A 57,125-nucleotide genomic window follows, 5' to 3' on the forward strand; every position below is an offset into this window, starting at 1 on the left:
AAATGACCTGCGCACCGGCAGCGATGAACGCGTCATGCGCCTGGCGCACATATTCCGGGGCTTCGATCAGCGCCAGTGCAGACCACTCGGGTTGACGAAACGGTGCGCCGTTTCGCGACAGCTCTCGGCCCATGCCGCCGTCGAGGATTTGAATGTGTTTTGCCATCGTATTCACCAGAGCGCCAAAAGATGGCCGTGTTGTAATGGACACTCAGCCAGGTACCCTCGACCGAGCAATCACGAAGAACGCACTTGAATGCAGCTTGCCAGTCAGGATTTTCAACCAGACAAAACGAGCGTCGAGGTGCAGCGTCCTTAGATTAAATCGCACTATAAAAACCATCGCAACGATCACAATGGAATAGACTGCTCTGATTCAGATATATATTTTCCAACTGTTTACGGAGCAACAGTCATTCAACAGTATGACTTCGACACTCACCCCGGCATGATGGGCAGTGACATCTGAGAGCAAATGAACCGTATATCAATCGTTACGTGAACAATGAATCTTCCATTATTCGTTTCTCTCGACGGGCCCAAGGGCACCGGTAAAACCACGCTGTTGGAGGCCGTGACCAAAATATTGAGGGCCGACGACAAAAAAGTGATCCGGTTATGCGAGCGCAAGAGCGATCCCTTCAGGGCTGAAACCATGATTCTGGTCAACCAACTTGCGAGAAGTCCCCGTGAGGTTCTGGAGTGGGAGATCTGTGAGCGTTTTGCCCAGAGCCGGGCCTGGATCTCCCAGCACGTGCTGACCCGGCAACCACGCGACAGCATCATCCTGATCGATCGCTGGTACCCATCGGAGGCCGCATTTCGCCGGATGGTCCCATTCGCAGACATTCTGCAGCTGAACATCGATCGAAACGTGCGAGTGCCGGACCTGCATGTCGGGGTTATCACAGACCCGGATATTTCATGGGCGAGGGCAGCTGCACGACGGCGCGGACTCAGCAGTACGGTGATCCACACGCTGCAAGAACATGTCGATTGTACCCAGGCATTCGGGCGGGCGATTGCAGATCACGGCTGGGTTTGCTGCCGTAATGACGGCAGCGTCGAACAGGCAGCGATTCAGGTGGTTGCCGAGGTTTACAAGGTCCTTGGCATGGAGTGGCCTGGGAAAAGCTATGGGGTTGGTTAAGTGGGTTGTCGTGGCACATGGCACGTGGGCCGTCCCTCGAAAGGGACGGCCGGAGGATACCTGAGAGGTTACTGCACGGTGCCTTGCAGGGTAGGGCCAGGCGTTGCGCCTTTGCGGCGAGTGAGTCGCTTGCCTAATTGCACGCCCGGCATCTCGACATACTTGTAGGTCAATGTCGAGACCAGCAGTACCGCCGCCAACTGCAAGACGACAATGCCGTTGTCGAGCCATATGCTGTGGGTCGAGATGTACTTGACCATGTTGGGCATGTCATGGCCCTGCAGGGTCTCTGTCAGGTCGGTGTGCAGCACTTTCGACAGCACGATCACGGCGCTCTTGAAAACAAACAGAATGGCTGCGTGCGTCAAATAGATGGAGAACGACAGGGCGCCCAGCCAGACGAAAAAGCGCTGGTGCAGCAGTCGCGAAACCACGCCGCGCTCGAACGCAAATACCAGAATCAAGACACAGAACAGCAGGCTGGCATACACGCCCTTGTGATCGATGTTCGACACCAGCAGACGATAGCTGCCCAGCACCAGGGCAATCTCCAGCAGATTGAAGTCCACGGCGTCCAGGTCCAGGTCCTTGATGCGATCGTAGAGCACGTACAGGCATGCACCGGCGAAGAAGCACGAAGCGCCGCGGAAGATTTCCAGCTTCAGCCAGGATTCACCATTCCACAAGGTGATGAAGGCCGCCAGAGACACCATTGCGAAGACCTTGACCTTGCTGGTGCGCGCCAGCACTGCCATGACGCCAAATATCAAGTACAGGTAGTACTCGATGCTGATACTCCAGGAGGGGTAATTGAACGAGCCGGTCATGGCGCTGTTCAGCCAGGATTGCAGCAGGAGCAGGTTGGGTAGAAATTCGTCCATCGAAGTGGCGCCACTGAACGCCGGTTCGTTGAAACTGAAGCCTTTCCTCTCAGCCAGCGAGCGACCCATTTCCAGCACTAGGTAAACGCCCAACATGGTCAGGTGCAGGGGATACAGGCGAGCCGTACGACTGATGAAGAAATTTTTATAATCGGTCGCGTTGTTCAAACGCTGGCCATAGGTGTGAAACAAGACAAAACCACTGAGGATAAAAAAGAACTCCACAAGCAGGAAGGCGTTCTTGAAAAACTCGAGTTCGGCAATGCTTTGCACCACGTAAGTGTGGAACAGCACGACGGCAACCGCGCAGAGGCCGCGGAAACTGTCGAGTACGACAAATCTTTTCATGGGTAGTCCAGGGCGTTGTAAGTATTGCTACCCGGTGTCATGCCGAAGAGGCATGGCCCGTAGCCATCACACGAGCTAAGCTAAAGCAAGTCATCGGTAGGCACAAGGGCAATTTGGTCGATTCTATAGGCCAGGTAAAAAGTATGGATCTGACCAACAGCGCCTTCTTGGGATTGAGCAGGCCGCCGTTCTTCTGGATGCTCCTGAATCAATGCTTTGCCCAACCTGTGTCAGTCATTTTGTGGAGAAGTAGATCCCTGTATAGCTTAAGAGTCGGTACAAGCAGTCAGTGACCTCCAAGAGTTTTCGTCGAGTATCAAGCACGACTTATCCTCTATGGATCAACGAGTAGCGGCTAGGGGAGTGGCCCCATCGGCTCAAGCTCACGTATGAGGTCAATGAGCAGGCGCAGACCAACAGGTATCTGTCTGAAACTTGAGTAGTAAATGTGAAAGCCTGGGTCATAGTGAGTCCAATCCACAAGGACCCGCTGCAGAGATCCTTCCGCAATCTGCCGCTCGACTACCTTCTGCGGGACGTACATCAAGCCTACGCCGCGCATAGCCATCGCCACACCGACGCGACCCTCATCAATAGTGATGGGCCCCGGCACATCTATCTCCATCTGCTGACCGCCTTTCGAGAACTGCCAGTGGTAGATGCGTGCATTGCCCAGGCGCACACGCAGACACCGATGATGGTCCAGGTCGTCCGGATGCATCGGAATTCCGAAACGCTGCAGGTAATCCGGCGCGCCAACGACGGCCCAAGCGACATCGGGAGAGAGTCGCTGGGCGATCATGTCTTCGGGCACCGTCCCGCCGTAACGTATCCCCGCATCATGGCCGTCACCAATGACATCTACCATTCGATTCGTGACGGTGAGGTCAACCTCTATATCCGGATAGCGATCAACGAAGACTGGGAGGACCGGGCCGAGGATGAGTTTCGCGCCGTCGCTCAAGACGTTTAGTCTGATGCGTCCGGCAGGCTCGTCGCGCAGCCGGTTCAGGGCCTCCAGCGCCTGACCGATATCATTTACCGGCGCGCTGATGAGGCCCTGCAGCTCTTCGCCAGCTGCCGTAAGCGTCACGCTTCGTGTTGTGCGGTTAAGCAGTCGAACGCCCAACCGTGTCTCTAGCCCTTTCATGGCATGGCTTAGCGCAGACGCGCTGATCCCCACGTCCAGCCCAGCTTTCCTGAAGCTCTGGTGCCGAGCGATGGCAAGGAAATAAATGATATCTGCCAGGTTCGTGCGGCTCAGCTGCATTGATGACTCCGATGGTAAAGCGTTAAGGTCAGCCGACTTCCGGCAAGTGGTCAATCAGCTTATCGAGCGTAATGGGATAGTCACGGACTCTAATGCCGGTCGCGTTATAGATAGCGTTGGCAATCGCCGCAGCGGCGCCAGAAATACCTAGCTCGCCGACGCCTTTAGCCTTCAACGGCGTGGCATAGGGATCAACCTCATCCAGGAAAATAACCTCCTGATGGGGGATGTCGGCATGTACCGGCACTTCATAGCTGGCCAGATCGTGATTAACAAAAAAACCTAGGCGATGATCCACGACCATTTCCTCCATGAGCGCAGCACCGGCGCCCATGGTCATTCCCCCGATGATCTGACTTCGTGCCGTTTTTGGATTGAGTATCCTGCCCGCTGCGCACACTGCCAGTTGACGACGAATACGGATCTCGCCAGTGGCAGCATTTACTCCAACCTCAACGAAATGGGCGCCAAAAGTTTGCTGAGCGTACTCCTTGGCGAGGTCGCCAAACTCCATGAAGTCTTCGGACACCAGCTCGCCGTTCTTTGTCGCAGTGGTCAATGGCAGACTTATCGACCCTTGACGAACGTGGCCAGCGACAAATTCGGTGAGGGTCGGATCAAGGCCCAGCTTCATCGAAACGGCTTCCCTGAGCTTCACACAAGCAGCGTAGACGCCTGCCGTAGATGAGGCAGCGCCCCATTGACCGCCCGAACCGGATGATTCCGGGAAGTGCGAGTCGCCCAAGTTTACGTTTACCTTGTCCATATCCACGCCCATCATTTCCGCAGCAGTCTGGGCAATAATCGTGTAAGAGCCGGTGCCGATGTCGGTCATGTCAGTTTCGACGGTGACTATGCCTTCGCGGTCAAGCCGGACTCGAGCAGCGGACTTTGTCGTAGGTGCACCTCGGATCGCGGAGGCCATTCCCAAGCCAACCCACCATCCGTCACGGAGTTCTTTGGCCGGATGGGTGTTACGTCGCGCCCAGCCGAAATGATCAGCCCCCTTATTCAGGCACTCTACTAACTGGCGTTGAGAGAACCGGCGATCCGGCTGCTCGGGATCTACTTGGGTGTCGTTGATAACACGAAATCTTACGGGATCCATCCCCAGTTTCTCTGCCATCTCGTCCATGGCAATCTCCAGAGCCATCATGCCCGGCGCTTCACCGGGCGCACGCATGGCGCTCCCTTCAGCAAGGTCGAGTTGGGCAAGATAGAGGCGGGTCATGCGGTTAGCACCCGCATACAATGTTCGGGTCGATGCGGTGGCGGCTTCATTGCGCCCACCTCGCAGATTGCCCGACCAGCTCTCATGACCAACGGCAGTGAGCTTGCCGTCGGAGTTGGCACCGAGCCTGATTCTTTGAATCGTCGCAGGCCTATGGGTCAGGTTGTTGAACATAAGCGGTCGGGGAAGTGCGACCTTCACCGGGCGTCCAGCCTCTTTCGAGGCAAGAGATGCCAATACCGCGTCGCACAAGATAGTGCCTTTGCCGCCAAAGCCGCCGCCGATGTAGGGCGAAATGAGGTGAATGTTCCCTTTGGGAATCCCCAGTGTTTTAGCCAGGTCTCTGACGCCCCAATTCATCTGTTGGATCGACGTCCAAAGCGTCAGTTTGTCACCCTGCCATTGAGCAATGGTAGCGTGAGGTTCCATCATCGCGTGCGCATGATCCGGAGTGGTGTAATGGCCGTCGAGTGTCACTGCGGCCTGCGTAAATGCGCCTTCAAAATCCCCGATCTCAGTGTGTGGGGGAGGGCCAAACGCGCCCGCCGCTGGCGTAGTGGCAGACGCTCGCTGTGCTGAGAGGTCGTAGGCGCCAGTTTCTCTGACGTAGTAGACCCTCAGCAATGCCGAAGCCGCCCTGGCTTGTTCGAACGTCTCTGCCACGACGATTGCTACGGCTTGGTGATAGTGATCGACTTTCGGCCCGGCAAGTGCCCGATCAACGTAAAATTCACCCCTGTCCAATTGACCTGCATTTTCGTGGGTGACGATGGCGATGACACCGCTGGCTTGCCGTGCCTCGCTTGAATCGATAGACGATATCCGACCTTTGCCGATTGCCGAGCCGACAACATAGCCGTAGGCGGGAGGGCTTAGTGCGGCTCGTTGTTCGTAAGCATAGGTGGCTGTGCCGGTCGTCTTCAGTTTGCCCTCAACACGATCCTTTGGCTGACCGATCACCTTCATCTGATCTATCGGGTTTGTGCTCGCGGGCGTATCAAACTTCATTAGGCATACTCCTGGTCAATCGACCGCAGCCGTGCGAGGCCGTTGTGAAGAAGACGAACTGGACAAAGCCAGACCGATCGTCCGTTCCGCCAGTTTGATTTTGAAAGCGTTTTGGGTAGTTGGATTAGCGCCAGCCAGCAAGTGTGTTGCTACGGCTTTAGCGCCGTCAGGCATAAAAGCGTCGGCCGCTTCACTTCGCCAGGGCTTGTATGAGACACCCCCAAGGGCTAGTTGCCCCGTCCCATCGGGCAGCACGATCGCAGCGACTGAAACCAGCGCAAACGCATAAGACGCACGGTCACGAACCTTGTAGTAGATGTGCTCGCCGCCAACAGGCTTGGGCAAGGTCACAGCGGTAATCAGCTCGCCTGGCCCAAGGACGTTTTCGATATGAGGGGTGCTCCCTGGGGCACTGTAGAGGTGGTCGATCTCAATCGTTCTGACGTGACCGTCTGAATTGAGTGTTTCTACCTTGGCGCCCAATGCTCGCATCGCCACCGCCATGTCGCTGGGATGGCTGGCAATGCAGGCATCGCTGACACCTATGACCGCTTGTTGCCGACTGGCACCGCCCATTGCAGAGCAGCCAGTTCCCGGGCGACGCTTGTTGCAGGGCTGATTAGTGTCGTAGAAGTACGCACACCGGGTGCGCTGTAACAGATTGCCTGCCGTCGTGGCTTTGTTGCGCAATTGTCCTGACGCGCCGGCAAGCAGCGCCCTGGAGAGGACGGCATAGTCTCGACGCACCTGTGGCGCAGCCGCCAGATCAGTGTTGCGCACCATGGCGCCAATCCTTAGCCCGCCTTCGTTCGTCGCGGTGATTTTGTCGAGCGCCAATCCGTTTACATCAATCAGATGCTGCGGGGTCTCGATCTCCAGTTTCATCAGATCGAGCAAATTGGTACCACCGGCGATGAATCGGGCTCCCTCGTGGCTTACGCAAGCGTTAACCGCTTGCTGCATAGATGCGGCGCGTTCGTACGTGAAGGACTTCATGCCTCGCCTCCTGCTGATTCCTGGATGGCGTCGACGATGTTGGAGTACGCACCGCAACGGCAGATATTCCCACTCATGCGCTCCCGGATTTCGACGGCGCTGACTTGGCTCTTGGCAATCAGATCACCGCTGACGTGACTGGGTATGCCGGCTTTTATTTCTTCAAGCATCGCGACTGCCGAGCAGATCTGGCCAGGCGTGCAGTACCCGCACTGGTATCCGTCATGCTTGATGAACGCTGCTTGCAGTGGGTGCAGGTTGTCCGGGGTACCGAGGCCTTCAATGGTGGTGATGCTGTCGCCTTCGTGCATGACCGCAAGTGTCAGGCACGCGTTGATTCGTCGACCCTCAACGATCACCGTACAGGCGCCGCACTGGCCGTGGTCACAGCCTTTCTTGCTGCCCGTCAGATGCAGCCTTTCTCGAAGGGCGTCCAGAAGCGTGGTGCGGTTGTCGACATCCAGGGCAACTCGCCGCCCGTTGAGGGTAAACGTCACATGACTGACTGGCGGAGTTTGCGCTGTCGATTTGATATTGGCGGTCGCTTGGGCGTGATCGACCTTTGCCAAAACCGCAGTGACCGCAGTGCCTGCGGTGCCAATGAGCACTTGTCGGCGGGACATCTCTATTCCCGCTCCGGATGCGGTGGGATTTTCGGGGTTCATGAACGTCTCCGATCGCAATGTGTGTGGCATAAGCGGGTATCAGTTACTGATGACTTACCGGCGCACGTCTAATGTGAGGGCAATGACGGCACGCAGTGCCGTATTTTCATGACTAGAGCCTATGGCACTGCGTTCTAGCTGATAACTGCGATTTTAAGGATGAATCCATGAGTAGCTCTCAGTAATGTCCACAAAGGCCCGGAATTGGCGGGTATTAAGGTATCGGGGATTGAATACAGCTGCCGGCCGCGGCTTGACCACTCCTAACGGTTATCTGGTTTAATCAGGGACAATCGTGAGCGATGGCTGAGGCAAGGCTTCGCAGTCCTTCATCAGAGAAGTATAAATGCGAATATCGATCCTCAAGGCCATGTTTTTTTAGTGGTGTTTGGGTGGGATCAGCGGTTGCCGCACTACCTTCTGAGCAAATTGTGCGTATTGCGCAGCTTGTCATCGATCCTTCTCAACTGGCGGCTTGTCAAGTTGCCGTCAAAGAGGAAATGGCCGACTCCGTCCGTCTTGAACTGGGTGTGCTGACTCTCTACTCAGTTGCAGAAAAAGGACACCCGAATAGGCTCCATTTCTTTGCAATCTAATCGGATGGAGCGGCATATCAAAGCCATATTGCTTCACCGCATTTTCAAGAATACGTGAAAACGACTCAGTCGATGATCCTGTCTAAAGAGTTGATCGAGACCTTCCCGGTTTAACTCAGCATTCAGCCGGGTCGATGATAGATCTGTTCGAACTGACGGGTCATTAGGGAGTCGTGCGCAGAGCCAAGTTTTTTCAAATGGGGGAAATGTGATGAAGAGTTTAAGAGTGATGGCGCTTGCAGCAGCGGGTCTTGCGTTTGTCTCAATGAATAGTTTTCAGGTAATGGCGTCTGAGGCTTCGTACGCACATGCCCCGGCCTACTATGTCGGCGAGTTTGAAATTACCAATCCAGAAGGTATGAAGCCTTACAGCGCAGGGGTTGAAGCCACCTTCAAACCCTATGGCGGGCACTTCGTCGTGCGTGGCGGCAAGACTATTTCGCTTGAGGGTGTAGCGCCGAAGCGGCGACGCGTTGTTATCGAATTTGAAAGCATCGAAAAGGCCCAGGCTTGGTACAACTCTGCGGAGTACACCGAACTCAGGAAAATCCGCCAGCGATCAGCTAACACAGATGTTTACTTGATTGAGGGAGTCCCAGCCCAATAACTCACTCCTAACCCAGGCGCCGCGTGAGCAGCCACTCGTGTTCAACGCGGCCGCTGGGGAAGGAAGTAATACTAAAGCCACATGACTGCTTTTGCGTGGCAGACACTGCAGGACTAAATCTGCCGTAGGCTATAAAAAGGCGCCGCTACAACGCTCCGCCTTCCAGTATCATTTTACGGCGGCCCACGTTCGCAAGCCCCGACCAGCTATCTTTACCCATCCCTTTGCATCTGAGGTTTTTGTCGGCTCGTGAACACCTCATGCACTACCGGCACGGCGGTGAACACGTTGGGCCACCCGGCGTAGAAGGCCAACTGAGTCAACATTTCCGAGGCTTGAGCCTGCGTCAGTCCGTTATCCATCGCGCGATTGAGATGAGCGGCCAGCTGAGCGACTTGTCCCGTGGCGATCAGGGCGCTTACGGTGACGAGGCTTCGATCACGTGGGGCCAGGCCTGGGCGCAACCACAAGTCGTGGAACAGAGAAGCGCTGGTGTAATGAACAAGACCCGCAGACACAGGCCCTACATTCTTATCGACATACGCCGTACGAACCTTTTCGGAAGCCTGGTCGATAGCGAGTAGGGGAGGTGAGGCAGGCGGCAATTGATCCGGCGTGATCCCGCGCCGGGTGAATACCTCTTTGGTGACAAGAATCGTAGCGGTTGCGTTGCCCCAACCGGTATAGAACGCCAGGTGGTTGATGACTTCGGAAATCTCCGAAGGCTTGACGCGGTTGTCCAGTGCCAGATTCAGGTGATACGCCAACTCGACCGTTTGCTGCTTGGAAATCAGCACCGCCAGTGTGGTTAGGCTGCGATCGCGGGGCGATAAGCCCGGGCGTTTCCACACCTCACCCAGGAGGGTGATCTCAGTGTTATGAGCCAGCGCGGGAGATACTGCACGCATGTCCTCAAGAGTCGGCACTTCCGGAGAGCGATGTGCGGACATGGGGTCTTTGGTCGAGCACGCGACCAGTAATAGGGTCAGGCAGGCGACGCCTGCTTTTGCCCAGCTCATCGGGAAGCCTCGTACTGCGCTTCGCTGACCAGTTCCATCCACTCGACGTTTTTCCCGTCGACAGCTTCCTGGATGGCCATATGAGTCATCCCTGTAATCGCGGTGGCCCCATGCCAATGTTTGACGCCGGGCGGTGTCCAGATGACGTCGCCTGGTTTGATAACGATCTTCTCTCCGCCTACCTGTTGTACCCAGCCGGTACCCGCCGTGACTATCAAGGTTTGGCCTTTGGGGTGGGTATGCCAGGCTGCTCGTGCTCCGGGCTGGAAAATGACTGCGCCTGCCGAGACAGTCGAGGGTGCGCGTGCCGGAAAGAGAGGGTCGATGCGCGCGTTTCCAACAAAGTTGGCTGGCGCTCCCATCATCGAAGGTTGTTCACCATTTCGGGTGACGGCCATTACCTGATCGTTTGGAATCTCGGCGCTATGGGCAGAGATGGCGGTACACATCACTACGGCCAACGAAGACGTCTTGATAAATCCTCTCATAGACAAGCTCCTGCTAGTGGGCGTTCAAGCGCACAAGCTAGATCAGCATTGCCTTCTGTACTACCACCAAAACCAACATGATCCAGTGAGCCGAGCTCAGCAGTCCGAAAGTTATCCGGGCGGTCGCTCTACCCCGGCTCTCCTAACATTAATGAGTGCTGCTCAGTAGAGCATCCCACTTACGCCCGGTATTCAAGGGCTGACTCAGTGGTTAGTTTTAGCACACTCGAATTTTATACGTATGTCAGCCACCGCAACCGTCGCTGAGGAGGAATCAAATATGAGCACTCGACTACTTCCAGGCATGGCATTGAGCTCGTTGTTTATCTGCAGTGGCCTCAGCACTGACGCCGCAAGCGCGGATGCGGTCAGCACATCGCAGCAAAAGGAGGCACCCATGAGGTGGGATCAGCGCGAGCTTGGCAGTATCGTCAAAGCAGACGATTTACATATCTCGGTATTTCGACAGGACATGGTGAACTATGGTACGCCGACATTTATATGGTGCATTGAGGTGGGAGGTGACCTCTATGTGCGTGCTTACAACGGCGTTCAGTCCCGTTGGTACCAGGCTGCACTTAAACAAAGGGCCGGTAGGATTATCACAGCCGGCAAGACGATCGACGTCAGGTTTGAACCGGTTAGCGGTGACGTCAATGATCCCATCGACGACGCCTACCGAGCCAAGTACAGCACCAGCAGCTATCTGGCTCCTATGATCAGCGAGCGCTCGCGAGCTGCGACTCTTCGAATTTTTCCTGAAGGCAACGCGCGGTGAGAGAAATAGCATTGGCTGAGCCTCGTTCTGGAGAAACGCAAACGGGGCACGAACCGCAGCACGGCATCCGGATTCTGTTGATCCTCAGTGCCTTGTTGGCCTTCGCGTCGATTTCTACCGACCTCTATTTGCCAGCAATGCCAATTATGGCGACCTCTTTAAACACAGACGGCGGCACGATGGCGCTGACCGTGAGCGGCTACCTGGCTGGGTTCAGCGCAGGGCAACTGTTCTGGGGGCCGTTCAGTGACCGCTATGGCCGAAGGCTGCCTGTCGCGCTTGGCTGCTTGCTCTTCATCGCGGGATCCGCCGGCTGTGCGCTGGCCAGTGATGGCACCACCCTGGTCGTCTGGCGTGTGGTGCAAGCATTAGGGGCCTGTGCCAATGTGGTTCTGGCACGGGCCATGGTGCGTGACCTTTATGAAGGCCGGCAAGCCGGCCAGAAAATGTCCACCTTGATGACCATCATGGCGGTCGCACCACTGGCGGGCCCTACGGTTGGCGGGCAGATTTTGCATTCGTTCTCCTGGCAAGCCATCTTCTGGACCCTGGTAGTGCTGGGGGTGGCCACGCTAGCTAGTCTGGTACTTTTACCCGAAACCTTACCAGCCACCCGGCGCAGCCACACTTCGCTACAAACCATCATCCAGCGTTATGGATTGCTGCTGCGCACGCCCAGGTTTCTGGCCTACGTTGCCACTGGCGGGTTTTTCTACGCGGGTACTTTCGCCTACATCGCGGGCTCGCCCTTTGCGTACATCGCTTACCACCATGTTGATCCGCAGTGGTACGGCGTGCTGTTCGGCGCCGGCATCATTGGGCTTATGGTCACCAATCAACTCAATGCTCGATTGCTCAATCGCTATGACGCCGACGCAGTGCTGTTTGTGGGCGGGGTCATCTCGGCCAGTGCCGGAGCCTTGATCGCATTCACCACCTGGGCTGATTGGGGCGGACTGCCGCTGCTCATCTGTGGCTGTTTCGTGTTCGTCACCGCCACAGGCTTTGTTCTCGCCAACGCCATCACGGGAGCATTGAACTGCCTTCCCCAGTTTTCTGGCACTGCATCAGCACTCGCCGGCGCTATGCAGTACGGAGCCGGTATTTTGGGCTCAGCACTGGTGGCGAGGTTTGCCGATGGCACTCCCTGGCCCATGGGCTCGGTCGTGGGCATTTGTGGCTTTGGCTGTCTGCTCGCCGCAGCCTGCGTGCTGTGGGCACGTCCTGTATCTGATCACCTTTAAAGTTGAGGATCTTCGATGAGTTTTTCATTTGAAAACCAAGTTGCACTGGTCACAGGTGCAGCCTCTGGAATTGGTTGGGCAACTGCCAACGCGTTCGCTCAGCTATGTGACAGGGCAATCCATTTCTGTGGACGGCGGTTTCATCATGCGTTGACCTCCGAGCTTCGCCACGCCCGCTTGTAGCCAGTCAATGCCACGAGTGCCAACGCTCACCACAATATCAAGGAAATGATCTATGCCAGAAATGAAGCTGTCCAGGACACCCCGTGCGCTGCTTATCGCACTGGGCGTAATTACCTTGCTACCAGGGTTGTTCATGCTCATCGCTGGAATCTATCTGATTACCTTGGGGGGCTCCTGGTACTTTGCGGTGGCAGGCTTGGGCATGACCGCATCCGGGGGACTTCTTTTACGTGGGCGTCTGTCAGGATCGTTGCTTTATCTTGCCCTGTTCATTGCGTCTATAGCGTGGTCGGTATGGGACGTGGGTTTCGCATTTTGGCCTTTGTTTTCAAGGTTGATGGCGCTGGCTGCCTTGGCTTTCCTGATACTGCTAGGCACCCCAAAGCTACTTTCTGGCGGCACGCCTTTGGTGGCCAGGCTTTCATACGCTGGCGCGTTTGTTGTTGCTGCCGCGCTCGCGGGAACATTCTATGCAGCACTGCAGCCGCAGCCTATTCAGACTGCTGACGCTGCGCCGAGTCCAGTCCCCGGTAAAGCGGTTGGCACAGTCGAACCTGCCGCCGACTGGCGGCACTTTGGGCGTACACCTTCCGGCACCCGGCACGCTGTTTTGGATACGCTCAACCCGCTGAACGTAGCTGACCTCAAGGTTGCCTGGACATACCGAACGGGCGAGATCCCTAAGGGGGTTAAAGAAGCCCATGTCGTGACACCACTGCACGTCAACGGCATGCTTTACGGCTGCACTCAGTCCAGCCAATTATTTGCCCTAGACGATGAGACGGGGAAGGAGATCTGGCGCCATGACCCCAAGGTTGAGGCCAACAACGTGTACCCACGCTGTCGTGGCGTGGGTTATTCCGAGGACACCGCTGATGTAGCAACGACGGACACCCAAGTACCTGTGCCGGCTTGCGCGCGTCGGATCATAGCTACAACGGTGGATGCCCGCTTGATCGCGGTGGACGCTCAGACGGGTGAGACCTGTAAAGGTTTTGGTGACAATGGCAGCGTCAGCTTGCGGATTGGCATGGGGAGCCCGGACAAGGAACTCTATTTTCCGACTGCAGCACCCACCGTTGTCCGAGACTTGGTCGTGGTCGGTGGGCTTGTGTGGGACAACCAGAAAACGGGGGAGCCGTCCGGTGTCGTGCGTGCCTTCGATGTTCGTTCCGGTGCGTTGGTCTGGGCATGGGACTTGGGTAACCCCGCAATTACCCGCAAGCCTCCAGAGGGGCAGAGCTATACGCCAGGTACACCGAACGTGTGGTCGATACCGGCTTTTGACGATGAGTTGGGGTTGATCTATCTGCCAACGGGGAATGCGACGCCTGATTTCTGGGGCGGCCATAGATCTCCCGCTGATGACCAGTATTCGTCGTCCATCGTCGCACTTGACATCGCTACAGGCCGTGAGCGCTGGCACTTTCAGACCGTGCATCACGATCTATGGGACTATGACGTGCCCTCCCAGCCAGCCCTTTATGATGTTCCGGACGGCCACGGAGCTATGGTGCCGGCGTTGATCCAGACGACCAAGCGCGGGCAGATCTTCATGCTTGACCGGCGAACCGGTAATCCGATCGCCAACGTTGAAGAGCGGCCTGTGCCTCAGGGAGCTGTTGCGGATGATCGCAGTTCACCGACCCAGCCTTATTCAGTAGGCATGCCCACAATCGGCACTGAACCGCTTAGCGAAAAGCGTATGTGGGGCCTCACACCGATAGACCAACTCATCTGCCGAATCGAGTTTCGCAAAGCACGCTATGAGGGCGAATTCACGCCGCCCAGTGAGCGCCTGACGATTCAATACCCGAGCTGGCTGGGTGGTATGAATTGGGGTTCGGTTTCAATCGCTGAGAACCTCGGCTATCTGATTGTGAATGACACCCGGGTTGCCATCTGGAATCGCATGATCCCCCGCAAAGCCTACGACGAAGCAAGCGTAAAAAATGGTGGCCACGAGGGTAACGCTCCGCAGGCAGGCACGCCCTGGGGTATCGAGATGGGGCGTTTCCTGTCGCCCTTGGGTATTCCTTGCCAGGAGCCACCCTATGGGACAATCAGCGCTATCGATTTGGCAACGCGCAAAGTCGCTTGGTCAACGCCGCTAGGAACAACTGAAGACACTGGTCCTCTGGGGATCGCCACACACTTGCCCATGCCTATCGGCATGCCCACACGTGGAGGGCCGATAACAACCTCTACAGGTCTGGTGTTCATTGCAGCGTCGCAAGACTTTTATATCCGCGCGTTTGACGTGCGCACCGGCAAGGAGTTGTGGAAAGGGCGCCTGCCTGTTGGCGCGGAAGCAACGCCGATGACTTACATCTCTCCGAAAAGCGGCAGGCAATTTGTGGTTATCAGCGCGGGCGGAAACTCCGCCACGACTTCAAAGGGGGATTACGTGGTGGCCTACGCACTACCTCGATGATGCGCGAACCCTGCGCTACATGAACTGAGTGAGCCACACGCTCAATTGGCAGCGCAGGCAAATACTTAGTCGTTTAACTCTTGTAGCGGAGCGCATTGACTATCAGTGCAAAGGCTGGCAGTGACTGCCTGCGGCTCGGATAATATAGGTGATATCCAGGAAAAGTTGGCGACCAGTCTTCAAGAACACGGATCAACCGACCATCCTCGACATATGCCTGGACAAGATCCTCCGGTGCATATGCCAACCCGTATCCTTGCAGAGCGGCGGCCATTATTTGGGGTGAATTGCTAAAGATCATCTGGCCAGACACCTGAACCTGTAGCGCCTTGCCGGCCTTGGAAAACTCCCAGGCATACAAACCACCATGAGTGGGCAAACGCAGGTTCGCGCAGTTATGAGTTGTCAGGTCTTGGGGAATCTGTGGTTTCGCACGATGAGCAAAGTAACTCGGCGCCCCCACCACAGCCATTCGAAAGTCAGGGGAAATCCTGACTGCGATCATGTCCTTTGCCACTTGATCGCCTATACGCACTCCGGCGTCGAAGCGTTCAGCGACGATATCGATTAACCGGTAGCCGATGTTGATCTCTAGAGTCAGATCGGGATATTCCGGCAGCAACCTAGAGAGTTTCGGCCAGAGAATGGTAGATGCCGCATGGTCGGGCGAGGTGATCCGGATAGTTCCGGCCGGTTTGTCACGCAGCTCTCCTAACGCGGCAATTTCGGCTTCTATCCCCTCGTAGTAGGGCACAAGGCTCACAAGCAATCGCTCGCCGGCTTCGGTCGGCGACGCGCCGCGTGTGGTTCGAGCCAGCAAGCGAATACCAAGACGTTCCTCAAGACTGCGAATGCTATGGCTAATAGCAGATTGGGACACGCCCAAATGGGCCGCAGCCTTGGTGAAACTGCGCTCGCGCGCAACGGTGATGAACACCGCAAGGCTGTTGAAATCGTTCTGTGGCATTATGAATTAACCTCATACCGGTTATCGCAGTATGCCACTTCTTTAATGGGGGAGATGTTTATAAAGTCGCTGCATCCCCAATAACCAAACAATTTGTGGGTTGATTTCCAACACCCACAAAAGGAGATGGATGATGCATAAGCGCAAAATCGGCAGCAACGGCCTCGAAGTGTCAGCCATTGGCCTGGGCTGCATGGGCCTGACATTCGGCTATGGCACCGCCACTGACAAAGCGGACGCAATCAAACTCATCCGGGCGGCCTTTGAGCGTGGCGTCACCCACTTCGATTCGGCAGAAGCTTATGGGCAAGTCAACGAAGAAATGGTTGGCGAAGCCGTTCAACCATTTCGCGAGCAGATCGTCATTGCGACAAAATTCGGTTTTAAGGGCGGCACTCCCGCCGCAGGGCTGGACAGTCGACCTGAGCGCATCCGCCAAGTGGCGGAAGAATCACTCAAGCGCTTGAAGACCGACTGCATTGACCTGTTTTACCAACATCGCGTCGATCCAAACGTGCCTATGGAAGATGTTGCCGGGGCCGTGCGCGACCTCATCACCGAAGGCAAGGTCAAGTACTTTGGCATGTGTGAAGCCGGCGTAGATGCTATCCGTCGCGCCCATGCGGTGCAGCCGCTGTCGGCACTTCAAAGTGAGTATTCAATGTTCACCCGTGAGCCTGAACAGGTAATTATGCCAACCCTCGAAGCGCTCGGGATTGGCTTCATTCCCTTCAGTCCATTGGGCAAAGGTTTTTTGACCGGGAAAATTAATGCCGGCACGACCTTCTCCAACGGCGATGTCCGGAACAATCTGCCTCGTTTTGCTGACGGTGCCCGCGAGGCCAACCACCATCTCGTCACCCTGATCGGTGAAATCGCCCACCGCAAGCAAGCCACCCCCGCCCAGATTGCGCTGGCTTGGCTGCTGGCACAAAAGCCGTGGATTGCGCCTATACCAGGTACTACCAAGCTGCATCGCCTTGAAGAGAACGTAGGCGGAGCAACCGTGGAGTTGACCGTAGAAGACCTTCGCGAACTTGGTGAGGTTCTGGCCGAGGTGCCTGTACAAGGTGAGCGTTATACCGCGCAAATGATGAAAACCATCAACCGTTAATCGTTCTTCAGCGCCTGACGGTGTTTCTTCGGGGCACCGTCACACCCTCGTTTCCCAGTTATCTGGACGGTGCCAAAAGAAAGGCCCCTCATCGCCCTTGGCTTGCGCGATGCTCGCTAGATCTCGGTGCCGGTTACCACGCCCAGGACTGCGTGTTTATTCATGGCGAGAACTAATACCCGACTGAAACGAACTACGAGTGGGCGGAAACCGTTCAGGATTTCTCTCGCGTGGAGGATTTGTCTACCATTTTCAAAGGCAAGCTGATGCTGGCGGTAGAAAACACCCCAAGGGCTGGCGAAATCACCCATTGCGCGCAGGATTTAGCGTTGAAGCTCAAGAGGTAAACGGGCAGGGGGCCTTTCTGTCGTCAAACTTCCTAGTAATGACGCTGGCGGCCCGGAACGTCCAATGGATTTCAGATCGACTATTCAAAAGCTAGGTGCACGCTAGCGACCCTTGGGGGGGCGCCTCATTGATCCATCACTGCGGCCGACGTAGAGGAGGGTGCCAGGCCATAGGCTCAGATAGCACGGTAGGAGGCGAACCAGTCGCTTCGGTTCCCATGCTTTGACAATCTACTCTGTACACCTCAGTAAGTCTGAAACCAGTGGAATTTGGATATGTCTTGGCAAATACCGATATCTGGCCAAACACTGTCGTTAGACCCGACATCCTGCGAGACGAAGCTGTTGGGAATAAGACCTGCGCGCTTTGCCGATTCTTTTCGATGAGGCTGCCGTAACCATAAGCATCGACGCCGCGCATCAAATCCGATGGTGTTTAGAGCTCAGACCTGGATCATCGCCAGAGAGAGTCTGTCGGATGATCGGACGCCATAGCGGATCAAGAGGCTTGGCTGCAAAATTCCCCCGAGTCTTTTTGGAATACCGACTACAGCCCGGTGTCGTGACCCAGGCAATGGGCGGTCTCATGATGAACTCTATAAAAGCTCATGCGTCGGCGCTGCCCCAATCAGCCAAGGCTATCCTTCGGATTGACCAACTCCAGTGCATCATCGACTCTATGATCGGGCAAAGCATCTTGTGGTGACGATCTTGGAATCCAGTCTGCTGGGTTAGCCAAGTAACCAAGTCATGGCTGCCAGGTCAGCCGGGGCAGTGCAGAGGGCCTAAAAACGTCATGGGGGATTCATCGTGGAGACTCATGACGAGTGGGCGCTGAACGGTAAGCCAGTTCCTCATAGAAAGCCTACACTTATGCTATTTAACATAATATACATTATGCGTAATACGGTATCTTGCAATCCCCACAGCAGGGTTGGCTCTGCAAGCCAGGGATCGGCCTTTGCCATGAACCTGCCATTCGTGCGGTCCAGCTACGTCCATCCCTTGGCTTGCGGAAACTACGCTCACTAGACGCTGTTGGGCTGAACCCTCCTGGTTGCCTGAAGGCTTTTCACCTGTGCAAGCGTTCTATGCCCACATTCACAATACGTAGCTGCAGATCAATCCATGCCTTGCGTGGTAATCAACAAGCTTGGCATGCGCGATCTGGGATCATCGCTTGTCCGCCAGGACATGCAGTCCTCCATACTACGTACCGTCTGTTCAGCTTGGTCCAGCGATGGCCGCCAGGCTACAGGATGCGTTATCAGACACCTGAACCGGATGAGCCAAAGCCATGCGCAATCGCTCACAACACGAGCCCTATGCGTTGATCAGCCAGCTGCACGAACGCTGTGGAGTGTTCGTTCCATACGACGCAAACAACCCTTGACCAACCGTGCTGGTCAGGCCAGGGGAAATTTGACGCCGAGATACTGGGCGGTTTTCTGATTCTGCCGCTTGGATGGCTAACCGCCTGAATGCTAGCGGCTTGGCGTGGATCAGCCAGTCGGCGTCAGCGACATCAATAGAGTGGAAAGCACCCTATCATGATGCTAAAATCGGGTAAAACACGCTAACTCTACTAAATAGTCATTTAGTAGAGTTATGCTGTTAGGCTGAGTTTGCGCTGTGGCCTCTTGGATGTACTCCTACCCCCAAAATTGCAGGTGCGACATGGGGTGCTAGACTCACCCCGAGTCAGTTGTATGGATATCTGCTCAGCCGATTTTCTGGGCATGTCAGTGGTGCGTTGTTGATAATGTTCTCTCCAGTGCAAATGGCTCATACCTTTTTTGAAGAGAGGAATGACTCATGAAAGCGATCTGTACCGCTGCACTCACTGCATTATTGCTGGGCTGCGCCACTAGCGGAGGCAACCCGGCAATGGACGCGCACTCGCTGGCGCCCCCTGGTGCCGCAAAACTCAGCGGTAACGACATTGCCAGCCAATTCGTAGGACGCTCACATCAAAGTGTAACGTCAAATGGTCAATCTTTTTCCGAGATTCTCACAGCCGATGGAGCAGCCAAAATCAATATGACTGGAATGCCTGAAGCTAAAGGGAGTTGGAAGATCACGGGCGATGTGATTTGCGTGACCTATTCGGCGTATGGCGAAGAATGCAACATTGTCAAAGCCGATGAACGATGGTTTTGGTTCGTCGACAGTGTCAAAGGGACAACGAATAATCGTTTTGCTCGCTGATAATGCCGAGAACTAGCTACCTGTGTGAAAAATGGCCAGGCGCCAATGCGCGCTTACGTTATCCATCCTGCCCGGTGAATCATTCACCGGGCATCCACCCTCCTACACGCTCAGCTTCCGACTGAACTTGGTCTCCATCACGATGTGCGAAGCCGTGTGCGCCACGCCCTTGATCATGTTGATCCGGGTCAGCTCGGCGTTGAGTTCGCCCAGTGTCCCGGTGGCCAGGTGAATGATGAAGTCGGACTCCCCGGACACCGCGTACACAGCCTGCACTGCCTCGATCTTGCGCAAGGTGGTCATGACGTCGGTGTAGCTCTTGTTGGTGCAGGAGGTCATGGTGAAGCAGTTGATGGTGGGCTGTATCCGGTCGTGGTCGATGCGCACGCTGTAGCCGGTGATGACGCCGGCTTTCTCCAGCCGCTGGATACGCTCCTGCACCGAGGAGCGCGACACACCGAGTTTGCGCGCCAGTGAAGCGGTCGGCTCGCGGGCGTTGGCTTGCAGCAACGCCAGCAGTTGCCGGTCGTTCTCGGTGAGATTGAACAATGTGCCGGGTGGGTGTGCGTCCATGCCGTGTCGACCTTGCCTGTAAAAGAGTTAGCGCGGCCCTGCGCCGGCGTTTCGTTCCTGGAACTTGTCCATGATCTTCAACCCGGTATACACCAATTGCGCCGCCGGGGGGCCGAATGGGCCCCCGTTCCACTGCAGCCCGTAGCGGTCGAACAAGCGGTAGCGGTCCGATTCGCCGCAGATGGCCTCGGCAATCACTCTCCCCCCGGCCGGCGCGGTGTTCATGCCGTGCCCGCCGAACGATGCGCAGGACCACAGTCCGGGGCCCAAGGGGCCGATGTGGGGCATTTTGTGCCTCGCGTAGCCCATCAGTCCAGACCAGGCCTTGTCGATTTTCAGGCCTTGCAGCTGTGGGTAGACATCGAGGATATCGGCGCTGAGCAGTTGCGCCAGACGCTGCTCGTCTTGCAGGTTGTGGGTGGTGATGTGGCCGCCCCACAGCAGCCGATCGCCATCCACGATACGGTAGTAATCCGAGGCTCGCCGAGAATCGCCGACGGCTTCAGTGGTACGCACTGCCTGCTGCAGGCGTGCGCCCAGCGGTTCGGTGAGCACTACGTAGGTGGCGATGGGCAGGAAGGCACGGTGCAACTTGCCGAATTCCGGGCCGCCGTAGCCGCCGCAGCAGTACACCACATCGACGCAATCGACGCTGCCGTGGGCCGTTGACACTTGGGAGCGCCCGGCTCGGCTGTCGACCTGGAGCATGGCGCACTGCTCATGGATCACCCCACCTTTTTGCTCGATCAGGTCGGCCAGGCCCAGGCAATAGTTCAGTGGGTGGAAATGGAAACCGTGGGTGTCGCGCAGCCCTTGGTGGTAGCGATCGGTATCGAGCAGGGTGCGCAGGGTGTCGCGGTTGAGGTAATCCAGGGTGAAGCCGAAATCTCGCTCCATGCGCTCGCTGAATCGCTGGAGGCTGTCCGCGTTGTCGAAGCGGCTGACGCTCAGCTTGCCCCGGCTGGGTGCACAACCCGGCAGTGAATGCCGCTCAATGGTCTCGCGCACGCTGTCCACGCCTTCCAGGGACAGCTTGAACAGGTCGGCAGCCGTATCCTTGCCGCAGCGCTGCTCGATGGCCGAGAGACCTTCGGACCAGCCTTGCAAGACGAACCCGCCGTTGCGCCCGGAAGCGCCCCAGGCCACCCTCGCCGCCTCCAGCACCACCACGGACTTGCCGCGCGACACCAACTCCCAGGCGGTGCTCAGCCCTGCCAGGCCGCCGCCGACGATGCACACATCGACGCAGACCTTGCCGGCGAGCGGCGGCCGCACGGGTGCCTCGCGCATGGTCGCGGTGTAATAGTTGTCGATATAGCTGAACATGAGGTCCGTCATCCTTCATCGGGCGGGTGCGTGCCGTGTGCTCCCGGCACACGGCACGCTGGCAGGTCACTGCACCTTGGTGAGGTCGGCGCCGTACCATTTTTCGGAAAGTCGCTTGAGGGTGCCGTCGGCTTTCATCTCATCGACGATCTTGGTCAGCGCACCGTTGAAGGCGTCGTCGCCCTTGTCGACGGCGATGGCCAGGGGTTCGTAATAGGCCGGCTTGCCCTCGACCTGGACGATCGGGTAGCCATTCTTGATGGCGGCACTGATGGTCGGCAGTGCGGACAAGGTAGCGTTGAGGCGCACCCCGTTGCCCATGCGCAGGTCGTCCAGCGGGCCCATGCTGTCGCCGTAGGTTTTTACCTCGCCAGGCTCGACGTCGTAGGTGAAGGACGGCACGTCGGCCGCATCGATGGTCAGCCGGCGGTTGATGTAGTCCTCGGACGTGGTGCCGGCCTCGACGCCGATGATCTTGCCGTTGAGGTCGGCGGTCTTGGTGCCGGCGGCGGCCTTGTGCACGGCGAACACGTACGGGGTGTAGTAGTAGACCGCAGGGAAGTCGAGCACCCTGCCCCGCTCACGGGTCGGGGTCATCGACCCTACCGAAATGTCCCAGCGGTTCGACCAGCGCCCGGCGGTGATGATGCCGTACTCGGGCGTGACGAACGCCACCTTGCTGCCCAGGCGCTTGCCGATCTCGGTGGCCACGTCGATGTCGAAGCCCTGCAGGGCATTGTCCGGCCCCAGGAACGATTGCGGTGGCCAGTTGGCCGCCGTGGCCACTTTCATGACCTTGGTCGAGTTGATGCGGTCCAGGGTGGTGCCTGCCCAGGCAACCCCGGCTCCGGCCGTGAAGACGCCGGCCAGTGCGGCGGCGGTGAACAAGCGGGTCAGCGACGTCATGGTGAACCTCCAGAGAGCAGCGGTACGCGGTTATCGTTCTTGTGGCGTGTGCAGCATGGGTGAATCCGTGACCGGTTCCGGCGCGCAGCTCGCGCGCTCAGTGGCTGAGAATCTGCGAAAGGAACTCGCGCGCACGTTCGTGTCTTGGGTTATCGAAGAAATCCTGCGGTTTGGCCTCTTCGATGATGCACCCCTGGTCCATGAAGATGATCCGGTCGGCCACGCGGCGGGCGAAGCCCATTTCATGAGTCACGCAGAGCATGGTGATGCCGTCCTCGGCCAGCTCGCCCATTACGTCGAGCACCTCCTTGACCATCTCGGGGTCGAGCGCCGAGGTGGGTTCGTCGAAGAGCATGATGCGCGGGCGCATGCACAGCGCCCGGGCAATGGCCACGCGCTGTTGCTGGCCACCGGACAACTGGCCCGGGTATTTGTCGGCCTGGTTGCCGATGCGCACGCGTTCCAGGTATTCATGGGCCAGGGCACGGGCGTCGGCATCGCTCAGCCGGCTGACCAGCCGCGGTCCCAGCATCAGGTTGTCGAGCACGGTCAGGTGCGGAAACAGGTTGAATTGCTGAAAGACCATGCCGACCTGGCGGCGTATGCCGGCCACGCAGGCGGCACTGCGGGTGAGCGGGGTGTCGCCGATGATCACCTCGCCCTGCTGAAAGTCTTCCAGCAGGTTCAGGCAGCGGATCAGCGTCGACTTGCCCGAGCCCGAGGGCCCGCAGATGACCACGATCTCGCCGCTGGCAATATGCAGGTCGATATCCTTGAGCACGTGGAACTCGCCATACCATTTGTTCAGCTTGCGCACGCGAACACCGGCCTGCTGGGGAAGATCGTGGGCAACGTTCGATCGATTCATCTCAAGCTCCTGGACGGCTCAGCGGTGGGCACGGTTGAAGTGTTTTTCCAGGCGGGCCTGGACCGTTTCCAGAACGATCGACAGCAACCAGTACAGCACCGCGGCGGTGATCAGCATCTCCAGATGGCGAAACTCCGCGCGGCCCTGGGTGCGTGCCAGAAACATCAACTCCCAGACGCCGATCACCGACACCAGCGAGCTGTCCTTGAGCATGGAGATGAACTGGTTGCCGGTGGGCGGGATGATCAGGCGCATGGACTGCGGCAGAATCACCCGCAACATGGTTTGCAGTGGCGACAGGCCAATGGCCCGCGACGCTTCCCATTGCCCACGCGGAATGCTGCTGATGCCGGCGCGGAAGATTTCGGTCATGTACGCGCCGTAGCACAGCGACAGCGCCAGGATGCCGGCCGGCACGGCACCGACCACATAGCCCAGTTGCGGGATGCCCAGATAGATAAGGTAGATCTGGATCAGCAGCGGCACGCCACGGAAGAACGAGGTGTAGAAGCTGGCGATCGCGATGGCGAAACCGTTGGACGACAGGCGCGCGGTGGCGCCCAGCAAGGCGAGTACGAACGCGATGGCAATGGAGATGGCCGAAACGTACACCGTCGTGAACACCCCTTGGGTGATCATGAAACCGACTTTGGTGGCGATGAACGCGTAGGAAAGGTCGAAGGTGTCGAAGAACAGCAGGAACATCAGCAACAGTTCGCACCACACCGTGATGATCTGCGCCCGCAAGGGGAACCGCCCCAACACGAACAGGTTCAGCACCAGCGTCAGGGTGAAGGTGACAGCCACGGCCACGTCACGGGCCAGCGGTGCGTGCAGGTCCAGCAGGATCGGCGCCATCAGACGGCCGAGGCCGCTCTCGCCGAGGCCGGCGAACAGCGTGACGGCGAAGGTGACGGCAGCCACGGTACCCATGAACGTCAGGTTGTCGGTGGCGCGGGGCTTGACGATGTGGTCCTTGAACATGGCATGGACACCTTTGTTGTTGTGTTTTCATTATGGGCGCGCAAAACGCTGGCGAGCACCCTGCGCTTTGCATTGATTCGATGGTGGATCCGGCAGATTTGGCGGGCAGGCCCTGACAAACGCAGTAAAGCGCGAACGATTCGCCGCTCCGGTGGCATTTTCCACGTCACTGGTACGGCCTGGCTAGGCGCGGTCTGGGCCAACCCCATCGAGGATGAGGCTGCGATAGTGGCCGGGGCTTGCGCCGGTCCACTTGCGAAACGCTTTGTAGAAGGAACTGGCGTCGGCGAAGCCCAGGCGCTCGGCGATGTCTTCGAAGGTCGCTTGCGGCTCGGCCAGCCAGAGCACTGCGCGTTCCCGGCGCACGCTGTCCTTGAGCGCCTGGTAGCCAGCGCCCTCCTCGGCCAGGCGCCGACGCAGCGTGGCCACCGAAGCACCGCACTGGCTGGCCATGGTCTCGATGGCGGGAAACTCTGCGGCCGGCAGATTGCGCAGCCTCTGGCGTATGCGCCAGCCGAGGCTGTCCGGATCGCGGTAGCGCACCAGGATGTTGGCCGGGGCACGGGCAAGAAAACGCCTCAACTCGGTCGCACTGCGCCGCACGGGAATGTCCAGGTGCTCGGCGGCGAAGATGAGCCGGGTGCGGGGTCGTTCGAAGCGCAGGTTGGGCGAGAACATCACCTGATAATCGCCTACGTAGCGAGGCGCCGGCCCGCGCAGTTCCATGGCCAGAATCGGAATGCGCCGTCCCGCCAGCCAGCAGGCGATGCCATGCACGATCATCCAATAGGTGAAGCAGGAAAACGCCCGTTTGGGTTCAGCGCTGTGCTCGTGGATGACGATCTCGGCCAGCGACTGCTGGGTCGCCAGACGCCCGTCGTAGGCGGCCAGCATCAGTGCGAGGAACTCCAGGGCGCGCTGCAGCGCGGCGCCTACCGTGGGCTGATGCATGCAGGCTCGGCACAGAAACGCGAAGCTGCCGCGCCGCAAGGGCCGCGCGTCCATGCCGAAGAATTCGTCGTCGAGCGCCCTGGCCAGTTGTCGCCAGAGCCGAGCGTAGCTGTGCACCGGGATCCGAGCCTGGTCATTGCCCAGCAGCATGGGGTCGATACCCGCCGACTGCAGCAACGGCTGCAGGGGCAGATGACAGTCACGCACGGCTTCACGCACCAGGTGAATCGAGATCGTATCGCGCAGCGATGGAGCGTCGAGCGGGTTTCGGGTCAGGTTCACTCATCCTCGCTAACCGCTTCTGGGCGAAACGGACCGAACGGCCTGTAGGGCACTCATTGCCCTACCCTTGCGGCCGTCAGTTCTAATCCATCCGTTGGCGCCGAGCAAGCATCCTGACCAAAGACCTGCCTAGTAGACGCATTCGACGGCAATGGCCGTTGCTTCACCGCCGCCAATACAGATCGCGGCGATGCCGCGCCGCAGTTTGCGCTGGCGCAGTGCTGCCAGCAGCGTGACGACGATACGGGCACCCGATGCACCGATGGGGTGACCGAGTGCGCAGGCGCCGCCATTGACGTTGACTTTGTGCGCCGGCAATTCCAGCGCTTGCATGGCGGCCAGGGTGACCACGGCGAAGGCCTCGTTGATCTCGAACAGGTCGACCTCGTCCAACGCCCACCCGGTGCTGTCCACCAGCTTGCGGATGGCGCCGATGGGCGCGACCGGAAACAGGTGCGGGGCGTCGGCGAAGGCCGCGTGCCCGTGGATGATCGCCAGCGGTTCGAGGCCACGTGCCTGCGCCTGGCTGCGACGCATCAGCACCAGCGCGGCGGCGCCATCGGAAATGGAGCTGGAATTGGCCGCCGTTACCGTGCCACCCTCGCGAAACGCAGGCCTGAGCGAGGCGATCTTCTCCGGATTGGCCTTGGGCGGTTGCTCGTCGTCGCTGATCAGCAGCGGCTGTTTGTTGCGCATCACTTGCACCGGCACGATCTGCGAAGCGAAGCTGCCATCGGCGATGGCCTGGCGCGCGCGGGTCAGCGAAGCCAGGGCGAATTCATCCTGTACCTGACGACTGAAACCGTGGGCCTGGGCGCAGTCTTCGGCGAAGGTGCCCATCAGTCGTCCGGGTTCGTAGGCGTCTTCCAGGCCATCGAGGAACATGTGGTCGAGTACCCGGCCATGCCCCATGCGATAGCCGTCGCGCGCGCGGTCCAGCAGATACGGCGCGTTGGACATGCTTTCCATGCCACCGGCCACGACCACGCGGGCACTGCCCGCCAACAATGCGTCATGCCCCATGATCATGGCCTGCATGCCCGACCCGCACATCTTGTTCAAGGTGGTGCAGGTGGTAGCGTGGGACAGCCCGGCACCGAGTGCCGCCTGCCGCGCCGGTGCCTGGCCGAGCCCGGCCGGCAGCACGCAGCCGAACAGCACCTGGTCGACGGCACTGGCATCGACACCGGCACGCTCGACGGCGGCGGCGATGGCGGCGGCGCCCAATTGCGGTGCGGTCAGGCTGCGCAAATCGCCCTGGAACCCGCCCATGGGCGTGCGTACGGCACTGACGATAACGATCGGATCTTCATGCATGGGTGTTCTCCCTCGATCTGCCCTGCCCCGGCTCACTTGGCCGCCATGCGCAGCGCGCCGTCGAGACGGATCACCTCGCCGTTGAGCATGCTGTTTTCTATGATGTGGCACACCAGTGCCGCGTATTCGTCCGGCTTGCCCAGGCGCGGCGGAAACGGCACGTCGGCGCTCAGCGCGGCGCGTACGTCGTCGCTCATGCCGGCCATCATCGGCGTCTCGAAAATGCCTGGCGCGATGGTCATCACGCGAATGCCATAGCGGGCCAGCTCGCGCGCCGCCGGCAAGGTCATGCTCGCCACCGCGCCCTTGGAAGCGGCATAGGCTGCCTGGCCGACCTGCCCATCGAAGGCAGCCACCGAGGCGGTGTTGATGATCACCCCGCGTTCGCCCTCGGCGTTTGCAGTGCTCTTGGCAATGGCCTCGGCGGCCAGGCGCAGCAGGTTGAAGGTACCGATCAGGTTGATGTTGATGATGCGGCTGAAGCTCTCCAGCGAATGGGCGCCCTGCTTGCCGAGGATCTTCTCGCCGGCGACCACGCCGGCGCAATTGACCAGGCCGTGCAGTTCGCCAAAGCTGTGCAGGGCCATGTCCACGGCCGCCTGGGCGGCGTCGGCCTGGGTGATGTCGGCTACCGCGAACGCTGCCTCCAGTTCGCTCGCCTGGGCCTGCAGTGCCTCGGCGTTGAGGTCGACCAGCAGCAAACGGGCGCCAGCCCGGGCAAGCATCCGCGCGGTGGCGGCGCCCAGGCCGGAGGCGGCGCCGCTGACCATGAATACCTTGTCTTGAATGTGCATGAAGCTGTCTCCCTGTCAGGCGCTGGGCGCCTGCTGCTTGGCGATTTCCTGGTTGCGCAGGATGAAGCGCTGCAATTTGCCACTCGGCGTTTTCGGCAGCTGCTCGACGAATTCGATTTCCCGCGGATAGGCATGGGCCGCCAGCCGCTGGCGGACGTGCAGGCGCAGGGTCTCGGCCAACTCGGGGCCGGCTTCGAAACCTGCCTGCAACACCACGAACGCCTTGATCACTTCGGTACGCTCGGCATCCGGTTTGCCGACGACGGCGGCCTCGACCACGGCAGGGTGTTCGATCAACGCGCTTTCCACGTCGAACGGCCCCACCCGATAGCCTGAAGTGGTGATGACATCGTCATTGCGGCCAACAAAACTGATGCTGCCGTCCGCATTGAGCTCTACCGTGTCACCGCTCAGGTAATACTTGCCTTTGAACGCCTTGGTCGGCATGCCCAGGTAGCCGCCGAACCAGCACAGCGGCGAGCGTTCGCGATCCACGGCGAGCACGCCCGGTTGTCCGGCTTCCAACTCCTGCAACCGAGCGTCGAGCACCACGATGCGATGGCCGGGCACGGCAAAGCCGGCAGAGCCCTCGCGAACGGGATGGTCGAGACCGTGATGGTTGCACAGGACCATGCCCAGCTCGGTCTGGCCATAGTGGTCATGCACCACCACACCCAGCTGCTCGGCGAACCAGCGGATCACCTGCGGATTGAGCGGCTCGCCGGCACTGCTGGCGATGCGCAGACGGCCGCGCACACCGGCCGCGAAACGTTCGCCGGCCGCAATCAGCATGCGGTACGCGGTGGGCGACCCGGCGAGGTTGGTGATCGCGTACTTGTCGATCACCCGGCACGTGCTGTCCACGGTGAAGCCGCCGTCGTAGAACAGCGTGGCATGCCCCAAAGCCAGCGGACCGGCGACCGCATAGTAAAGCCCGTAGGCCCAGCCCGGATCGGCCAGGTTCCAGAAGCGATCTTCGGCGCGCAATTGCACGGCGTCGCGCAGGTAACCCTTGAACGCCAGCAGCGCCCGCAGTGGCACTTCCAGGGGTTTGGCGGGACCGGTGGTACCCGAGGTACACATCAGCATGAACGGCGCATTGCCATCGAGCAGCGTCGGCGGGCACTCGTCGCTCTGCTGCTGGAGGGCGGTCCAGAAATCCTGTTCATCCGCAATCGGCGAAGCGCAGCCCACGGTCAACACGCTGGGTCGGCATTCGACCTCATCGAGCTTGGGGCGATTGTGCAGGTCGGTGACGACCCAGCGCGCCTGCGAACACTGCAGGCGCTGTTCGATGGCCTTGGGGCCGAAGGCGGTGAACAAGGGCTGATAGACGGCGCCGATGCGCCAGGTGCCCAGTATGGCAATCAGCAGTTCGACAGTGCGAGGCATCAACCCGGCAATGCGATCACCGGGCTTGACGCCCTGGCTGCGCAGAAAATTGCCGAACTGCGCTGCATGGGCCTGGAGTTGTTCGAAGGTGTACTGGGTGGCAACGCCGTGCTGCGACTCGCAATACAGGGCAACCGTCTGCTGGCCGAGGTGGCGATCGCAGCATTCGACGCAGGCGTTGAGCTGATCGAGGGTGCCGTGCAGATCCTGCGCGGCGGTGTCCAGGTAATCGAAAGCCTGGGCGGTACTGGAATAATCGCGCATCACATGTCCCTGCTTGTTGTTATGGGATCTTGTTGATCTGGGCTCGTTGCGACCTCAAGGGCACCGCTCGATAGTGATCCGCGGACGGCTTCGCGACAATGTTGTCAGCGCTCAGGCTGAGTGAGCGGTTTAGCCACCAGGGGCCGGATCAGGTTTCCTGACTCTGCTGCGCCTTGGCTTGAGTGCGTGTTGCTGGATCAGCTGTTGTTCCAGGGTGTCGGCGCGCGCTTGCTGCGCGGTGGCGGCCTGCAACGCCGCCTCCTGCGCCTCGCGGGCACTTCGCAGCTGGGTTTCGAGCTGCTGCAGCGCGTGTTGCCCCTGCTCGGCGGCCAGCGCCGACCGTGCTTCCCTGGCGGCTGCCTGAAGTTGCGCGTCACCGAGCGCGCTGCGGGTTTCCTCCAGACGCTTTTGCAAGGCTTCGAGCTGTTTCTGTTGCTCGCGAGCTTCGAGGTGGCGCGTTTTCAGGTCTTCACGGGCGCGGTCGACCTCACGGTGCGAGCGCTCCTCGACGCCGCGCACGTAGGCCTCCTGGGCCAGGCGATTGTGCTCGGCCTGCTGCCGCTGATCGCGCAAGGCCTGTTGCAAGGCCGCAACATCGGCTTGCAGCTCGCTTCGCGCGCCTTGCAGTTCGACACGCTGCTGCTGCAAGTCTTCGATCTGCACCTGACGCTGCGCCAACAGCTTGTCCAGGTCGGCCAGCCGGGTTGCGGCGTTTTCCCGGGCCGTTTCAGCCTCGCTCACCTGCCGCCGGGCCAGTGCGATATCGCGGCGGGCCTGTTCTTCCACCCCTGCAACCCGCTCGTATTCGGCCGCCAATACTTCGCGCTGGGCCGCGACCGAGTGTTCGACCACCCCTTGGGCGAGCACGCTTGCCTGTTGCCAGACGGCCACGAATGCCTGCGCCACCTCGGCAGGCAGCCCCGGCAGGCGGGTCTCGCCCCGCAGCCGTTGCGCCAGTTGCTCCCACCACTGATCGAGCAAAGCGCCTACTCGCGCCGGGCTACCGCGGCCCAGCTCGAGGCGCACGCGTTCTACGGTCGGCCGCTCGCCGCGGGCCAGCACGGCGTCCGCTGCGGCAAATACGTCGGTTTCCGGTACGCCCACTGCCATGCCACACACTCCACTGTATTAGGTATGATAATAAAAGATTATCCGACTCTAAATAACGAATTCCTAAATTATAATACGTTGAACGTAATGAAAAATACATTTGATGTTGCGCTAATCGAAACCCAGCCCCTGGATCTGCACTTTCTGGCAGAAAACACTGCACACGCGGCTCAAGCGTTCATCGCAGCAGGAACCGCTGCCAACACGGTCCGCAGCTATCGCAGCGCACTGAGCTATTGGTCGGCGTGGTTGAAGTTGCGCTATGGACAGGTGCTGGGAGATGCGCCGCTGCCTGCAGCCGTGGCGATTCAGTTCGTCCTTGATCATCTGGCGCGACCTGTCGAGGACGACAGCTGGAGTCACTTGCTGCCGGTTGCCATCGACCAGGCACTGGTCGATGGCAGAGCCAAGTCCCGCCTGGGTCCTCTGGCCTACAGCACCGTTCAGCATCGGCTGGCGGTGCTGGGCAAGTGGCACCGGGTCAAGGGCTGGGACAGCCCGACCGTTACGCCTGCGCTGAAAACGCTGCTGCGCAGCGCGCAGAAGGCCCAGGTACGTCAGGGCGTGACCGTGCGCAAGAAAACCGCCATTGCCCTGGAGCCCCTGCAGGCCATGCTGGCCACCTGCACGGACGGCGTGCGCGGCATACGTGACCGCGCCCTGCTCCTGCTGGCCTGGAGTGGCGGCGGCAGACGCCGCTCCGAAGTGGTCGCGCTGCAGGTGGGCGACGTGCGTCGGCTGGATGTAGACACTTGGGTCTATAGCCTGGGCGCTACCAAGACCGATACAGCCGGCGCACGGCGCGAGAAACCGTTGCGCGGCCCTGCCGCCCATGCGCTGGCCGCGTGGTTGGCCGCCGCGCCGGCGACTACAGGTCCGCTGTTCCGACGTCTGTACCGTGGCGACAAGGTGGCCAGCCAGGGGCTTGGCGGCGACCAGGTGGCCCGCATCGTCAAGCGGCGGGCCAAACTCGCAGGCCTGGAGGGGGATTGGGCGGCACACAGCTTGCGCTCGGGCTTCGTCACCGAGGCCGGTCGCCAGGGCGTGCCGTTGGGGGACGTGATGGCGATGACCGAGCACCGCAGCGTGGCGACGGTGATGGGTTACTTCCAGGCCGGGTCGCTGCTGGGGAGCAAGGCGGCGGACCTGATCAAGGGCGACGACTAGCTCCAGGCCAAGACAAGGATGTCGCAACCGGATGTTGAAACTTCTGCGGAAACATCGGCTCCGGCGCCGGTCAATAGCATGTCAACGCTGACATTTTGGCTGAACCAGAGCCTTATTCGACCATCAAGGATAATTATCATGACCACTTCCAAGCTGCTGCCCCGCCTCGCTCTTGCTGCCCTGTGCGCACTGAGTGTGCCTGCCTTCGCAGCCCAGACCGACACCAAGGAAGAAAGCGTGACCCTGGATCGTCCGGGCAATGGCATGCACGAAATCAAGGAAGGCGACAAGGTGCCGGATTCCTACAAGCGCAAGGAACTGGCGATCGACCCGGCCAAGCACGGCCTGGTGCAGCCTGAAGAGAATGAACAGTGGGTCGAGATCAAGGACAAGTACGTACGCGTGAACATCCCGAACGGCACCATCGTGGAAATGATCGACAAGTCTTCGGTCAAGAAGTGAGATTTGCGCTCTAGTCCGGGTATTCCAAGATGTCTGGGCCGGTAATGACGCGTTGTTTCTTCGCGGCCGGTGACCGCTCCTACAGGTAGGAGCGGTCTGTGGCCGCGAAACGGGCGACGCGGTCTATCAGGCGTTATGGGCTAGGTGCGTCTGACATAGTGCAACGGTAGCAGCGTGGTCGACTTGATGCGCTCCATGGCAAAGGTCGAGCTGATGTCGGTGATGCCTTCTACCTGGATCAGTCGCTTGTACACAGCATCGTACCCGGCAATATCAGGCACCACGATGCGCAGCATGTAGTCCGTATCCCCTGCCATTCGATAGCATTCCACGACCTCGGGCAGTTCGCCGATAACGGTATGGAAGTCAGCCAGCCACTGGGCATTGTGTCGCTGCGTGCGCAGTTCGGCGAACACCGTCACGGCCACATTCAACTCGCTGGCATCGAGCAGTGCGACCCGCTGGGTGATCACGCCCTGCTGTTCCATCTTCTGTATGCGGCGCCAGCAGGCGGTACCACCCAGACCAATCTGCTCGGCAATGTCTGCCAACGGGCGGGTGCAATCGGCCTGAAGTATCTCGAGGATTGCCATGTCGAACTTGTCCACGGTGGGTCAGGCCTGCTTGAGTGGTTGATAGGGGTAAGCACGGGATGCAATGTTATTCTCTTTTACGGCCACTCTAGGCAAATTCTTTGCTCTAAATCAGGTTGGGCTAGCGTAGAAGTCAATTTTTTTCCCTCCATGCATGGCTAACATAGGCAGCACCGAATCAGACCTGGTCGACACGCCATGCCCGCCCTCCCCGTATACCTGGATTACGCCGCCACCACGCCCATCGACGATCACGTGGTCAAAGCCATGCTCGCCTGCATGGGGCGCGATGCGCTGTTCGGCAACCCTGCATCGAGTGCCCACGCCTACGGCCAGCAGGCACGCCAAGCCGTCGAATTGGCCAGGCGGCAAGTGGCGGAACTGCTCAATGCTCCCGCCGAAGACATCGTCTGGACTTCAGGCGCGACCGAGTCGAACAACCTGGCGATCAAGGGCTGCACCCGTCCGGGTGACCATATCGTCACCAGCGTGCTGGAGCACAAGGCCGTCATCGACACCGTGCGCGAGCAACACGCCGCTGGCTGCGAAGTCACCTGGCTCACTCCGGACGCCAACGGCCTCATCCAACCGGAGGCCGTTGCTCGAGCGCTGCGAGCCAATACCCGGGTGGTGTCGCTGATGTGGGTCAACAACGAACTGGGCACCCTGACCGATATCGCCCGAGTCGCGCAGCTGGTGAAGGACCACGGCGCACTGCTCCATGTGGACGCCGCCCAGGCGGCCGGCAAGGTCGACATCGATTTGTCCGGCATGGCCATCGACCTGCTGTCCCTGTCGGCGCACAAGCTTTACGGCCCCAAGGGCATCGGCGCCCTGTACGTCGGACCGCGAGCGCGACCTTCGTTGCACGCCCAGATGCATGGGGGTGGCCATGAGCAGGGCCTGCGCTCGGGCACCTTGCCCACCCACCAGATCGTTGGCATGGGTGCGGCATTTGCCCAGGCCTCGGCGCAGATGCACGCTGATAACGCGCACATCGCGCAACTGGCCCAGGGCCTGCGCGAAGGGTTGCTGGCGTTGACCGGTGTGACGCTCAATGGCTGCGCGGAGCAGCGGATTCCCCATACCTTGAACGTCTGCATCGCCAGCCCGTCTTTTTCAATGCAGGCCGTTGCTGGCCGTATCGCGGTGTCGTCGACCTCCGCCTGCAATTCGGCAAGTGCCACGGCATCCCACGTGTTGCTGGCACTGGGCTTGAGCCAGGCTCAGGCTGTGAACAGCTTGCGAGTGAGTCTGGGCCGCTACAGCACTCAGGAGGATGTCGACCAGGCCATTGCCGTGATCGCCGCCGCTCTGCAGGCCCCCGCGCCATTCTGGTGAAATCGAGGGTCTGGTAACCGCGTCGTTCTTTTCGCGGCCACAGACCGCTCCGACGGCATGAGCATCCCGTAGGAGTGGTCCGCGGCCGCGAAAAGGGCGCCGCGCAGTGACTAACGTCCCACGATGAAGGGTTCGTAGCCATAACCCGCTCTGGGAGCATCAGAAACTCTCCAAACTACCGTTCGTCGGCTTCAGGGCACCGACGATGGCAATCCGATGCCCAAATCTTCGTACCGATTCCTATAACGGAGAAATACCATGGTCACTCGCACGATCACTCGCTTTGCCCTCGTTGGCCTGCTGTCTGCTACCAGTATGTATGCGTTGGCCGGTTCGGTGCCTCCAGGCAAGGAACCTACCCCTTCGACTCCAAGCACCAGCACCGACACCCGCACTGGCAACCAGATGGGCAACGGCCGCGCAAACGATGCCAACAGCAGCAGCGGCAGCACCACGTCGGGTACCCCGAACGGCCAGGGCACATTCAGCAACGGCACCGGCAACAGCAGCGGCGCCAACAGTGGCTCGATGGGTTCGGGTTCCGGTAACGGCGCAAGCTCGGGCAAAGGTGCAGGCAGCGGCGCAGGCGGCACGAGCGGTAACTGATCCTGAGGCAGACGGGCATCAGCTGCCCCTGCCGTCAGCGTTACCGAAATCGAAGGCGGGTGGGTGTCACAAGGTGCGTACAACCGCATCAGGACATGCCACCCGTTTTCACATCCCTCACATACAGCGTCTTTTTCGGTATTCTTCCGGTCCCATCGCCCCAGTGCGGCGCCTTGCCCGCACGGCTCGATCCCATCTGACCAGGAAGCCTCATGTCCCAGATCATCCTCGTACTCAACGGCCCCAATCTCAACATGCTGGGTTTGCGCGAACCTGCGGTCTACGGCCATGAAACCCTGGCCGATGTCGAAGCCATGGCCGTGCAGAGCGGACAGGAACTGGGCTTTGCGGTCGAATGCCGCCAGACCAATCATGAAGGACAGATGATCGACTGGATCCATCAGGCCCGCCAGCGCGTTGCCGGCATCGTCATCAACCCGGGCGCCTGGACCCATACCTCGATCGCCATTCATGACGCCCTGATTGCCTGCGAAGTGCCAGTGCTGGAAGTGCATATTTCCAACGTTCATCGGCGCGAGGAATTCCGCCATCAATCATTCGTATCGAAGGTAGCGGTGGGCGTCATTGCCGGCTTCGGTACCCACGGCTACAAGCTGGCCATTGCCCACTTCGGCAAACTGCTCGGCGGCAAGACGGCCATCTGATCCGGTTTTTTTACCGCTTTCTGAATCTGTTTTTACTTGCCTCCAACGCTCATAGTCACCTGAACGAAATTTCATTTTCTGGAGGTGTGTCATGGACGGTGTGATCATGTTGACCATCATAACCGCGACCCTGGGTTCGTTCGGTTACGTCATGTACCTGATCCATAAAGAGAGCAAGGAAAACAAATAGGCCGCCGAGTCTGACTCGGCGGCCTGGTCACACTCGCTCGCGAGCATCTACTTGATGAAGTTGTCGACCAGCATGTGCGCCACATCGTCGGCGCGACCGCTGAGCATGGCCTTGGCCGAATACAGGGCCATATTGGACACCTGCGAGAACTCGATCTTCGGTGGCATCACCAGTTCTTCGGGATTGACCTTTACATCCAGCAGCGCCGGGCCAGGATGGTTCAGGAAGCGCTGCACCGCCGCTTCGAGGCTGGCGCCATCGGACACCTGCTCACCGTAGAAGCCCATGACTTCAGCCAACTTGGCGAAGTCCGGGTTGTGCAGGTCGGTGAAGTTATCCAACAAGCCTTCAACTTTCTGTTCGATCTGGACGAAGTTCAATGAACTGTTGTTGAACACCACCACCTTGATCGGCAGCTTTTCCTGAACGGCTGTGAGCAGATCACCCAGCAGCATGGCCAAGCCACCGTCGCCCGACAGCGAAATGACCTGGCGTTGCGGGTAGGCTTTCTGCAGGCCCAGTGCCTGGGGCATGGCATTGGCCATGGTGCCGTGGCGCAGGCTGGTGAGCGTACGGCGCTGACCGTTGGTGTTGATGTGACGCAGCACCCAGACCATGGGTGAGCCACCGTCGGCGGTGAACAGCGCGTCTTCGCTGGCGTGTTTGTCCAACAGGTGGGTCAGGTACTGCGGGTGAATCAGATGCCCGTCGGTATGGCGCTGGTCATGGGCCAGGGTCTTCAAGGTTTTCTGCCGCACCTTCAGGCAGTCTTCCAGGAAGCTGTGTTCGCTACGCTCGGCCAGCAGTGGCAACAACGCCTGCAAGGTCGGCAGGACGTCGCCCACCACCCCCAGTTCGATCGGGTGGCGACGACCCAAGTGAGCGCCTTTGCGGTCGACCTGAACGATCCGCGCATTCTGCGGGTAGAACTGGCCCCAGGCGAAGTCGGCGCCCAGCAGCAGCAGGGTGTCGCACTCCATCATCGCGTGGTAGCCGGATTCAACCCCGAACACGCCGGTCATGCCCATGTTGTATGGGTTGTCGTATTCGACGAAGTCCTTGGCCCGTGAGGTGTGGGCAATGGGCGCCTTGAGTCGGTGAGCCAGCTCGATCAGCTCGTCGTGGGCACCTTCACAGCCGACCCCGGCGTAGATTGCGATCTTCTTGCCTTCGGCAAGAATGGCGGCGATCCCAGCCAGTTCGTCGGGGCTGGGTTGCAGTACCGGACGAGGCTGGTGAACGCTGAACGGGCGGTCATTCTTGACCTCCGCAGCACTGATGTCCGATGGCAGGATGATCACCGCCACTCCCCCTTCGTTCAAGGCGGTTTGCGCGGCCAGGGTAGTCACTCGGCGCGCCTGCTCCGGCGTGTACACCTGTTCGCAGAACACCGTGCAACTGCCGTAGATGGCCTTGAAGTCCACTTCCTGGGGAAAGTCCATGCCCAGCTCGCTGGTCACGATCTGGCTGGCAATCAGCACCATGGGCGCCTTGTTGCGCTGGGCTTCGAAGATACCGTTGATGAAATGCAGGCCACCAGGGCCGCAGGAACCGGCGCAGGCCGTCAGTCGACCGCTGATGAACGACTCTGCGCCCGCGGCGAATGCCGCAGCTTCTTCATGGCGCACGTGGACCCATTCGATCTCGCTGCGCTTGATCGCGTCGGTGACGTGGTTGAGCGTGTCGCCGACGATGCCGTAGCAGTTGCGAACCCCGGCCTGCTGCAGGGTCTGGATCACGATGTCGGCTACTTTCTTGCTGGCCATGGAGGCCTCCTGGTCAAAGAGTCATGCTGCTTAGGCTTGAGCTCGCGCAGGGAGTTCAGCCCGGCTGGTGCCGCCGAGCTGCAACCGCATGACCGGTCGACGACGTTGCCCGGCGCGCAGGATCATGCTTTATTGGCGGCCTTTTTCAGTGTTCAAGGCCATTGCCATGTCTGCTCGCAAGTTGCTCAGCACCGCCCTGCTCGTTCTCGTATCGCCCCTGGCCATGGCCCACGCCCATCTGACCCACCCTGTGCCCGCTGCGGATACCACCGTCGTTGCCCCGGCGCAATTGAGCCTGGGTTTTTCCGAAGCAATTGAACTGGGTTTCAGCCAGGTGAGCGTGACTGCGGCGGACGGCGACGCGGTAGCCTTGCAGCCCTTGGCCAGTGCTGCGGACGATGCGAAGACCCTTGTGATCAAACCTGCCGCGCCCCTGGCAGCGGGTCAGTACACGGTGCACTGGCAGGTCGTGTCGGTGGATACCCACAAAAGTGCGGGTGAATACAGCTTCACCGTGAGTCCGTGACCATGAGTGTATTGATCGCTCTGCGTTTCCTGCATTTCACCAGCCTGATGCTGGTGTTCGGTGCGTGCATGTTTCGCCCGTTGCTGCTCGTGCACCCCAGCCAGATGGGTCGGTTGCGTAACCTGATCGATCCGTTGGTGTGCCTGCTGGCTGCACTGGCCCTGATCAGCGGCGTAGCCTGGCTGTTCGCCGTGGCTTATGAGCTGGGCGGCTCGCTGGACATGGCGCTGGTTCGACGGGTGCTGGCGGAAACCTTCTTCGGCAAGGTCTGGACGCTGCATCTGTTTGCCTGCGTGGCGGTCCTGGTGTGTCTGCGCCTTCCCCATCCGAAACTGCAAGTAGTGGCCAGGCCCTTGAGTGCACTGGCGCTGGCAACGCTCGCGCCGGTAGGCCACGCAGCCATGCTCGAAGGCGCCGCTGGCACCTGGCTGGTGATCAACCAGTTGATCCACCTGCTGTGCGTCGGTGCCTGGCTGGGCGGTCTGATGTTGCTGATGTTCGTACTGGCTCGACCGGGCGACCAAGACTTGCGCGTGGTGCTCGGTCGCTTCAGTGGCGTGGGGTGTGTGCTGGTGGCCGGGATGTTGATAACCGGACTCATCAACACCCGGGCGCTGACCGGGACGTTCCTCCCGCTGCCTGGCCAATCCGGGTTCGCCACAGTACTGGCGATCAAGCTGGCGCTGGTGTTGGCCATGCTCGGCCTGGCCCTGTGGCACCGGCGTCAATTGGCCCGGGGCCCGCTGGACATCCATGGGCTCAAGCGTACCGTTACACTCGAATGGGCATGCGGGCTGGGCGCCGTGGCTGCAGTGGCTTTGCTCGGCACCCTGGCGCCTACGCCGCTGACTTGAGCCATCCCTGGCGCAGACAAAAAAAGGGCCGTGCTCCCCTGCAAGAGCACGACCCTCAAGATCTTTCCGGCTTCAAACTTGACAAGACACCACGGTATAAGACGTGAATGCGTGATCAGTATGCGAGGCGTTTGTTACAGTTTGGCGATGGACACTTCAGTCGATTTCACGAAAGCGATGACTTCGCTGCCAATCTGCAATTCCAGCTCGTGCACCGAGCGGGTGGTGATCACCGAGGTGACGATGCCGGCCGGGGTCTGCACGTCGATTTCCGAGACGACCGGCCCTTCGATGATTTCCTTGACGGTGCCCTTGAACTGGTTGCGTACGTTGATCGCTTTGATGGTCATGCAGTCATCCTCGTTAGACATTCGGTCGCACCGCAGTGCGTAAGGTAGAGATTGCACCTACAACCGGATATTTAAAAAGAATGAATAATGCTTTTTATATGCCTTCAAAGAATAAGCAGCATCAACTTGGTCCGCCTCGCTACTCGGGCTTGGCGAATCGCAGTGCCTGGCGTATGCCCATGACCTCGGCCTCCAGTTGCGGATAACCCTCGGCAGAACCTGCATAGCTGAACCCGTAGGCCATGCCGGGCTGTACCGCTGCGACCAGGGTCTGGGTAATGGCGAGGGTTCCGTTGCGGGTGACCTTGCAGGTGGTCTGCGCAGCTGGGAGGTTGCCCAGCCGGGTCGCTTTGACCTTGGTGCACACGCTCTGGTAGCCGGAGCGGGAAAAGTTGATCTGGATGGCCTTGCGCATCTCCAGCAACACCGCTTCCAGGTTGACCGCATGGTCCTGGGCCAGTGCGCCACGGGTCATCTCGACGATCATCAACGGATCGCCATTGGCATCGGTCTTGGTGGCACGCTGGCGGCTGCCGCTGGGCTGGCCCTGCGCATCGGCCGAGTCGGGCAGGATCTGCACGTCCCAGTCGGCGGGCCAGACGATCACGCTGTCGTCGGCCCACACCGGTGTGCCGATCAGCCAGCACAGCAGCAGGCAGTGGGCGTGGCGCAGGTAGGGCATGGGGCTTCCTCCACGGCAAAAGGGCCGTCAGTCTCGCAGACGCGTGGCCGTAGCACTACGCTAATATCCGCTGTGATCAGCGGCAATCCAGGGAGCAGGCAGCAATGACGCAACGGGTTTTCAGCGGTGCCGGGCAAAGCAAGAACCTGCTGTACCTTGCCTCGGCCAACGGACGCCTGCGCAACACCGACCAGGCAAGCCTGCGCGTGGGTTTCGTGCTGCTGGAGCATTTTTCCCTGGCCGCCTTCACTGCCAGCCTGGACACCTTGGTCACTGCCAATCTGATCAGCCCGGCGGCCTACGCCATTCGCTCCTATGGGCTGGCGCCCGGCCAGGTGATCAGTGATCTGGGCATACTGCTGCAGCCGGATGCGCCACTGATGCCAGGCATGCACGACGAAGTGGACCTGTTGATCATCTGTGGCGGCTTTCGCACGCCGCTGCGGCCTTCCCTGCTGCTCAGTCGAATACTGGCGGACTGCGCCCGTCGCGGCATTGCCCTGGGCGGGTTGTGGAACGGCGCCTGGTTTCTCGGCCAGGCAGGCCTGCTCGATGGCTATCGCTGCGCGGTGCATCCGGAGAACCGCGCTTCGCTGGCAGAACTCAGCCCGCAGATCACCGTCACCCCCGCCAGCCAGGTCATCGACCGCGACCGCGCCACCGCCGCCAGCCCCAACGGCGGCTTCGGCATGATGATGGAAATGATCCGCCAGCAGCGCGGCGAGACCCTGGCCAATGGGGTGGAACACATTCTTGCCTTCGAAGGGCTGCGCTTCAAGCGCACCGGTGGCCAGGCGACCGGCAAGCTCAGCCAGCCGCTGCGCAACATCATCGACCTGATGGAGAGCAATCTGGAGGAACCGCTGTCGCTGGACCAACTGGCCGAGTTCGTCGGCCGCTCGCGGCGCCAGATCGACCGGCTGTTCCAGGACCAGCTTGGCACTTCGCCGCACCGTTACTATATGGAACTGCGGGTCACCGAAGCACGTCGTCTGTTGCAGCATTCGACGCTGTCGATCATGGACGTGGCGATTGCCTGCGGCTTTGTCTCGGTGAGCCATTTCAGCAAGTGCTACAGCGGCTATTTTGGCCACTCGCCCTCGCGTGAAACCCGCTTGGCAGACTGATCGGCTGCGGATGCCGGGGAACCGTGTCGAGCTTTGCCGGTCGACTCCAGTTCATGCCTCAAGCGAGCACCCGACCCATGGAATACGCCCTTCCCGATTCCTTGCTGGCCCGCGTGCCGATGCCCTGGCTCAGTACGCTGATCGCCGCCGCGCTGGCCGTATGCGTCATTCTGCTGATCCGCTGGGTCGGCCTGATCATCCTGCGACGCGTCTCCAAGTCCTTCGTACTGGCGCAGCAACTGGTCGCCCGTGCCGAGCAGCCGACCCTGTGGCTGATGCCGTTGATGGCCCTGCAGGCGGTGTGGACCTCGGCGCCCGACGACCTGCTGCTGATCAATACCGTGCGCCACCTCAACGGCATGCTGGTCACCGCCTGCCTGACCTGGCTCGGCTTGCGCTGTGTCAAGGCCGTGGCTACGACCATGACCCTCAAACACCCGCTGGACATCGAGGACAACCTTGCCGCCCGGCGCATCCAGACCCAGGTGCGGGTGCTGGTGCAGTGCCTCAACGTGCTGGTGCTGATTTTCGGCATCGCCCTGATCCTGATGACGTTTCCAGCGGTGCGCCAGATCGGCACCAGCCTGCTGGCGTCCGCAGGTCTTGCGGGACTGGCTGCCGGCTTCGCTGCCAAACCGGTGCTGGGCAACCTGATCGCCGGCCTGCAGATCGCCATTTCGCAGCCGATCCGCATCGACGACGTGGTCATCGTCGAGGGCGAATGGGGGCGTATCGAAGAGATCACCGGGACCTACGTGGTGGTGAAGATCTGGGATGAGCGGCGCATGGTCGTGCCTCTGCAGTACTTCATCGAGAAGCCGTTCCAGAACTGGACCCGCAGTACCTCCAGCATCATCGGCTCGGTGTTTCTCTGGGTCGACTACTCGGTGCCGCTGGAAGCGCTGCGCGTCGAGACCAAGCGTCTGTGCGAGGAAATCCCGCACCTGTGGGACGGCCGTGTGGTGGTTCTGCAGGTCACCGATACCAGCGACAAGGCGATGCAATTGCGCATCCTGCTCAGCTCGCTGGATTCGTCGCGCAACTGGGATGCGCGCTGCCATGTGCGCGAGCGGCTGATCACTTTCGTCAACAACCGCTACCCCGAGTGCCTGCCGCAGCTGCGCGCCGAAATGTCGACCCGCACGCCGCATCCGGCCAACGAGGACGGGCCGGCCGACGTCGCCCGCCAGCCGCCGGTTTGATTCTCAGCGCCGCGGCGCCCCCTTGGCGGCAGCCTTCTCGTCCTGACGATCGGATTCGAACAGCCGGGCCAGCTCGGCGCGCGCTTCCTGGGCGGTCTGCATGACCTTGGCTTCATCGTCGTAGATCGCGTGCTGGGCCTGCAGCACCTGTTCGTCATGGCGCTTGAAGCGGCTGATCCGCGCATCGGCCTGGGATTGGCTCAAGCCCAGGCCGACCAGCGTTCGGCGGGTGATTTCCAGGCTCGAGTAGTAGGTTTCGCGAACCGCCTGGGCGCCATGGTCGACCAGCCGGTGCACGTGCTGGCGATTGCGCGCGCGGGCGATGATCTTCACGTGCGGGTACAGGCGGTTGACCAATTCGGCGGTCTTGATGTTGATTTCCGGATCGTCGGTGGCGATGACGAAATACTCGGCCTGCTCGACCTTGGCCGCGCGCAGGATCTCCGGCCGCAGCGGGTCGCCATAGAACACCGGCAGGTGGCCGAAGCTGCGCGAGAACTCGATGGACTCCACCGAGGTGTCCAAGGCTACGAAGCTGATCTTCTGCGCCCGCAGGATCCGCGCAACGATCTGCCCCATCCGGCCCATGCCGGCAATCACCACGCGGGGCGCGTCGCTTTCAATCTCGCGGTAGGCGTCCGGCACTTCCACCGGCGGGGTCTTGACCCGCAGCAGGCGTGCGCACAGCAGCAACAGCAATGGCGTGAGCGCCATCGACAAAGTGATGGTCAGCAGCAAGGTGTCGTACAGGCGCGCGTCGAACAGGCCCTGCTCGCGGCCTATCTTGAACACCACGAAGGCGAACTCGCCGCCGGCGGCCAGCACGATACCCAGGCGTACGGCGCTGAGCCGGCCCAAGCCGCCGGCCAGACGCCCGATCAACACCAGCAACGGCAGCTTGATGCCGATCAACAGCAGCGTCAGCCCCAGCACCAGTGCCGGGCTTTCGATCAGCAGGCCCAGATTGGCGCCCATGCCGACACTGATGAAGAACAGCCCCAGCAGCAGCCCCTTGAACGGCTCGATCTGCGACTCCAACTCGTGCCGGTATTCCGAATCGGCCAGCAGCAAGCCAGCGAGAAAGGCGCCCAGGGCCATGGAGACACCGGCCAGTTCCATCAGCCAGGCGGTGCCGATCACCACCAGCAAGGCCGTGGCGGTGGACACCTCCTGCAGGCCAGTGCGGGCGACGACGCGAAACACCGGACGCAACAGGTAGCGCCCACCGACCACCACCACGGCGATGCTGCCCAGCACCCGCAGGCCGTGATCCAGGGTACTGCCCTCGCCTGCATCGCTGCCACTGCCGGCCAGCAGCGGCACCATGGCGATCAGTGGAATCGCGGCAATGTCCTGGAACAGCAGGATGGCAAAGGCCAGGCGACCGTGGGGAGCGTTCAGTTCCTTGCGTTCGGCCAGGCTTTGCAGGCCGAAGGCAGTGGACGACAAGGCCAGGCCCAGACCCAGCACCACGGCACTGTTCAACGGCTGGCCGAAGCCGAGCAATGCCACCGCGCCGATCACCACTGCGGTCAGCAGCACCTGGGCCAGGCCAACCCCGAACACCGCCTTGCGCATGACCCACAGCCGCTTGGGCGACAGCTCCAGGCCAATGATGAACAGCAGCAGGACTACCCCCAGTTCAGAGATGTGGCTGACGCTCTGTGGGTCGCCGACCCAGCCCAGCACTTGCGGGCCGATGACCACCCCGGCGAACAGATAGCCCAGCACCGCGCCCAATTGCAGGCGTTTGGCCAACGGCACGGCAATCACCGCGGCCAGCAGGAACACCACGGCGGCTTGTAGCATGTTGCCTTCTTCGGGCATGGGGAACTCCTTGTCGGATGTGAAAGTGCGGACCGCGGCAGCATTCTACAGGCGCCGGCGCTCGCTGGCATGGGCGCGGATTGACGGCCCCGCGTCGACATGATTTGCTAGGCGCTTCGTTTTGGGTGCCCTTCACAGGGTGAAACGGGAAACCGGTGAGTGCCAGCTTCGATTGGATGCTGGCGCAAGTCCGGTGCTGCCCCCGCAACGGTAAGCGAGAGAAGTGTCAGATCCACTGCGCCTGTCATGGGTGTGGGAAGGCGACGCTTTCAAGGCTGGCTCATACCGCCCCTCGCAAGCCCGGAGACCGGCCCAGACTGTCTGTGATCGACAAACCCGCGGTGGGCGGGCGCTGTTGCGAGCATGGCGCGCCTGCGCCAGGCTTTCTGCGTGCGCGTGCCCGATTGTCGGAGCCACATACCGTGGAGCCGCCACCGTCGGGACCACCAGAGGGAACGCCATGTCCAGCACCGTCTCAACCAGCCCTGAACACGCCCAAACGCATACCGCCACCCTCGCCCAGCGCATTGCGCTGGCGACTGGTACGTTCCTGCTGGGCTGCTGCCTGGTCGGCTTCGCCGGTTTCTCGCATATCGAAGCCGTGCACAACGCCGCTCACGACACCCGGCACAGCGCCGCCTTTCCGTGCCATTGAGGAATACCGAGATGATCAGGCACATCGTACGTACCGCCGGGTTCAGCGGGCTGCTGGCCGCTTTGTTGTTGACGCTTCTGCAAGCCCTCTGGGTCGCCCCGCTGATCCTTGCGGGTGAAACCTATGAAACACCTGCCGCGCAGCATGAGCATGCCGATGCCGCAGGCGCCGAGCACGAGCACGAGCACGCCGAGGCCTGGGAACCCGAAAACGGCTGGCAGCGCGTGCTGTCCACGGCCGGGGGCAATCTGGTAGTGGCCGTCGGCTTCGCCCTGATGCTGGTCGCGCTCTATACGCTGCGGGCACCCGGTCGCAATGCCCAGGGACTGTTGTGGGGGTTGGGTGGATTCGCGGTGTTCTGCCTGGCGCCGAACCTGGGCCTGCCGCCGGAACTGCCCGGCACGCAGGCGGCAGACCTGGCATCGCGGCAAACCTGGTGGATCGGCACAGCCGCGTCGACAGCTGCGGGCCTGGCGTTGTTGGTGTTCGGCCGCGGCATGCTGCTCAAGGCGCTGGGCCTGGCCATCGTGCTGGTACCGCACCTCATTGGCGCGCCCCAACCCGAACAGCATGCGAGCCTGGCGCCCGAAGCGCTGGAACAGCAGTTCGTGATTGCTTCACTGGTAACCAATGCGGTGTTCTGGCTGGCCCTGGGCCTGATCAGTACCTGGTTGTTTCGCCGAGCCCGTAGCTGAATCCGATGACGGCGCTGTGGGTAGGGTTCGGGTGTCGCCGGGGTTGCAGCGCGCAGGCGCTGCACGAACTGCTGCAACAAACCCTGCTCGAACACCGGCTTGACTGGGCGGATGTGCAGGGGCTGGCCAGTATCGACCTCAAGGCACACGAGCCAGGGCTGCTCCTGCTGGCCGAACGCCTTGGTTTGCCTTTCGCCACCTACAGCGCGCAGGCGCTGGCGCCCTTTGAGGATCGACTCAGCCATCGTTCCGCGCGCTCGTTCGCAGCCACCGCTTGCCACGGTGTTGCCGAAAGCGCCGCCCTGGCCATGGCCGAGCACTGCACGGCGTCTGCGGCGATGCTGCTTGTCAAACGGCGGCACACGACGGTGGCTACCCTGGCCATCGCCAGCATGGTGAGTCAGACCAGCTGCGCTGTGCGTTCAACTTGAATATCATTCACCCCTCCGCCTGTCAGGAATCCCCATGACCGTTTATTTCATCGGCGCCGGACCGGGCGATCCGGAGCTGATCACCGTCAAGGGCCAGCGCCTGATCCGGCGTTGCCCAGTGATCATCTATGCCGGCTCGCTGGTGCCCGACGCGGTGCTCGAAGGGCACACCGCGCACCAGGTGCACAACAGCGCCGAGCTACACCTGCAACAGATCATCGAGCTGATGCGCCAAGCCCATGACCGGGGCGAAGACGTAGCGCGGGTGCACAGCGGCGATCCCGGCCTGTATGGCGCGATCGGCGAGCAGATTCGCTGCCTGCGCGAGCACGGTATCGACTACCAGATCATTCCTGGCGTGACCGCTACGGCTGCTTGCGCAGCGCTGCTGGGCGTGGAGCTGACCCTGCCCGATGTGGCGCAGACGGTGATTCTCACCCGCTATGGCGACAAGTCGCCGATGCCGCCGGGTGAAAGCTTGGGCAGCCTGGCCCGGCACGGCGCGACGTTGGCCATTCACCTGGGTGTGAAGAATCTGGATCGAATCGTCGCCGAGCTACTGCCCAGCTACGGCGCGGATTGCCCGGTTGCCGTGATTCACAAGGCTAGCTGGCCGGATCAGGACTTCGTGCTGGGCACCTTGGCGGATATCCAGCTCAAGGTCGCAGCCAAGGACTTCCGGCGCAGTGCGCTGATTCTCGTGGGGCACGTGCTGCACACGGACAGTTTCGCCGACTCGGCGCTGTACCGTGCGGGCCATGCCCACCTGTACCGTTCTTGAACGACATGGACTGCATGGCTGACTCCACCAAAGTGATCGCTTGCCTGATCTATCCCGGGGTGATGAGCCTGGATGTGACCGGCCCGATGCAGGTGTTCGCCTCGGCCAACGTCGAGCTGGCCCGCCAGGGCCTGGCGCCACTCTACCAATTGCAGCTGCTGGGGGAGGCAGCGGGCGCCGTGGCGACCTCCGCCGGGTTGAAACTGCATGTCGACTCCAGCTGGCTGTCGGTGGACTGCAGCACCCTGGACACGGTGCTGCTGCCCGGCGGCAGCAGCGATGCCGAACAGTGCGCGAACACTGCCCTGCTCGCCTGGTTGCGCGAGGCCGCGCCCACGGTCCGACGCTTGGGTTCGGTATGCTCGGGAGCGCTGATGCTCGCCAGCGCGGGCTTGCTGGACGGCTTGATCGCCACCACTCACTGGGACGATGTCGAGGCCTTGCAGGCCTTTGCCAATGTGCAGGTGCAAGGCGATCGGCTGCACACCTACGATCCCTCGGACAAGGACGGGCACAGCCACATTTTCACCTCGGCAGGCGTCACCGCCGGGATCGACCTGGCGCTGGCGTTGATCGAGGCCGACCTGGGCCGCCCCCTGGCCCTCGCCGTCGCTCGCCGCCTGGTGCTGTTTCTCAAGCGTTCGGGTGGACAGACGCAATTCAGCCCACACCTGGCGCGCTGCAACGGAACGACGTCGAGGCTGACCGAGTTGCTGGAATGGATCGCACTGAACCTGAGCGCCGATCTGTCCCTGGAAGCGCTGGCACACAAGGCCAACATGACGCCGCGGACGTTGTACCGGGTTTTCTTCGCCGAACTGAACATCACGCCGGCGCGGCATATCGAGCGGGTCCGCCTGGAAGCGGCCCGGGCGATGATCCAGGGCGGGCAATTGTCGTTGCAGAGCGTGGCGCGCCTGTGCGGCTATGGCCATGCGGAAAACCTGCGGCGCAGTTTTCAGAAGGTGCTTGGGGTGAGTCCGCAAGGTTACGCCCAGCGCTTCGGCCAGTAGCTGCCCGCATCGTGCTGCTTGGGCGCAGCGAATCGGATGCGGGCCTCGCGCCGTGGCGCGGGGGCAGCCTGCCTAGCTAGTAGTAGGCGTTTTCTTTCTGGGTGTGGTCGGTGACATCACGAACGCCCTTGAGCTCCGGGATGCGCTCGAGCAAGGTGCGCTCGATGCCTTCCTTGAGGGTGACGTCGGCCTGACCGCAACCCTGGCAGCCGCCGCCGAACTGCAGCACGGCAATGCCGTCCTCGACCACGTCGATCAGGCTGACCTGCCCGCCGTGGCTGGCCAGGCCGGGGTTGATCTCGGTTTGCAGATAGTAGTTGATGCGCTCGTTGACGGGGCTGTCCCCGTTGACCATCGGCACCTTGGCGTTGGGCGCCTTGATGGTGAGCTGCCCGCCCATGCGGTCGGTAGCGTAGTCGACCACGGCGTCGTCGAGGAAGGCTTCGCTGACGGCGTCGATCCAGGCGGTGAAGCTTTTCAGGCCCAGGGCGGTGTCTTCCGGCTTTTCTTCACCCGGCTTGCAGTAGGCAATGCACGTCTCTGCGTACTGGGTGCCTGGCTGGGTGATGAACACGCGAATGCCGATCCCGGGCGTGTTCTGCTTGCTCAGCAGATCGGCCAGGTAATCGTGCGCAGCGTCGGTAATCGTTATAGCGCTCATAGTGGTTCCTCACAGACTTGCCAGCAGTTTACGCGAATCCGGCGACGCTGACAAAGCCTGACTGTTTTGGTCGGGAATCACCCCGTACGGGCCATCGAGGTCGAATCCAGGCGAGCGTCGGTCCAGTGCTTGACCCGTTGGTACAGACGCTTCTCGATCCACACGTAGCTGGCCCACGACACCAAGGCGATGGTGGGCACGCAGAACGCAAACACCCAATACGGGTTCAGATGCCAGTGGACGCTGGCCAGCCAACCGGCGTAGAGCACCAGCACGTGCACCAGGTACACCGAATACGAACAGTCGCCCAGGGTCTTTAGCAAGCGGCTGCCACGGAAGTGCGGCTCCATGGCCACGCAAGCCAGGACGATCAGCGCGCTGGGCAAGCCCCAGTGCAACAGCCGGTCGCTGGAATCCAGGTGATAGATCAGCACTGCCGACACGATGATCACGGCCAAGGGTAGCCACAAGCCCTGGGCGATCCAGCCGCGGCGATAGAGCATGCCGATGCCGATGCCCAGCAGGAACTCGTAGATGATGTTGTTCTGATAGAAGCGGCTGACCACCCCATAGCGGCCGAGTACTTCGCTGACCGCGACCAGCGCGGCGGCGACGATCAGCGGGCGGTAACGCTGCGGCACGGTGAACACCAGCGAGAACAGCAGGTAGAAGAACATCTCGTAGTTGAGTGTCCAGCCCACGTTCAGCGTCGGGTACAGGCCGTAGCCACCGGGATTTTCCGAAGGAATGAACAGCAGCGAGAGGATGAAGTGCGGCAGGTCTATCGCGGCATGCGGCAGCCATTGGCCCAGGCTTACCAGCATCAGCCCCATCAAGGCGGTGTACAGCCAATAGGCCGGTACGATGCGAATGACACGGTTGAGCAGGAAGCGCCCTGCGGGCATCTGCTTGTCCTGGGTCGACAGGTAGATGACCAACCCACTGATGACGAAAAAGATATCGACGCCCACCGCGCCTCGGTCAGTGAAGAACTGACCGATGGGGCCAGCGGCATGGAAGTCGAAGAAAATCTGCATGAAGTGATGGCAGACTACGATCCAGGCGGCCAGGGCCCTTAAAGCTTGAAGCGAAATCAGCATGCGTACCGCCTTTTGAAACGAGAATTCGCGCCCCTTTTCAGGGCATTCCGAGGGGTGGGACTGCAAAAATCTCGAAAAGGTCGCGACACGCGTCAATGACTGACCGGCTGCAAGTTTCTTCCGGGGCCTTGTGCAAGGGACTGGAAAGGCACGAGCCCGGCGTTCCGAACATGAGTGAAATTCATGGCAATCCTTGTGATGATCAAATAGCGCACAGGTTTGCTATCATCCGCCACCTGTCACAGTGTCCGAATTTTCTGAAAGAGTGGTTCCCATGTCCGACCGCAGTGCTCGCCTTCAAGCCCTCCAGCAAGCCCTCAAAGAGCGCATCCTGATTCTCGACGGCGGCATGGGCACGATGATCCAGAGCTACAAGCTCGAGGAAGAGGATTATCGGGGTGAGCGCTTCGCCGATTGGCCAAGCGACGTCAAGGGCAACAACGACCTGTTGCTGCTCAGCCGCCCGGATGTGATCGCCGCCATCGAGAAGGCCTACCTGGACGCGGGCGCCGACATTCTGGAAACCAACACCTTCAATGCCACCCAGGTGTCCCAGGCCGACTACGGCATGGAGTCGCTGGTGTACGAGCTCAACGTTGAAGGTGCGCGGGTGGCCCGTCGCGTCGCCGACGCCAAGACCCTGGAAACCCCGGACAAACCGCGCTTCGTCGCCGGCGTGCTGGGCCCGACCAGTCGCACCTGCTCGCTGTCCCCCGATGTCAACAACCCCGGCTACCGCAACGTCACCTTCGACGAGCTGGTGGAAAACTACACCGAAGCCACCAAAGGCCTGATCGAGGGCGGCGCCGACCTGATCCTGATCGAGACCATCTTCGACACCCTCAACGCCAAGGCGGCGATCTTCGCCGTGCAGGGGGTGTACGAGGAACTGGGCTTCGAATTGCCGATCATGATTTCCGGGACCATCACCGATGCGTCCGGTCGCACCCTGTCCGGGCAGACCACCGAGGCCTTCTGGAACTCGGTAAGCCATGCCAGGCCGATCTCGGTAGGCCTGAACTGCGCGCTGGGTGCCAGCGAGCTGCGCCCCTACCTGGAAGAGCTGTCGAACAAGGCCGGGACCTACGTTTCGGCGCACCCCAACGCGGGCTTGCCGAACGCCTTCGGTGAATACGACGAGCTGCCTTCGGAAACCGCGAAGATCATCGAAGAGTTTGCCCAGAGCGGCTTTCTCAACATCGTCGGTGGCTGCTGCGGCACCACCCCGGGGCATATCGAAGCCATCGCCAAGGCAGTGGCCGGCTATGAGCCGCGGGCGATCCCGGACATTCCCAAAGCCTGCCGGTTGTCGGGTCTGGAGCCGTTCACCATCGACCGTCAGTCGTTGTTCGTCAACGTCGGCGAGCGCACCAACATCACCGGCTCCGCGCGCTTCGCGCGGCTGATCCGCGAGGACAACTACACCGAGGCCCTGGAAGTCGCCCTGCAGCAGGTGGAAGCCGGCGCGCAGGTGATCGACATCAACATGGACGAGGGCATGCTCGACTCGCAGAAGGCGATGGTCACCTTCCTCAACCTGATCGCTGGCGAGCCGGACATCTCGCGGGTGCCGATCATGATCGACTCCTCCAAGTGGGAAGTGATCGAAGCCGGGCTCAAGTGCATCCAGGGCAAGGGCATCGTCAACTCGATCAGCATGAAGGAAGGCGTGGAGGCCTTCATCCATCACGCCAAGCTGTGCAAGCGCTACGGCGCGGCGGTGGTGGTCATGGCCTTCGACGAGGCTGGCCAGGCCGACACCGAGGCGCGCAAGAAGGAAATCTGCAAGCGCTCCTACGACATTCTGGTCGACCAGGTCGGCTTCCCCCCGGAAGACATCATCTTCGACCCGAACATCTTTGCCGTGGCCACCGGCATCGAAGAACACAACAACTATGCCGTCGACTTCATCAATGCCTGCGCCTACATCCGCGACGAGTTACCCCATGCATTGACCAGCGGCGGCGTGTCCAACGTGTCGTTCTCGTTCCGTAGCAACAATCCGGTGCGCGAGGCGATCCATTCGGTGTTCTTGCTGCATGCCATCCGTAACGGCCTGACCATGGGTATCGTCAACGCCGGCCAGTTGGAGATCTATGACCAGATCCCGGCCGAGCTGCGTGACCGTGTCGAGGACGTGGTGCTCAACCGCACCCCGGAAGGCACCGACGCCCTGCTGGCCATCGCCGACAAGTTCAAGGGCGACGGCAGCGTCAAGGAAGCCGAGACCGAAGAATGGCGCGGCTGGCCGGTCAACCAGCGTCTGGAACATGCGTTGGTCAAGGGCATCACCACGCACATCGTCGAAGACACCGAGGAGTCGCGACAGTCGTTCAAGCGCCCGATCGAGGTCATCGAAGGCCCGTTGATGTCGGGCATGAACATCGTTGGCGACCTGTTCGGCTCGGGCAAGATGTTCCTGCCCCAGGTGGTCAAGTCGGCGCGCGTGATGAAGCAGGCCGTGGCCCACCTGATTCCGTTCATCGAGCTGGAGAAAGGCGACAAGCCCGAAGCCAAGGGCAAGATCCTGATGGCCACGGTGAAAGGCGACGTCCACGATATCGGCAAGAACATCGTTGGCGTGGTGCTGGGCTGCAATGGCTACGACATCGTCGACCTGGGCGTCATGGTGCCCGCCGACAAGATCCTGCAGGTCGCGCGCGAGCAGAAGTGCGACATCATCGGCCTGTCCGGCCTGATCACCCCTTCGCTCGACGAGATGGTTCACGTCGCGCGGGAAATGCAGCGCCAGGACTTCCACCTGCCGCTGATGATCGGTGGGGCCACCACCTCCAAGGCGCACACGGCGGTGAAGATCGAGCCCAAGTACAGCAACGACGCGGTCATCTATGTGACCGACGCCTCGCGGGCGGTGGGGGTTGCCACCCAGTTGCTGTCCAAGGAACTCAAGCCGGCGTTCGTCGAGAAGACTCGCCTGGAATACATCGAGGTTCGCGAGCGTACGGCCAACCGCAGTGCGCGCACCGAGCGCTTGAGCTATACCAACGCCATCGCGGCCAAGGCCACCTTCGACTGGAGTACCTACCACCCCGTGCAGCCGACCTTTACCGGCGCCAGGGTACTGGATGACATCGACCTGAACGTACTGGCCGAGTACATCGACTGGACACCGTTTTTCATATCCTGGGACCTGGCCGGCAAGTACCCGCGCATTCTCACCGACGAGGTGGTGGGTGAAGCGGCCACCGCGTTGTTCGAGGACGCGAAGGTGATGCTGCGCAAGCTGATCGACGAGAAACTCATCCGCGCCCGCGCGGTGTTCGGTTTCTGGCCCGCCAACCAGGTGGAACACGACGATATCGAAGTGTATGGCGACGATGGCCAGCCGCTGGCGCGCCTGCATCACCTGCGCCAACAGACCATCAAGACCGATGGCAAGCCGAACTTTTCCCTGGCCGACTTCGTCGCACCCAGGGACAGTGGCGTGACCGACTACGTGGGGGGCTTCATCACCACCGCTGGCATCGGCGCCGAAGAAGTCGCCAAGGCCTATCAGGACAACGGCGACGACTACAACTCGATCATGGTCAAGGCCTTGGCCGACCGCCTGGCCGAGGCCTGCGCCGAGTGGTTGCACCAGCAGGTGCGCAAGGAGCATTGGGGCTACGACCCCGAAGAGACACTGGACAACGAGGCGTTGATCAAGGAGCAGTACAAAGGCATCCGCCCTGCCCCTGGCTACCCCGCGTGCCCGGACCATACCGAGAAAGGCACGCTGTTCGACCTGCTCGATGACAACGGGCAAAGCGGCGTGACCCTGACCGAGCACTACGCGATGTTCCCCGCGGCTGCGGTCAGCGGCTGGTACTTCGCCCACCCACAGGCGCAGTACTTTGCCGTGGGCAAGGTCGATCGCGATCAGGTGCAGGCCTACACCGAACGCAAGAAACAGGAGCTGGCAGTCAGCGAACGCTGGCTGGCGCCGAACCTGGGTTATGACAACTAACGCAGATTCCGTGGCGGGTACGGGTTCAGCCGCGACTGAACCAGTACACCGCCGTCGCCACGATCACAACGATCATGAAGCCTATGGCCCAGGCATCGACATGGCTGTCGCTTTTGCGAATCTTCACGGAATTGCTCATCAGCTTCGTCTCTTGTGATTTTTGTAGGACGCTGGTTCCAGTAAAGCCCAACGATGGCCTTTTCACAAGTAGGGTCAATGCCTCACCAGGCGCAACCGAACACCCTCTTGAGTTCTTCGACGGCTGCCTGGCTCAAGGGCGCAGGTCGTGGCTCGGTCATCAGCCACAGCCGGGCGGTTTCCTCCAGCTCTTCCAATGCATGGCTGGCCTTTGACACCGAGCTTTCCCAGACAACCGGGCCCAGCCGTTCCAGCATGACTCCCCTCACCTGATCGGCCAGTGCGGCAACTTGCGTCGCCACGTCGGGCGAGCCTGGACGCTGGTAATGGATCAACGGGATGCGGCCCACCTTCATGACCTGATAAGGCGTGAGCGGCGGCAAAATGTCCTGCGCGCTCCACACCCCAGCCAAAGTGAGGGCCACCAGATGAGTGGAGTGGGTGTGGACCACGCCGTTGACTCCTGGGTTTCGGTCGTAAACTTGCCGGTGCAGGGCCAGGGTCTTGGAAGGTTTGTCACCGCTGACCCATTCACCCGCCGTGGTGACCTTGGCAATGGCGTGGGGCTGCAGCCTTCCGAGACAGGCATCGGTAGGGGTGATCAGCCAACCGTCGTCGAGGCGGGCACTGATGTTGCCGGCGCTGCCGACGGTATAACCACGCCCGAACAGGCTCAGGCCGACTTCACAGATTTCTTCGCGCAGCTCGTTTTCATTTCTCACGAAAAATCTCCCGCCAGGCAAGCCAGCGCCTTGGCAAAAAAGTCCACGCTGCCAAAGTTGCCTGACTTGAGCGTCAGCGCAAGCGCATTGGAGCCGCCAAAGGCTACGGTAGCCGGCACGCCAGGATCGATCTGCCGGCCGATACGCAAGCCTTTGACGCGCAACGCCTGCACCACAGAACCGGAAGTTTCCCCGCCCGCGATGACGAACCGGCGCCAGCCCTTGCCTTGCAGTTGTGTTGCGACCTCGCCCAGCGCCGCTTCGATCATGGCGCCTGCGTGTTCGGCACCCAACTCCCGTTGCACGGCAGCCACTCGCTCGGGGCTGCTGGTGGCGTAGATCAGCACCGCTGGGTCACGGTCGGCGAACGCTACAGCCTGGGCTACGACCGGTTCGCCTCGTGCGATTGCAAGGGGGTCGATGCGAAAGGCCGGGCGACCTGCTTCCAGCCAGGCAGCGACCTGCCCGTTGGTAGCCTTGGAGGTACTGCCTGCCAACACCACGGCACGGCCTTCGATGACCGGCATGGCGGATGCGTCGCCTGTGCGCAACAGGCCCTGGCGGCGGAAGTTCTCCGGCAGGCCCTGAGCGACGCCCGAGCCGCCGGTGATCAACGCCAGCCCGGCGCAGGCACGCCCCAGCGTCTGTAGATCGTCGTCACTCACGGCATCGGCAATGGCCACGCGCACGCCTTCGGCTCGCAGTTCGTCCATACGCATGGCCACCGCAGAGGCGCCCTGCCCAACCACGTCGTAGCGCAGCAGACCCACCGCGCCGGTGGTCTGCTCGTCCAGCACGCGGACCAGGTTGGCATCTTTCATCGGTGTGAGCGGGTGGTGCTGCATGCCGCATTCATTGAGCAGGCTGTCCTGAACGAACAGATGACCGCGGAACAGGGTGCGGCCGGTCTCCGGGAACGCCGGACAGGCGATGGTGAAATCGCTGCCGAGGGCTTCCAGGAGTGCCTCGGTGACCGGGCCAATGTTGCCCGCTGCGGTCGAATCGAACGTCGAGCAGTATTTGAAGAAGAACTGTTGGCAGCCACGCTCGCGCAGCCACGCCAGCGCCCGCAACGATTCGGCTACGGCGCTGGCCGCCGACGTGGTACGGGATTTTAGAGCAATGACGACGGCATCCGCCTCGGCGAACTCGGCCAGATCACTGTCTGGAACGCCAATCGATTGCACCGTGCGCATGCCGCCGCGCACCAGGATGTTGGCGAGATCGGTAGCACCGGTGAAGTCGTCGGCAATGCAGCCGAGCAGCGGGCGATGGACAGCGGTCATGAGTGGCATCTCCTGCACAGGTCACCGTGGCGGGCACGGCGCATGTTAATTATTGGTTCATCTGAGCGATTCAATGACCCAATACTACAAGCGAAAGCAAGCTTAGTGTTAATCCATGTTAAATAAATTGACCTTAATGTGAAAACCGCACTATCGTGCTGTCACTCGGGAGCTACGAATCCATAACAAATATTGTTCATCCGGTGGTCGCTGCCGATTTTCCCTTCACCGAGGACGAACCATGAATTTCGAATTGCTGTTCGCTGCACAAGCCGGCCAGGCCGTACGTTACGCACTCACCGGCGCCAAGGGTGGTTTCTCGCGCACCTTGCTGGCCCAGACGCAACTGATGCCCAACCTGGTCCCCGCCGTTCTGTGCGACCTGGACGTGCCCGGCCTGCATGGGTTGTGCGTCGAACTAGGCTTTGCCGCAGAACAGCTGTACATCTGCAAGGATGCGGCGGCGGTTGCCAGCGCACCGTCCGATGCCATTGTGCTGGTCGCCGACGTCGCCCTGCTGCAGGCTGCCCGCTACGACATCCTGGTGGAAGCCACCGGCAACCCCGCGATTGGCTACCAGGTCGCCCGGCGCGCCATCGAGGACGGTCGTCACGTCGCCATGGTCAGCAAGGAAGTGGACTCGGTTGCGGGTATCGCCCTGTCCCGCCTTGCCGCACAACACGATGTGGTCTACACCACCGCCGACGGCGATCAGCCGGCCAACCTGATCGGCTGGGTCAGCTGGGCGCGTGTGCTCAAGCTGGACATCGTCGCAGCGGGCAAGTCCAGTGAATACGATCTGGTGTTCAACCCCGAGGACGGCAGCATCACCCAGCTTGATACCACCATTTCCACGCCAGCCATGGGCGAATTGCTGCGCCTGGGCGATGACATTCCAGCCACCCTTGCAGCACGCCGCGCCGCCTTGAATGGCCTGAAGACGTCCGCCACCGCCGACTATTGCGAAATGTCGGTGGTGGCTACCAACACCGGCCTGGTGCCGGACGTGGAACTGCTGCACTACCCGATTGCTCGTACCAGCGAACTGGCCGACATCTACGCCTTGCGCGAAGACGGTGGTGTGCTGGGTCGCAGCGGCGTGATCGAGGTGTTCAACGTGCTGCGTCTACCCGACGAGGCGAGCTTTGCCGGGGGTGTGTTCGTGATCATCCGCACCCACGACAAACCGACCTGGGAATTGCTCGCGCAGAAAGGCCACGTGGTCAGCCGTAACGGACGTTACGCCTGCCTGTACCTGCCCTACCACTTCATGGGTGTGGAAACGCCGATCACCCTGCTCAACGCTGTGCTGCACAAACGTGCGTCGGGCACCGACAAACCGAGCCAGTCGACCATTCTGGCCGGACGCGCCACGATCGATATCGCCGCAGGCACCGTGCTGAAAATGGGTGGCCACCACCACGACGTCACCGGTGTGCAGGCCGTGCTGATCGGGCGTTCGGATGCCCCCGACGATATCGCTCCGTTGTACCTGGCAGCCCACGCCACCGCCGCGCGGGACATCAAAGCCGGCGAGTTGCTGCTGATGAGTGACATCGGGCAGTACAACGATGAACTGCACCGCGCCTGGCAGACCGGCCTGCAATCGGCCTGATCGCACAGCGGCTTTCAGCCGATACCGGTGCCCGACACGGGCACCGACGTCCACTTCACAGGTTCCATAAAAACATGAATAGCGAACTGCTGATTTTCGCGATGGCCGCCGGCGCCATCGTGGTGTTGATCCTGCTCATCACCAAGCTCAAGCTCAACCCGTTCCTGGCCCTGACCCTTACCGCGATCGGCCTTGGCCTGCTCAGTGGTGCGGGCGCCGGCGAGACCATCGACAGCTTCGCCAAGGGCTTCGGCTCGGCGCTGGCCAAGACCGGCCCGGTGATCGGCCTGGGTACGCTGCTGGGCGGTATCCTGCTGGGCTCGGGTGGCGCCGACCGCATCGCCAATGCCTTTATCGGCCAGCGTCCGGTGCAGTACGCGCCCTGGGCGATCTGCGCCGCCG

Annotated in this window: 52 protein-coding genes, 1 pseudogene and 1 riboswitch (2 of these 54 cut by a window edge); of the genes and pseudogenes, 25 read left to right on the top strand and 28 right to left on the bottom strand. The window is 60.8% G+C overall.

The window, feature by feature from the left end:
- Positions 1-166: the 5' end (the start) of a homocysteine S-methyltransferase family protein gene (locus IFT76_RS00255; protein WP_192057064.1), read on the bottom strand. Its footprint begins 761 nt before the window's first position; the window shows 166 of its 927 coding nt (coding positions 1-166); its start codon is at positions 164-166; the stop codon falls past the left edge of the window.
- Between the two features lie 339 nt (positions 167-505).
- Between IFT76_RS00255 and IFT76_RS00260 the strand changes: the two genes are divergently transcribed.
- A complete protein-coding gene (locus tag IFT76_RS00260) occupies positions 506-1,150 on the top strand; it encodes a dTMP kinase (RefSeq protein ID WP_192057065.1) in 645 nt (214 codons plus the stop codon).
- A gap of 68 nt (positions 1,151-1,218) precedes the next feature.
- Here IFT76_RS00260 and IFT76_RS00265 read toward each other — a convergent pair whose 3' ends face one another.
- The 5 genes from IFT76_RS00265 to paoA all read right to left on the bottom strand — a co-directional run bounded on the left by IFT76_RS00265 (position 1,219) and on the right by paoA (position 7,549).
- Positions 1,219-2,379 carry an acyltransferase family protein gene (locus IFT76_RS00265; protein ID WP_192057066.1) on the bottom strand — a complete coding sequence of 387 codons (1,161 nt, stop codon included), beginning with the start codon at positions 2,377-2,379 and terminating at the stop codon, positions 1,219-1,221.
- Positions 2,380-2,734: 355 nt separating this feature from the next.
- Positions 2,735-3,649, bottom strand: a complete 915-nt coding sequence (locus IFT76_RS00270) for a LysR family transcriptional regulator (protein WP_192057067.1) — start codon at positions 3,647-3,649, stop codon at positions 2,735-2,737.
- A gap of 28 nt (positions 3,650-3,677) precedes the next feature.
- The gene (gene paoC, locus IFT76_RS00275) at positions 3,678-5,888 is read right to left on the bottom strand and encodes an aldehyde oxidoreductase molybdenum-binding subunit PaoC (protein WP_192057068.1); all 2,211 of its coding nucleotides are present in this window, start codon (positions 5,886-5,888) and stop codon (positions 3,678-3,680) included.
- 15 nt (positions 5,889-5,903) lie between these two features.
- A complete protein-coding gene (locus IFT76_RS00280) occupies positions 5,904-6,884 on the bottom strand; it encodes an FAD binding domain-containing protein (protein WP_192057069.1) in 981 nt (326 codons plus the stop codon).
- Entirely contained in the window at positions 6,881-7,549 is a 669-nt protein-coding gene (paoA, locus tag IFT76_RS00285) for an aldehyde dehydrogenase iron-sulfur subunit PaoA (protein ID WP_185793322.1), read from the bottom strand. The genes IFT76_RS00280 and paoA overlap by 4 nt, the downstream gene beginning before the upstream one ends.
- Positions 7,550-8,356: 807 nt before the next feature.
- Here paoA and IFT76_RS00290 point away from each other — a divergent pair.
- Positions 8,357-8,752: a DUF1330 domain-containing protein gene (locus tag IFT76_RS00290; RefSeq protein WP_192057070.1), complete on the top strand. Its 396-nt coding sequence runs from the start codon at positions 8,357-8,359 to the stop codon at positions 8,750-8,752.
- A gap of 212 nt (positions 8,753-8,964) precedes the next feature.
- On the opposite strand, the gene IFT76_RS00295 is transcribed toward IFT76_RS00290, so the two are convergent.
- Positions 8,965-9,771: a carboxymuconolactone decarboxylase family protein gene (locus tag IFT76_RS00295; RefSeq protein WP_192057071.1), complete on the bottom strand. Its 807-nt coding sequence runs from the start codon at positions 9,769-9,771 to the stop codon at positions 8,965-8,967.
- Positions 9,768-10,220 (bottom strand): (R)-mandelonitrile lyase, encoded by a 453-nt coding sequence (locus IFT76_RS00300; RefSeq protein ID WP_446730938.1) that lies wholly within the window; start codon positions 10,218-10,220, stop codon positions 9,768-9,770. Before IFT76_RS00300 ends, IFT76_RS00295 begins: the two co-directional genes overlap by 4 nt.
- Before the next feature lie 319 nt (positions 10,221-10,539).
- Between IFT76_RS00300 and IFT76_RS00305 the strand changes: the two genes are divergently transcribed.
- From IFT76_RS00305 to IFT76_RS00315, 4 genes and pseudogenes are all read left to right on the top strand, one after another.
- Complete coding sequence (locus IFT76_RS00305) at positions 10,540-11,037, top strand: DUF2255 family protein (protein ID WP_244647848.1); 498 nt, start codon at positions 10,540-10,542, stop codon at positions 11,035-11,037.
- Positions 11,038-11,048: 11 nt separating this feature from the next.
- On the top strand, positions 11,049-12,281 hold the full coding sequence (locus IFT76_RS00310) for a multidrug effflux MFS transporter (protein WP_197976824.1): 1,233 nt from the start codon (positions 11,049-11,051) through the stop codon (positions 12,279-12,281).
- 15 nt (positions 12,282-12,296) lie between these two features.
- Positions 12,297-12,380, top strand: a pseudogene (locus IFT76_RS20715) (oxidoreductase); the annotation flags it as partial.
- 136 nt (positions 12,381-12,516) lie between these two features.
- Positions 12,517-14,898: a membrane-bound PQQ-dependent dehydrogenase, glucose/quinate/shikimate family gene (locus tag IFT76_RS00315; protein ID WP_192057073.1), complete on the top strand. Its 2,382-nt coding sequence runs from the start codon at positions 12,517-12,519 to the stop codon at positions 14,896-14,898.
- Between the two features lie 73 nt (positions 14,899-14,971).
- Here the strand turns inward: IFT76_RS00315 and IFT76_RS00320 are convergent, their stop codons facing one another.
- A complete protein-coding gene (locus IFT76_RS00320; protein WP_192057074.1) occupies positions 14,972-15,865 on the bottom strand; it encodes a LysR family transcriptional regulator in 894 nt (297 codons plus the stop codon).
- A gap of 133 nt (positions 15,866-15,998) precedes the next feature.
- Here IFT76_RS00320 and IFT76_RS00325 point away from each other — a divergent pair, with 133 nt between their 5' ends.
- Both IFT76_RS00325 and IFT76_RS00330 read left to right on the top strand, forming a co-directional pair.
- Positions 15,999-16,979, top strand: coding sequence for an aldo/keto reductase (locus IFT76_RS00325; protein ID WP_192057075.1), 981 nt, complete (start codon positions 15,999-16,001; stop codon positions 16,977-16,979).
- 2,162 nt (positions 16,980-19,141) lie between these two features.
- On the top strand, positions 19,142-19,534 hold the full coding sequence (locus tag IFT76_RS00330) for a hypothetical protein (protein ID WP_192056002.1): 393 nt from the start codon (positions 19,142-19,144) through the stop codon (positions 19,532-19,534).
- Between the two features lie 102 nt (positions 19,535-19,636).
- On the opposite strand, the gene IFT76_RS00335 is transcribed toward IFT76_RS00330, so the two are convergent.
- The 10 genes from IFT76_RS00335 to IFT76_RS00380 all read right to left on the bottom strand — a co-directional run bounded on the left by IFT76_RS00335 (position 19,637) and on the right by IFT76_RS00380 (position 30,301).
- Complete coding sequence (locus IFT76_RS00335) at positions 19,637-20,107, bottom strand: Lrp/AsnC family transcriptional regulator (RefSeq protein ID WP_122478066.1); 471 nt, start codon at positions 20,105-20,107, stop codon at positions 19,637-19,639.
- A gap of 27 nt (positions 20,108-20,134) precedes the next feature.
- Positions 20,135-21,433: an NAD(P)/FAD-dependent oxidoreductase gene (locus tag IFT76_RS00340; protein WP_192057076.1), complete on the bottom strand. Its 1,299-nt coding sequence runs from the start codon at positions 21,431-21,433 to the stop codon at positions 20,135-20,137.
- Positions 21,434-21,499: 66 nt separating this feature from the next.
- On the bottom strand, positions 21,500-22,339 hold the full coding sequence (locus tag IFT76_RS00345; protein WP_122797613.1) for a transporter substrate-binding domain-containing protein: 840 nt from the start codon (positions 22,337-22,339) through the stop codon (positions 21,500-21,502).
- Between the two features lie 97 nt (positions 22,340-22,436).
- Positions 22,437-23,207, bottom strand: a complete 771-nt coding sequence (locus tag IFT76_RS00350) for an amino acid ABC transporter ATP-binding protein (RefSeq protein WP_192057077.1) — start codon at positions 23,205-23,207, stop codon at positions 22,437-22,439.
- Between the two features lie 18 nt (positions 23,208-23,225).
- Complete coding sequence (locus tag IFT76_RS00355) at positions 23,226-24,191, bottom strand: amino acid ABC transporter permease (RefSeq protein WP_122478073.1); 966 nt, start codon at positions 24,189-24,191, stop codon at positions 23,226-23,228.
- Between the two features lie 183 nt (positions 24,192-24,374).
- Positions 24,375-25,424 (bottom strand): AraC family transcriptional regulator, encoded by a 1,050-nt coding sequence (locus IFT76_RS00360; protein ID WP_342365556.1) that lies wholly within the window; start codon positions 25,422-25,424, stop codon positions 24,375-24,377.
- A 129-nt stretch (positions 25,425-25,553) separates the two neighbouring features.
- Positions 25,554-26,741 carry an acetyl-CoA C-acyltransferase gene (locus IFT76_RS00365; protein WP_192057078.1) on the bottom strand — a complete coding sequence of 396 codons (1,188 nt, stop codon included), beginning with the start codon at positions 26,739-26,741 and terminating at the stop codon, positions 25,554-25,556.
- Positions 26,742-26,773: 32 nt separating this feature from the next.
- The gene (locus IFT76_RS00370; protein WP_122478076.1) at positions 26,774-27,535 is read right to left on the bottom strand and encodes an SDR family NAD(P)-dependent oxidoreductase; all 762 of its coding nucleotides are present in this window, start codon (positions 27,533-27,535) and stop codon (positions 26,774-26,776) included.
- Positions 27,536-27,550: 15 nt separating this feature from the next.
- A complete protein-coding gene (locus IFT76_RS00375; RefSeq protein WP_192057079.1) occupies positions 27,551-29,191 on the bottom strand; it encodes an AMP-binding protein in 1,641 nt (546 codons plus the stop codon).
- Between the two features lie 129 nt (positions 29,192-29,320).
- Complete coding sequence (locus IFT76_RS00380) at positions 29,321-30,301, bottom strand: DNA-binding protein (protein ID WP_192056009.1); 981 nt, start codon at positions 30,299-30,301, stop codon at positions 29,321-29,323.
- A gap of 87 nt (positions 30,302-30,388) precedes the next feature.
- On the opposite strand from IFT76_RS00380, the gene IFT76_RS00385 reads away from it, so the two are divergent.
- Both IFT76_RS00385 and IFT76_RS00390 read left to right on the top strand, forming a co-directional pair.
- A complete protein-coding gene (locus IFT76_RS00385) occupies positions 30,389-31,468 on the top strand; it encodes a site-specific integrase (protein WP_192057080.1) in 1,080 nt (359 codons plus the stop codon).
- A 138-nt stretch (positions 31,469-31,606) separates the two neighbouring features.
- Positions 31,607-31,930 (top strand): RcnB family protein, encoded by a 324-nt coding sequence (locus tag IFT76_RS00390; protein ID WP_192056013.1) that lies wholly within the window; start codon positions 31,607-31,609, stop codon positions 31,928-31,930.
- A 140-nt stretch (positions 31,931-32,070) separates the two neighbouring features.
- Here the strand turns inward: IFT76_RS00390 and IFT76_RS00395 are convergent, their stop codons facing one another.
- Entirely contained in the window at positions 32,071-32,538 is a 468-nt protein-coding gene (locus IFT76_RS00395) for an Lrp/AsnC ligand binding domain-containing protein (protein WP_192057081.1), read from the bottom strand.
- A gap of 183 nt (positions 32,539-32,721) precedes the next feature.
- Between IFT76_RS00395 and IFT76_RS00400 the strand changes: the two genes are divergently transcribed.
- From IFT76_RS00400 to aroQ, 3 genes are all read left to right on the top strand, one after another.
- Complete coding sequence (locus tag IFT76_RS00400) at positions 32,722-33,864, top strand: cysteine desulfurase family protein (RefSeq protein WP_192057082.1); 1,143 nt, start codon at positions 32,722-32,724, stop codon at positions 33,862-33,864.
- A 258-nt stretch (positions 33,865-34,122) separates the two neighbouring features.
- On the top strand, positions 34,123-34,470 hold the full coding sequence (locus IFT76_RS00405; protein WP_122478087.1) for a hypothetical protein: 348 nt from the start codon (positions 34,123-34,125) through the stop codon (positions 34,468-34,470).
- Positions 34,471-34,682: 212 nt separating this feature from the next.
- Entirely contained in the window at positions 34,683-35,135 is a 453-nt protein-coding gene (aroQ, locus tag IFT76_RS00410) for a type II 3-dehydroquinate dehydratase (RefSeq protein ID WP_122478089.1), read from the top strand.
- Positions 35,136-35,372: 237 nt separating this feature from the next.
- On the opposite strand, the gene IFT76_RS00415 is transcribed toward aroQ, so the two are convergent.
- A complete protein-coding gene (locus IFT76_RS00415) occupies positions 35,373-37,091 on the bottom strand; it encodes a thiamine pyrophosphate-dependent enzyme (protein ID WP_122478091.1) in 1,719 nt (572 codons plus the stop codon).
- A 166-nt stretch (positions 37,092-37,257) separates the two neighbouring features.
- On the opposite strand from IFT76_RS00415, the gene copC reads away from it, so the two are divergent.
- A complete protein-coding gene (copC, locus tag IFT76_RS00420; RefSeq protein WP_185793336.1) occupies positions 37,258-37,617 on the top strand; it encodes a copper homeostasis periplasmic binding protein CopC in 360 nt (119 codons plus the stop codon).
- Between the two features lie 2 nt (positions 37,618-37,619).
- A complete protein-coding gene (gene copD / locus IFT76_RS00425; RefSeq protein ID WP_192057083.1) occupies positions 37,620-38,471 on the top strand; it encodes a copper homeostasis membrane protein CopD in 852 nt (283 codons plus the stop codon).
- 134 nt (positions 38,472-38,605) lie between these two features.
- Here the strand turns inward: copD and IFT76_RS00430 are convergent, their stop codons facing one another.
- The gene (locus tag IFT76_RS00430) at positions 38,606-38,821 is read right to left on the bottom strand and encodes a TOBE domain-containing protein (protein WP_043189662.1); all 216 of its coding nucleotides are present in this window, start codon (positions 38,819-38,821) and stop codon (positions 38,606-38,608) included.
- Positions 38,822-38,960: 139 nt separating this feature from the next.
- The gene (locus tag IFT76_RS00435; protein ID WP_192057084.1) at positions 38,961-39,503 is read right to left on the bottom strand and encodes a DUF4946 domain-containing protein; all 543 of its coding nucleotides are present in this window, start codon (positions 39,501-39,503) and stop codon (positions 38,961-38,963) included.
- A 104-nt stretch (positions 39,504-39,607) separates the two neighbouring features.
- Between IFT76_RS00435 and IFT76_RS00440 the strand changes: the two genes are divergently transcribed.
- Together IFT76_RS00440 and IFT76_RS00445 are read left to right on the top strand one after the other, a co-directional pair.
- Positions 39,608-40,630: a GlxA family transcriptional regulator gene (locus IFT76_RS00440; protein ID WP_122478096.1), complete on the top strand. Its 1,023-nt coding sequence runs from the start codon at positions 39,608-39,610 to the stop codon at positions 40,628-40,630.
- Between the two features lie 77 nt (positions 40,631-40,707).
- On the top strand, positions 40,708-41,832 hold the full coding sequence (locus tag IFT76_RS00445) for a mechanosensitive ion channel family protein (RefSeq protein ID WP_122478098.1): 1,125 nt from the start codon (positions 40,708-40,710) through the stop codon (positions 41,830-41,832).
- Between the two features lie 3 nt (positions 41,833-41,835).
- Here IFT76_RS00445 and IFT76_RS00450 read toward each other — a convergent pair whose 3' ends face one another.
- A complete protein-coding gene (locus tag IFT76_RS00450; RefSeq protein ID WP_192057085.1) occupies positions 41,836-43,659 on the bottom strand; it encodes a monovalent cation:proton antiporter-2 (CPA2) family protein in 1,824 nt (607 codons plus the stop codon).
- Between the two features lie 106 nt (positions 43,660-43,765).
- Positions 43,766-43,989: riboswitch (cobalamin riboswitch) on the top strand.
- 130 nt (positions 43,990-44,119) lie between these two features.
- Here IFT76_RS00450 and IFT76_RS00455 point away from each other — a divergent pair.
- The 5 genes from IFT76_RS00455 to IFT76_RS00475 are packed head-to-tail and all read left to right on the top strand — an operon-like array spanning position 44,120 to position 47,234.
- The gene (locus IFT76_RS00455) at positions 44,120-44,314 is read left to right on the top strand and encodes a CbtB domain-containing protein (protein ID WP_122478101.1); all 195 of its coding nucleotides are present in this window, start codon (positions 44,120-44,122) and stop codon (positions 44,312-44,314) included.
- A gap of 11 nt (positions 44,315-44,325) precedes the next feature.
- Positions 44,326-45,009: a CbtA family protein gene (locus tag IFT76_RS00460; RefSeq protein WP_192057086.1), complete on the top strand. Its 684-nt coding sequence runs from the start codon at positions 44,326-44,328 to the stop codon at positions 45,007-45,009.
- A gap of 5 nt (positions 45,010-45,014) precedes the next feature.
- Positions 45,015-45,440, top strand: coding sequence for a cobalamin biosynthesis protein (locus tag IFT76_RS00465; RefSeq protein WP_192057087.1), 426 nt, complete (start codon positions 45,015-45,017; stop codon positions 45,438-45,440).
- Between the two features lie 34 nt (positions 45,441-45,474).
- The gene (gene cobM, locus IFT76_RS00470; RefSeq protein WP_122478107.1) at positions 45,475-46,221 is read left to right on the top strand and encodes a precorrin-4 C(11)-methyltransferase; all 747 of its coding nucleotides are present in this window, start codon (positions 45,475-45,477) and stop codon (positions 46,219-46,221) included.
- Between the two features lie 14 nt (positions 46,222-46,235).
- Positions 46,236-47,234: a GlxA family transcriptional regulator gene (locus IFT76_RS00475; protein WP_192057088.1), complete on the top strand. Its 999-nt coding sequence runs from the start codon at positions 46,236-46,238 to the stop codon at positions 47,232-47,234.
- Positions 47,235-47,310: 76 nt separating this feature from the next.
- On the opposite strand, the gene nfuA is transcribed toward IFT76_RS00475, so the two are convergent.
- The gene (gene nfuA, locus IFT76_RS00480) at positions 47,311-47,895 is read right to left on the bottom strand and encodes a Fe-S biogenesis protein NfuA (protein WP_122715364.1); all 585 of its coding nucleotides are present in this window, start codon (positions 47,893-47,895) and stop codon (positions 47,311-47,313) included.
- A gap of 77 nt (positions 47,896-47,972) precedes the next feature.
- Positions 47,973-48,995: an acyltransferase family protein gene (locus IFT76_RS00485; protein WP_185793344.1), complete on the bottom strand. Its 1,023-nt coding sequence runs from the start codon at positions 48,993-48,995 to the stop codon at positions 47,973-47,975.
- A gap of 274 nt (positions 48,996-49,269) precedes the next feature.
- Here IFT76_RS00485 and metH point away from each other — a divergent pair, with 274 nt between their 5' ends.
- The gene (metH, locus tag IFT76_RS00490) at positions 49,270-52,962 is read left to right on the top strand and encodes a methionine synthase (protein WP_192057089.1); all 3,693 of its coding nucleotides are present in this window, start codon (positions 49,270-49,272) and stop codon (positions 52,960-52,962) included.
- A 221-nt stretch (positions 52,963-53,183) separates the two neighbouring features.
- Here metH and otnC read toward each other — a convergent pair whose 3' ends face one another.
- Positions 53,184-53,822 carry a 3-oxo-tetronate 4-phosphate decarboxylase gene (otnC, locus tag IFT76_RS00495; protein WP_192057090.1) on the bottom strand — a complete coding sequence of 213 codons (639 nt, stop codon included), beginning with the start codon at positions 53,820-53,822 and terminating at the stop codon, positions 53,184-53,186.
- Positions 53,819-55,108: a 3-oxo-tetronate kinase gene (otnK, locus tag IFT76_RS00500; protein ID WP_192057091.1), complete on the bottom strand. Its 1,290-nt coding sequence runs from the start codon at positions 55,106-55,108 to the stop codon at positions 53,819-53,821. Before otnK ends, otnC begins: the two co-directional genes overlap by 4 nt.
- 241 nt (positions 55,109-55,349) lie before the next feature.
- Here otnK and IFT76_RS00505 point away from each other — a divergent pair, with 241 nt between their 5' ends.
- Together IFT76_RS00505 and IFT76_RS00510 are read left to right on the top strand one after the other, a co-directional pair.
- A complete protein-coding gene (locus IFT76_RS00505) occupies positions 55,350-56,723 on the top strand; it encodes a homoserine dehydrogenase (protein WP_192057092.1) in 1,374 nt (457 codons plus the stop codon).
- 74 nt (positions 56,724-56,797) lie between these two features.
- Positions 56,798-57,125, top strand: the beginning of a protein-coding gene (locus IFT76_RS00510) for a GntT/GntP/DsdX family permease (RefSeq protein WP_185793349.1). It continues 1,022 nt past the right edge of the window; the window shows 328 of its 1,350 coding nt (coding positions 1-328); the start codon lies at positions 56,798-56,800; the stop codon falls past the right edge of the window.

Source organism: Pseudomonas sp. CFBP 13727, from assembly GCF_014841915.1.
Taxonomy (GTDB): domain Bacteria; phylum Pseudomonadota; class Gammaproteobacteria; order Pseudomonadales; family Pseudomonadaceae; genus Aquipseudomonas; species Aquipseudomonas baltica.

Bases quoted from the DNA above. Each gene is read 5' to 3' on its own strand.
- IFT76_RS00260 (WP_192057065.1), top strand. From the start codon at position 506: ATGAATCTTCCATTATTCGTTTCTCTCGACGGGCCCAAGGGCACCGGT.
- IFT76_RS00265 (WP_192057066.1), bottom strand. From the start codon at position 2,379: ATGAAAAGATTTGTCGTACTCGACAGTTTCCGCGGCCTCTGCGCGGTT.
- IFT76_RS00270 (WP_192057067.1), bottom strand. From the start codon at position 3,649: ATGCAGCTGAGCCGCACGAACCTGGCAGATATCATTTATTTCCTTGCC.
- paoC (WP_192057068.1), bottom strand. From the start codon at position 5,888: ATGAAGTTTGATACGCCCGCGAGCACAAACCCGATAGATCAGATGAAG.
- IFT76_RS00280 (WP_192057069.1), bottom strand. From the start codon at position 6,884: ATGAAGTCCTTCACGTACGAACGCGCCGCATCTATGCAGCAAGCGGTT.
- paoA (WP_185793322.1), bottom strand. From the start codon at position 7,549: ATGAACCCCGAAAATCCCACCGCATCCGGAGCGGGAATAGAGATGTCC.
- IFT76_RS00290 (WP_192057070.1), top strand. From the start codon at position 8,357: ATGAAGAGTTTAAGAGTGATGGCGCTTGCAGCAGCGGGTCTTGCGTTT.
- IFT76_RS00295 (WP_192057071.1), bottom strand. From the start codon at position 9,771: ATGAGCTGGGCAAAAGCAGGCGTCGCCTGCCTGACCCTATTACTGGTC.
- IFT76_RS00300 (WP_446730938.1), bottom strand. From the start codon at position 10,220: ATGTGTACCGCCATCTCTGCCCATAGCGCCGAGATTCCAAACGATCAG.
- IFT76_RS00305 (WP_244647848.1), top strand. From the start codon at position 10,540: ATGAGCACTCGACTACTTCCAGGCATGGCATTGAGCTCGTTGTTTATC.
- IFT76_RS00315 (WP_192057073.1), top strand. From the start codon at position 12,517: ATGCCAGAAATGAAGCTGTCCAGGACACCCCGTGCGCTGCTTATCGCA.
- IFT76_RS00320 (WP_192057074.1), bottom strand. From the start codon at position 15,865: ATGCCACAGAACGATTTCAACAGCCTTGCGGTGTTCATCACCGTTGCG.
- IFT76_RS00325 (WP_192057075.1), top strand. From the start codon at position 15,999: ATGCATAAGCGCAAAATCGGCAGCAACGGCCTCGAAGTGTCAGCCATT.
- IFT76_RS00330 (WP_192056002.1), top strand. From the start codon at position 19,142: ATGAAAGCGATCTGTACCGCTGCACTCACTGCATTATTGCTGGGCTGC.
- IFT76_RS00335 (WP_122478066.1), bottom strand. From the start codon at position 20,107: ATGGACGCACACCCACCCGGCACATTGTTCAATCTCACCGAGAACGAC.
- IFT76_RS00340 (WP_192057076.1), bottom strand. From the start codon at position 21,433: ATGTTCAGCTATATCGACAACTATTACACCGCGACCATGCGCGAGGCA.
- IFT76_RS00345 (WP_122797613.1), bottom strand. From the start codon at position 22,339: ATGACGTCGCTGACCCGCTTGTTCACCGCCGCCGCACTGGCCGGCGTC.
- IFT76_RS00350 (WP_192057077.1), bottom strand. From the start codon at position 23,207: ATGAATCGATCGAACGTTGCCCACGATCTTCCCCAGCAGGCCGGTGTT.
- IFT76_RS00355 (WP_122478073.1), bottom strand. From the start codon at position 24,191: ATGTTCAAGGACCACATCGTCAAGCCCCGCGCCACCGACAACCTGACG.
- IFT76_RS00365 (WP_192057078.1), bottom strand. From the start codon at position 26,741: ATGCATGAAGATCCGATCGTTATCGTCAGTGCCGTACGCACGCCCATG.
- IFT76_RS00370 (WP_122478076.1), bottom strand. From the start codon at position 27,535: ATGCACATTCAAGACAAGGTATTCATGGTCAGCGGCGCCGCCTCCGGC.
- IFT76_RS00375 (WP_192057079.1), bottom strand. From the start codon at position 29,191: ATGCGCGATTATTCCAGTACCGCCCAGGCTTTCGATTACCTGGACACC.
- IFT76_RS00380 (WP_192056009.1), bottom strand. From the start codon at position 30,301: ATGGCAGTGGGCGTACCGGAAACCGACGTATTTGCCGCAGCGGACGCC.
- IFT76_RS00385 (WP_192057080.1), top strand. From the start codon at position 30,389: ATGAAAAATACATTTGATGTTGCGCTAATCGAAACCCAGCCCCTGGAT.
- IFT76_RS00390 (WP_192056013.1), top strand. From the start codon at position 31,607: ATGACCACTTCCAAGCTGCTGCCCCGCCTCGCTCTTGCTGCCCTGTGC.
- IFT76_RS00400 (WP_192057082.1), top strand. From the start codon at position 32,722: ATGCCCGCCCTCCCCGTATACCTGGATTACGCCGCCACCACGCCCATC.
- IFT76_RS00405 (WP_122478087.1), top strand. From the start codon at position 34,123: ATGGTCACTCGCACGATCACTCGCTTTGCCCTCGTTGGCCTGCTGTCT.
- aroQ (WP_122478089.1), top strand. From the start codon at position 34,683: ATGTCCCAGATCATCCTCGTACTCAACGGCCCCAATCTCAACATGCTG.
- IFT76_RS00415 (WP_122478091.1), bottom strand. From the start codon at position 37,091: ATGGCCAGCAAGAAAGTAGCCGACATCGTGATCCAGACCCTGCAGCAG.
- copC (WP_185793336.1), top strand. From the start codon at position 37,258: ATGTCTGCTCGCAAGTTGCTCAGCACCGCCCTGCTCGTTCTCGTATCG.
- copD (WP_192057083.1), top strand. From the start codon at position 37,620: ATGAGTGTATTGATCGCTCTGCGTTTCCTGCATTTCACCAGCCTGATG.
- IFT76_RS00430 (WP_043189662.1), bottom strand. From the start codon at position 38,821: ATGACCATCAAAGCGATCAACGTACGCAACCAGTTCAAGGGCACCGTC.
- IFT76_RS00435 (WP_192057084.1), bottom strand. From the start codon at position 39,503: ATGCCCTACCTGCGCCACGCCCACTGCCTGCTGCTGTGCTGGCTGATC.
- IFT76_RS00440 (WP_122478096.1), top strand. From the start codon at position 39,608: ATGACGCAACGGGTTTTCAGCGGTGCCGGGCAAAGCAAGAACCTGCTG.
- IFT76_RS00445 (WP_122478098.1), top strand. From the start codon at position 40,708: ATGGAATACGCCCTTCCCGATTCCTTGCTGGCCCGCGTGCCGATGCCC.
- IFT76_RS00450 (WP_192057085.1), bottom strand. From the start codon at position 43,659: ATGCCCGAAGAAGGCAACATGCTACAAGCCGCCGTGGTGTTCCTGCTG.
- IFT76_RS00455 (WP_122478101.1), top strand. From the start codon at position 44,120: ATGTCCAGCACCGTCTCAACCAGCCCTGAACACGCCCAAACGCATACC.
- IFT76_RS00460 (WP_192057086.1), top strand. From the start codon at position 44,326: ATGATCAGGCACATCGTACGTACCGCCGGGTTCAGCGGGCTGCTGGCC.
- IFT76_RS00465 (WP_192057087.1), top strand. From the start codon at position 45,015: ATGACGGCGCTGTGGGTAGGGTTCGGGTGTCGCCGGGGTTGCAGCGCG.
- cobM (WP_122478107.1), top strand. From the start codon at position 45,475: ATGACCGTTTATTTCATCGGCGCCGGACCGGGCGATCCGGAGCTGATC.
- IFT76_RS00475 (WP_192057088.1), top strand. From the start codon at position 46,236: ATGGCTGACTCCACCAAAGTGATCGCTTGCCTGATCTATCCCGGGGTG.
- nfuA (WP_122715364.1), bottom strand. From the start codon at position 47,895: ATGAGCGCTATAACGATTACCGACGCTGCGCACGATTACCTGGCCGAT.
- IFT76_RS00485 (WP_185793344.1), bottom strand. From the start codon at position 48,995: ATGCTGATTTCGCTTCAAGCTTTAAGGGCCCTGGCCGCCTGGATCGTA.
- metH (WP_192057089.1), top strand. From the start codon at position 49,270: ATGTCCGACCGCAGTGCTCGCCTTCAAGCCCTCCAGCAAGCCCTCAAA.
- otnK (WP_192057091.1), bottom strand. From the start codon at position 55,108: ATGACCGCTGTCCATCGCCCGCTGCTCGGCTGCATTGCCGACGACTTC.
- IFT76_RS00505 (WP_192057092.1), top strand. From the start codon at position 55,350: ATGAATTTCGAATTGCTGTTCGCTGCACAAGCCGGCCAGGCCGTACGT.